The organism is Streptomyces sp. P9-A2, assembly GCF_036634175.1.
GTDB classification, from domain to species: domain Bacteria; phylum Actinomycetota; class Actinomycetes; order Streptomycetales; family Streptomycetaceae; genus Streptomyces; species Streptomyces pratens.
Map to the genome: position 1 here is coordinate 8,083,768 of NZ_JAZIFX010000001.1, position 56,449 is coordinate 8,140,216.

A 56,449-nucleotide genomic window follows, 5' to 3' on the forward strand; every position below is an offset into this window, starting at 1 on the left:
AAGTCGTAGACGTTGTGGCAGCCCAGCTCGTTGTTGACGTGCCAGGCGACCAGGGCCGGGTGACCCGCGTAGCGGGTCGCCAGCTCCCGTACCAGGCGCAGCGCGTGGGCGCGGAACACCGGGGAGGTGGGACGCCAGTGCTGGCGCGCCCCCGGCCACAGGATGGTGCCGTCCGCGGTGACCGGCAGGATCTCCGGGTGAGCCGTCGTCAGCCAGGGCGGCGGGGAGGCGGTGGCAGTCGCCAGGTCGACACCGATGCCGCCCGCGTGCAGCAGGTCCAGCACCTCGTCGAGCCAGCCGAAGTCCCAGGTGTTCTCCGCCGGTTGCAGCCGCGCCCAGGAGAAGATCCCCACGGACACGACGTTCACACCGGCCTCCCGCATCAGCCGGACGTCCTCCTTCCAGACGCTGCGGGACCACTGCTCGGGGTTGTAGTCGGCGCCGTACAGGAGGCGGGGGGCACGGTCACCGTCCGCCCCGCTGGTACGGGACAGGAGGGTGGAGATCATGGCGGTCCTTCCGGGTGTCTCGCACCGGGGCGGTACGACGTGCGTGCCGCCCCGGTCTGCTACTTCTCTACGGTGAAGCCCTGCTCGTTGCCGTACTGCACCGACGCGTCCTGCCAGGCCTTCAGGCCGTCCGCCAGCGTGGTGCCGGAGACGTAGGCCTTGCCGACGGTGTCGTTGAAGATCGAGTTGGCGTACACCTGGTACGGCAGGTACGCCCAGTCGTCGGCGACGTTCGCGGCCGACTCGGCGAACACCTTGTTGGCCTGCTGCCCGCCGAAGTACGGGAACTCGGTGTTCTGGAACTCCTCGGAGTCGAGCTGAGCCGTGGTCGCCGGGAAGGCGCCGCCCTTCACGCGGGTCTCGACACCGTCGCCGGCGTTGGCGTACTCCGCGAACGCGTAGGCGAGCGCCTCGTTCTTGCCGAGCTCGGGCAGAGTGAGGGCGCTGCCGCCGTTCTCCGCGCCGGCGTCGGCGCCCGCCGTCCACTGCGGCAGCGGGGCGACGCGCCAGTCACCGGCGGCCTCCTTCACCCCGGAGGCGAGGTTGGCCGGCATCCAGGCACCGATGGCCAGGGTGGCGATGGTGCCGTCGCCGAGGCCCTTGTACCACTCGTCGGACCAACCGGTGACCGGGGCGACAAGCTTCTCGTCGAGCAGCTTCTGCCAGGTTCCGGTGAAGTCCTTGGCCCCCTTGTCACCGAACCCGATCTTCACCTCGGTGCCGTTCACCTCGTAGGGGCGCGAACCGGCCTGCCACAGCATGCTGGTGGTGAAGCCCGCGTCACCCGCGTCGTTGGTGATGTACGCCTTCGGGTCGGCCTTGTGCAGGGCGCGGGCCGCGTCCACGTACTCGTCCCACGTGGTGGGCACGTCGATCCCGTGCTTGTCGAAGACCTTCTTGTTGTAGAACAGCGCCATCGGGCCGGAGTCCATCGGCAGGCCGTAGATCCCCTCGCCGCCGGCCTTCACACCGTTCCAGGGGCCGGGGGAGTACTGGCCGGCGAGCTTGTCGGCGCCGAAGCCGCTGAGGTCGGTGAGCCCCTCGGTCAGCGCGTACTGGCCCATGGCGTAGTACTCGACCTGGGCGACGTCGGGGACGCCCTTCTTCGCGGAGATGGCGTTCTGCAGCGCCTTGTACTGCTCGTTGCCGGTGCCCGCGTTGACGAGGTTCACCTCGACTCCGGGGTGCTCCTTCTCGAAGTCGGCCGCCACCTGCTCGAGCGTGGGTTCCCACGCCCAGACGGTGACGGTGCCGCCCTTCTCCAGGGCCGCCTCGACGTCCGAATCGGAGACCGCCTTCGGGGCGGCGCCCCCGTCGTCGGAACCGCCGCAGGCGGTGGCGCCCAGGGCCAGGGCGCAGACGATGCCGATGCCGCGCAGGAGGCGGCGGGACTGCTTGTGCATGGGCGTGCTTCCACTTCTTCGTGGGCCGGGATTCCGGGGCCGGGACGGGGTGATGTGCGGGAGGGGGAAGAGGGGCGGTGCTATTCCTTGACGCTTCCGGCGGAGAGCCCCGACTGCCAGTACTTCTGCAGCAGCAGGAACGCGGCGATCAGCGGGACGATGGTGATCAGCGAGCCGGTGATGACCAGGTGGAACACGGGCTGCCCGCCGGCGGTCGCGGCCTGGTCGTTCCAGCTGTACAGCCCCAGGGTGAGGGGGTACCAGTCGGGGTCCTTGAGCATGATCAGCGGGAGGAAGTAGTTGTTCCAGGTCGCGACCATGGTGAACAGCGAGACGGTGACGATGCCCGGCGCCAGCAGCGGCAGCACCACCAGGAAGAAGGTACGCAGCTCGCCCGCGCCGTCGATCCGGGCCGCCTCGAGGAGTTCGTTCGGGACGGCCTCACTGGCGAACACCCACATCAGATACAGGCCGAACGGCGAGATCAGCGACGGGATGATCACCGCCCACGGGGTGTTGGTCAGCCCCATGTTGCTGAACATCAGGAAGGTCGGCACCGCCAGCGCCGTCCCCGGTACGGCCACGGCGCCGATGACGACGGCGAAGACCGCCCGGCGTCCGGGGAACTCGAACTTGGCCAGGGCGTAACCGCCCAGCACGGCGAGGAGGGTCGCGCCTCCCGCGCCGAGGCCCACGTACAGCACGGTGTTCAGCAGCCAGCGGGTGAAGACGCCGTCGTTGTAGGTGAACGTATCGACGATGTTGTCCCAGAGGGCGAAGTCGCCGTCGAACCAGAGGCCGAACGAACGGGACAGCCCTTCCTGAGTCTTGGTGGCACTGATGACCAGCCACACCAGCGGCACCAGGCTGTACAGCAGCACCAGGCCGGTGAGCACGGTCAGCAGCACACTGCGGCGGGGCCGCCCGGGAGTGGAGCCGCGCCGGCGCGTACGCAGCCGGGGGACGGAACCGGAGGGGGCGGAACCAAAGGCGTCGGACGCGGAGCCGGTCCGGCTCGCGGAGGCGGGGGAGACGGTACTGGTCATCGCTGCTTCACACTCCCTTGCGCATGCCGCGCAGCTGGACGACATAGGCGATGACCATGGTGATCAGCCCCATGACGATGGCGACCGTCGCGGAGTAGTTGTGCTGCTGGCCGGAGAAGGACAGCGAGTACGTGTAGTAGTTCGGCGTGTAGTCCGTGGTGATGGCGTTGGGCGCCAGCTTCTGCAGGACGCTGGGCTCGTTGAAGAGCTGGAAGCTGCCGATGATGGAGAAGATCGTCGCGATGACCAGGGCACCGCGGATCGCGGGCAGCTTGATGGCGGTGATGACGCGGATCTGCCCGGCGCCGTCGATCTCGGCCGCCTCGTAGAGGGAGTGCGGGATCACCCGCAGCGCCGCGTAGAAGATCAGCATGTTGTAGCCGACGAACTCCCAGGTGACGATGTTGCCGATCGAGGCCAGCACCAGGCCGGGGGAGAGCGGGTTGGGCAGCGACAGCCCGAAGGCCTCGTTGACGTCGCCGACCAGGCCGAAGCGGGTGCCGTACATGAAGCCCCACATGAGAGTGGCGACAACGGCGGGCACCGCGTACGGCAGGAAGATCGAGATGCGGAAGAAGCTCTTGCCGTAGAGCCGTCCGCTGTCCAGCGCCAGTGCCACCAGCAGGGCGATGCCGAGCATGATCGGCACCTGCACGCACAGGAAGAGCGAGACCCGGCCGAGCGCGGCCCAGAACCGTTCGTCCTGCAGGGCCTGCCGGTAGTTGTCGAACCCGACGAAACCGGTGCCGCCGATGAGCTGGTCCCGGAAGAGGCTGAGGTAGACCGAATACACGATCGGGGCCAGGAAGACCAGGGCGAACACGGCCACGAAGGGACCGATGAACCCCCACCCCGTCCAGGACCGGCGGTCCCGTCTCACCGGAGGTGGTGCCGGCCGCGGCTCGGCGGTCGCCGGCGGGTGCAGCGTCGTCATGTCGTTCCTCGCTCGTCCACGTTCGGGCCGGGTGGTCACGGCACCCTTCCCGGGGCCGGGAGCCATGCCCCCTGCAGCCGATGTTTACGCAAACATCGAACGCCGCAGAAATGCGGCGGGTGGTATGTTTACGTAAACATCCGGTGGCGGCATGTCTACACTGCCCCGAAGACGACGGTCAAGGGTCCTCAGGGAAACCCTGACGCGGCAAGTGGCGACGGGAAGGCGGCCGGAAGCGAGTGGAGACGGTGGACAGCGCGCCGGGGCGGGGGCCCGTCACCGGGACGGCCGCGACCGGGGAGGACCCGGCCGACCCGGACCCCACAGGCGTGGGTTCGGCAGGCGTGGGCCCGGTGGGCACGGACCCGGCCGGCCAGGAACCGGCCGACGGCGCCGCGCCGAGCCCCCGTCCGAGGGGCGGCCGCCGCGCCAGGGCCTCCATGGCGGACGTGGCCCGCCTCGCCGGCGTCTCCTCCCAGACCGTCTCCCGCGTCTCCAACGGCTACGCCGGGGTGAACGAGGAGACCCGCCGGCAGGTGCTGGCCGCGATGCAGGAGCTCGGCTACCGTCCCAACAGCGCGGCCCGCGCGCTCAAACGCGGCGAGTTCCGCACCATCGGCGTCATCACCTTCTCGCTGGCCACGACCGGAAACGTGCGCACCCTCGAGGCGATCGCCACCTCCGCGGCGCACGAGGGCTACGCGGTGACCCTCCTGCCGGTCGCGATACCGACCCAGGACGAGGTGCGCGGCGCGTTCTCCCGCCTGGAGGAGCTCGCCGTCGATGCGGTGATCGTCATCATGGAGGTCCATCTGCTGGACGCTGCGACGATCCAACTGCCCCCGCACGTGCAGGTCGTGGTCGTCGACTCCGACGCCGGCGAGCACTACACGGTCGTCGACACCGACCAGGCCGGCGGCACCCGTACCGCCGTGCGCCACCTGCTCGGCCTCGGCCACCGCACGGTGTGGCACCTGGCGGGGCCCGAGGGCTCCTTCGCCGCCCAGCGCCGCACCGACGCCTGGCGTGCCGCCCTCACCGACGCCGGACGCGTCCCGCCGGAACTCGTCCGCGGTGACTGGTCCGCGGAGTCCGGCTACCGCGCGGGCCTCGAACTCGCCGCCCTCGACGAGTGCACCGCCGTCTTCGCGGCCAACGACCAGATGGCCCTCGGCCTGCTGCGTGCCTTCCACGAACGCGGCCGGCGCGTCCCCGAGGACGTCAGCGTCATCGGCTTCGACGACATCCCCGAGGCATCCTCCTTCCTGCCCCCGCTGACCACCGTCCACCAGGACTTCGCCGAGGTGGGGCGGCGCTGTGTGGCGGCCGTCCTGAGCAAGATGCGTCATGACGGCCCCGAGCGGGGGACCACCCTCGTCCCGACCCGCCTGGTACCGCGCGCCAGTACGGCACCGCCGCCGGCGACTCAGGCGCGGACGGGCGGCTGAGTCGGCCCGGCCCGGCTCAACTCACCCTGTCCACAGGTGTGTCGATGTGCGAGACTCGTTGATCGCCAGCGCCGTGATCCGTCGTGGGAGGGAGTCCGTCATGCCGGCCGGCAGGTCCAGCCCTCCGCAGATCGACACCAGCAGGGCGCGCCCCGCGCGGGTCTACTGGTACTGGCGGCGATGCTGCTCGCCGTCTCGATGACCTTCATCGACCGGACCATCGTCGCCATCGCGGCCCCCGACATCGTCCACGAACCGGGTCTTTCGACCCCCGGCATGCAGTGGACGGTCAACGCCTGCCTGCTGGCGCCGGCGGCCTTCTTCGCCCTGGGAGGACGGCTCGCCGACCTGTACGGGCCGCGACGCGTGGTCCTGGCCGGAACGCTGGTGTTCGTGGTCTCGTCCGTCCTGTGCGGCTGCGTCCCCAGGGCGAGTTCGCGCAGACCTGGCTGATCGCCTTCCGCGCGACGCAGGGCCTGGGGGCGGCGCTGCTCCTCCTCGCCACCGCCCCCGCGGCCCCCGCCACCCCCACCGGGCAGTCCGCCGCCCCCCGTACGGAGACAGTGAACTCCCAGGCCACCACGGCCGCGGCCGACTCTCCGGTCGCCGCCAACGGACAGCTCGAGGTCTGCGGCACCAAGCTCTGCAACGAGCACGGGAACCCGGTCCAGCTGCGCGGCATGAGCACGCACGGAACCCAGTGGTACGCACAGTGCCTGACCGACGGCTCGCTCGACGCCCTCGCCCACGACTGGCGGGCCGACGTCCTGCGCGTCTCCACCTATGTGCAGGAGGGCGGCTACGAGACCGACCCCGCCCGCTTCACCGACCTGACCGACTCCCTGATCCGGGAGGCGAGCGAACGCGGCCTGTACGTGATCGTCGACTGGCACATGCTCAGTCCCGGTGACCCGAACCTCAACCTCGAGAACGCGCGGCGGTTCTTCACCGAGACCGCCCACCGCAACCAGGGCCGGAACAACATCCTCTACGAGATCGCCAACGAGCCCAGCGGTGTGAGCTGGCCGGCGATCAAGGGCTACGCGGAGCAGATCATCCCGGTCCACGCCTCGAACGTCATGTACACGTTCCACTTCTACGCCGCCTCGCACCGCGACGAGTACCTGGCGGCCCTCTCCCGCGCGGCCGACCGGATCCCCGTCTTCGTCACCGAGTTCGGCACCCAGAACTACGCCGGGGAGGGCGCCGACGACTTCGAGATGTCCCAGCGGTATCTCGACCTGATGGCCGAGAAGAAGATCGGCTGGGTCAACTGGAACCTCTCCGACGACCACCGCTCCGGTGCCGTCTTCACCACCGGCACCTGCGACAGCAACGGCCCCTGGGCCGGCACGGCGTCCCTGAAGCCCGCCGGAGTCTGGGTCCGCGACCGTGTCCGGACCCCGGACGGCTTCCCCGCCGCCTGACCCGGCCGCTCGGCCCAACCGCTCGGCCCAACCGCTCGGCCCAACCGCTCGACCCGGCCCCGCGCCGGACCCGCCGTGCCCGTCCCGCCCGTCCGAGAACCTCTTCCGGGCGGGCGGGACGCCGACGGTCCTCCCGCAGGGCAGGGAGCCCGGCCCCCGTCACGCCAGCGGCACCGCCACCTCGCCCGCTCCCCGGGCCTGCGGCCCGCCCGCGACCCGCACCGTGAACGGCCGCTCGGTGCCCGACGCGGTGACCCGCAGGACGTCGCCGTCGCGCACGACCCGGAAGGACGCGGCCCGCGCGCCCGTAGTGTCGGGCACGGTGACCTCGGCCGCGTAGCGGGGTGAGGCGGGCGGGTGGACGAGCAGGACCGGCGCGTCCAGCCAGTCGCCGTCCGGCCGCGCGTCGTCGGAGGCCAGCGGCAGCACGGCACCCTCCCTGACGTACAGCGGGAGGCTGTCGTAGCCGTGCCGTTCGGTGCGCCAGCGCGGGCCGGTGACCGTCTCACCGCTGAGCAGGTGGGTCCAGGTGCCCTCCGGCAGGTAGACCTCCACCTCGCCGCCGGTGTCGAACACGGGGGCGACGAGCAGATCCGGGCCCAGCATGTACTGACGGTCCAGCTGCCGGCACGACGGGTCGTCCGGGAACTCCAGCACCATCGGCCGCATCATCGGCACCCCGGTGTCGTGGGCCTCGACGGCGGCCCCGTACAGGTAGGGCATCAGCCGGTGCTTGAGCAGGGTGAACCGCCGGGCGACGTCCACCGCCTCGTCGCCGAACTCCCACGGCACCCGGTACGACGTGGAACCGTGCAGCCGGCTGTGCGAGGACAGCAGGCCGAAGGCGAGCCAGCGCTTGAACACCGAGGGGTCCGGCGTGCCCTCGAAACCGCCGATGTCGTGGCTCCAGAAACCGAACCCGCTCAGCGACAGCGACAGACCGCCCCGCAGCGACTCGGCCATGGCCTCGAAGGACGACCAGCAGTCACCGCCCCAGTGCACCGGGTACTGCTGCCCGCCGGCGGTCGCGGACCGGGCGAAGAGGACGGCCTCGCCCTGTCCGCGTTCCTTCTCGAGCAGCTCGAACACCGTCCGGTTGTAGAGCTGCGTGTAGTAGTTGTGCATCCGCTCGGGGTCCGAGCCGTCGTGCCAGACCACGTCGGTGGGGATGCGCTCGCCGAAGTCCGTCTTGAAGCAGTCCACGCCCTGGTCGAGCAGGGGCTTCAGCTTCGACTGGAACCAGGCCCGCGCATCGGGGCTGGTGAAGTCGACCAGGCCCATGCCGGCCTGCCACAGGTCCCACTGCCACACGTCGCCGTCGGCCCGGCGCACCAGGTGTCCGAGAGCGGCGGCCTCGTCGAAGAGCGGCGACTTCTGCGCGATGTACGGGTTGATCCAGGCACTGATCCGCAGGCCCTTCTCCTTGAGCCGGGCCAGCATGCCGTCCGGGTCCGGGAAGACGTCGGGATCCCACTGGAAGTCGCACCACTGGTACTCGCGCATCCAGAAGCAGTCGAAGTGGAACACCGTGAGAGGGATGCCGCGTTCGGCCATGCCGTCCACGAACGACGTCACCGTCTCCTCGTCGTACGACGTGGTGAACGAGGTGCTGAGCCACAGGCCGAACGACCAGGCCGGCGGCAGGGCGGGACGGCCGGTGAGGGCCGTGTAACGGGTCAGGACGTCCTTCGGGGTGGGGCCGGCGACGACGTAGTACTCCAGCGACTGGTCCTCGACGCTGAACTGCACCTGGCCGACCGACTCCGAGCCGACCTCGAAGGACACCGCACCGGGGTGGTTGACGAAGACGCCGTAACCGCGGGACGACAGGTAGAACGGGATGTTCTTGTAGGACTGCTCACTGCTGGTGCCGCCGTCGGCCTGCCAGACGTCGACCGTCTGGCCGTTCTTGACGAACGGGGTGAAGCGCTCGCCGAGGCCGTAGACCTGTTCCCCGACACCCAGTGCCAGCCGGGTCAGCATGTGGTGCCGCTCCCCGTGGCCGGTGGTGGCGAAGGCGGTGTTCCTGGCGTCCGAACGGGTCAGCTCGCGCCCGTCGGCGTCGTGGAAGGTGAGCGCGAAGGGGCCGGACCCGTCGAGGCGGAGCGTCAGCGGGCCGCTGGTCAGCTCGGTGACCGGGCCGTCCTGGCGTACGGTCCCGGCGCCGTCGGCGTCGCCGCCCAAGGCGAAGTCGGGCCCCGGCCGCCGCTTGCCCGCGTGGTGGGTGACGCGGACGCCGATCACGCCCTCGGCGGGGGAGAAGCACTCGACCGTGACGAGCGGCGCGTTGAGGGTGTCGCCCCTCCGTGCCACCTTCCGTACGGAGGCGTAGGTGGTGAAGCGCTTCGATTCCGGGCGCACCTCGCGCACCTCGGTGGCGTACGAGATCTGGACACCGTCGCGGATGCGCCAGAAGCCGTCGGTGAACTTCATGTTCTTCCTCGATGGGGGAGAGGGCGATGGCGAGAGGAAAGCGGTATTTGACCAGGAACTATGGCAGGTTCAAGGGTTTCTGTCACGCCCTGGTGCGGGGAGATCGCCCTGTCGGAGGGCTAGCGCGAACAGCGCTCGCTGACGTATTAGTAATCAGGCCAAACAAATTACATCCGACCTCAGAGCCGAGTTTCCCACGAGCAGGGTCGACTCATCGTCGAAGCGCTTCACCAGCTCGGATCCACCCTCGGCCGCACCCCTCCCACGAGCCGCCCGGCCCGGCGGAACGCCGAGCCGGGCCCACCCAAGGGCACCCACCGTGACAGCACATCCTCCGGTCGCCGCACAGCGTGGTCGGCGCCGTCCACGCAGAGCCGTCACGTCCTTCGCAGCCGTCGCCGCCCTGGTCGCCGGGGCGGCGCTCACCGGCTGCGCACAGCAACGGGACAGTGACGTGTACACCGTGATGAACTCCTCGACCGACGAGTCCTACCACCGCTGGGACGCCGAGGCGATGGCCCGCTGCGGCACGCAGCTCGGCATCCGCATCGAGCAGCAGAGCGTCCCCGCCGCGCAGGTGATGACGAAGGCACTGCGCATGGCCTCGTCGAAGTCACTGCCGGACATCGTGCAGTTCGACGCCTCCGAGATGCCGACCTTCGCCGAGGCGGGCGGACTCGTCGACCTGCGCACCCTGGGCCTCGAAACCGACGAGATCCCCCAGGGCATCGTGGAGTTCGGCTCCTACCGGGGCACGTACTACGGCGCGGCCCGCTCCGTGAACACCCTCGCCCTCTTCTACAACAAGGACACCCTGGACCGGGCCGGCCTCAAGGTCCCCGCCACCTGGGACGAACTGCGCGACACGGCGAAACAGCTCACCGAGGGCAAGCGCTACGGCCTGGCGCTCAGCGCGGGCGGCGCGGAGGACGGCGTCTTCCAGTTCACGCCCTTCATGTGGTCCAACGGCGGCGACGAGACCGAACTGGACAGCCCGCAGGTCGTCGAGGCGCTCGACTACTGGAAGGCGCTGCTCCAGGACGGCTCGCTGTCCAGGTCCACCGTCAACTGGACCCAGGCCGACGTCAACGACCAGTTCATGGCCGGCAACGCCGCCATGATGATCAACGGCCCGTGGCAGGTCGAGACCCTCGACACCGACGAGTCCCTGCACTGGGGCATCGCCCAGATCCCCGTCCCGCAGGCCGGCGACGCCTCGGTGGGACCGCTCGGCGGCGCGGTGCTCACCGTGCCGGAAACCGGTGACGAGGACCGCCAGAGGACGGCCGGCCGCATCGTCGCCTGCCTCGCCGGCGAGAAGGAACAGCTCACCTACGCCCTGAACAGCTGGATGGTGCCGGCCCACGAGAAGGCCGCCGCCGTCTGGCGCGACCGCGTGCCCGAACTCGACGCGCTGGCCGACCAGGTCGCCGAGGCCCGCTCCCGCACCGGCAGACTCGGCGCCGGCTGGCCCTCCGTGTCCCTCGCGCTGCAGAGCGCCTTCCAGTCCGCCCTGACCGGTCAGTCCAGCGAGGCCGCCCTGAAGCGCGCCCAGCAGCGGGCCACGAGCGGGAACCGAGGTACGCGCCCATGACCACGCCCACCGCCACCGCCGCGGCCTCCACGAAGGCACCCGAGAAGGCCGCCGCCCCGGACCCGGCCCGGCTGCGCCGCCGGCGCCGGCTCACCCAGTGGGGCTTCGTCGCCCCCGCCGTCGTCTTCATGCTGCTGTTCTTCGGCTACCCGCTCGTCCGCAACGTCGTGATGAGCTTCCAGCACTACACACCGAAGACGTTCTTCACCGGCCAGGCACCCTTCAACGGCACCGACAACTGGTCGGCCGTCCTCCAGGACGCCCTCTTCGGCAAGGCGCTGTGGCACACCCTCGTCTTCACCGCGGGCTCCCTGCTCGGCCAGTTCTGTATCGGGCTCGCGCTCGCCGTCTTCTTCAGCCGCAGGTTCCCCCTGAACGGCGTCCTGCGCTCCCTGATCCTGCTGCCCTGGCTGGTGCCCATGGTGGTGTCCGGCATCGTCTGGCGCCGCATCCTCGACCAGGACACCGGCGTACTCAACACCTTCCTGGGCGCCATCGGCCTCAGCGGCGACACCCCGTGGCTGACCAGCCCCGGCATGGCCCTGCTGTCGGTGATCCTGGTCAACATCTGGATCGGCATCCCGTTCAACATGGTCATCCTGTACGGCGGCCTCCAGGAGATCCCGAGAGAGCTCCACGAGGCGGCCTCCCTGGACGGCGCCTCGGCCTGGCGCGCCTTCCGCTCCGTCACCCTGCCCATGCTGAGACCGGTGATCACGGTCGTCCTCGTCCTCGGCTTCATGTCGACGGTGAAGATCCTCGACCTCATCCTCGCCCTCACCGACGGCGGCCCCGCCGACGCCACCCAGACCCTGGGCACGCTCACCTACCAGAACTCCTTCGTCCAGCTCGACTTCGGAGCGGGCGCGGTCGTCGGCAACGTCCTCATCCTCATCTCCGCGGCGTTCGCCGTGTTCTACCTGCGGGCCAACCGCACCGACGGGAAGTGACCGACATGGCCGCTCACACACCCGCCCCCGCCGCACCACGCGCACGGGGGCGCCGCCTGGGCTCCACCGTGGCGGGCCTGCTCGTCCTGGGCGTCGTGCTCTTCCCGCTCTACTGGATGCTCAACACGGCACTCCAGCCCGAGTCCGGACTGCTCCAGGTCGATCCGGTCCCCGGCAGCCTGGACCTGTCCGGATTCTCGAAGGCCATCAGCGACCAGGGCGGAAACCTGCTCACCTCGCTGGTCGTCTCCCTCGGCGCCGTCGCCATCTGCCTCGCCGTCTCCGCCCCCGCCGCCTACGGGCTGGCCCGCTTCGGACTGCGCGGCACCCGCACCATCGTGTTCGGCACCCTCATCACCCAGATGGTGCCCGGCATCGTCATCGCCAACGCGCTCTACAACTCCTACGTCGACCTCGGCCTGGTCAACTCCCACTTCGGCCTGATGCTCGCGGACGCCTCGCTCGGCATCCCCTTCTCCATCGTGCTGATGCGCGCCTTCATGGTGTCCATCCCGGGCGAGGTCGTCGAGGCCGCGCAGATCGACGGCGCCGGCCCGGTGCGCACCTTCGTCCGCGTGGTGCTGCCGATGAGCCGCAACGCCCTGATCACCTCGGGCCTGTTCGCCTTCCTGTTCTCGTGGAGCGACTTCATGTTCGCGCTCACCCTGAACACCACCGACGACGTCAAACCGATCACCCTGGGCATCTACCAGTACATCGGCGCCCACGTCGGCGACTGGGGCGCGGTGATGGCCGCGTCCGTCCTCTCCGCCGTGCCCGCGGCGATCCTGCTCGTCCTCGCCCAGAAGTACATCGCCGCCGGTATCACCGGAGGCTCCGTCAAGTGATCGCACCACGCCCCGAGGAGGGCCCCCAGCACATGTCCGACTTCCCGAGCTTCCCGCCCGGATTCGTCCTCGGCGCCGCGACCGCGTCCTACCAGATCGAGGGGGCGGCCTCGGAGGACGACCGCGGCCCGTCGATCTGGGACACCTACAGTCACACCCCCGGCCTGGTGGAGGGCGGCGACACCGGAGACGTCGCCTGCGACCACTACCACCGCTACCCCGAGGACGTCGCGCTGCTGCGCGACCTGGGCGTCGGCTCCTACCGCTTCTCCGTCGCCTGGCCGCGCATCGTGCCCGACGGCGGCGGACCGGTGAACCCCAAGGGCCTGGACTTCTACGAGCGCCTGGTCGACGAACTCCTCACCGCCGGCATCGAACCCGCCGCCACCCTCTACCACTGGGACCTCCCGCAGGCCCTCGAGGACCGGGGCGGCTGGCGCGTACGCGACACCGCCGAGCGGTTCGCCGAGTACACCGCCGCCGTCGCCGAACGGCTCGGCGACCGCGTACCGCGCTGGATCACCCTCAACGAGCCGTGGTGCAGCGCCTTCCTCGGCTACTCCGTCGGCCGCCACGCCCCCGGCGCCCGCGAGGGCCGGGGCGCCCTGGCCGCCGCCCACCACCTGCTCGTCGGCCACGGCCTCGCCGTACAGGCGCTGAGGGCGGCCGGGGTCCGTGAGGTGGGCATCACCCTCAACCTCGACCACCACCTGCCCGCCACCGGCTCCGCCGCCGACCGGGCCGCCGCCGTCCGCGCCGACACCCTGCACAACCTCGCGTGGACCGAACCCATCCTGGCCGGCCGCTACCCGGACACCGAACAGGACACCTGGGGCGAGCTGATCACCGGCCAGGACTTCCGCCGCGACGGTGACCTGGAACTGATCTCGCAGCCACTGGACTTCCTCGGCATCAACTACTACCGCCCCATCACCGTCGCCGACGCCCCGTACCGCGAGAGCGACCCCGCCCGGCGGGTGGCCACCGACAACCGGTACGAGGAGGCCCCGACACCCGGCGTCCGCCACACCGCGATGGGCTGGCCGGTGGTGCCCCACACCCTCACCGACCTGCTGGTGGACCTCAAGGAGCAGTACGGGGCCGCGCTGCCGCCCCTCCACATCACCGAGAACGGCTCCGCCGAGGACGACCGGGTCACCGGCGGCGCCGTCCACGACCCCGACCGCGTGGCCTACCTGCGCGACCACCTCACCGCCCTGCGCGCCGCGATGGACCGGGGCGTCGACGTACGCGGCTACTACGTCTGGTCCCTGCTCGACAACTTCGAGTGGGCCTACGGCTACGGCAAGCGCTTCGGCATCGTCCGCGTCGACTACGACACCCAGCGGCGCATCCCGAAGGACAGCTACCACTGGTACCGGAGGATGATCGCCGCACAACGCCCCTGACGGACCACGGACGACGAACGACCGCATCGGGGCCGTCCCGTCACGCGACGGCCCCTTCCGGCTCCCGGTACCGAAGCCGACCGCGGCGAACCCCACCCGGCGCGGGCGGACCGCCGCGGTCAGCCCGCCTGCGCCGGGCCGCCGTCGGCGCCCGCTTCGGGCACCGTACGGAACTCCACGTCGACGACTCCGTCGACGTCGCGGCACATCTCCTCGAGCTCCTCCGCCGTCGCCCGGGACGACAACTGCCCGATAAGGCTGACATGACCGTGCGTCACGTTCACCTCGACCGCCGAGGGCGCCTCGCCGAGCGCCCGCACCAGCACGTCCTCGACGATCTCCGTACGGATCGCCCGGTCCTCGCGCACGAAGACGCGCAGCAGGTCGCTCCTGCTCACCACACCCCTCAGCCGTCCCGCCGCATCGACCACCAGCAGCCGCTTGATCCCGTGCTGCGCCATCACCCGGGCGGCGTCCACCACGCTCCAGTCCTCGGCGGCGCACAGCGCGGGCGACGTCATCAGCCCGGCGGCGTCGGTGGCCCACGCCTTCTCCGGCCGGGGCACCACGCCCGGCCCCCCGGCGTCGCCCTCCTGCCGGCCCCACATCTTGTGCAGCAGATCCGCCTCGGACACCACGCCCACCGGGCGGTCCTCGGCGTCCACGACGGGAACGGCTGTGATGTCGTACTCGAGCAGCAGGTGCGCGATCTCCTTGAACGGCGTCGCGCCCTGGATCCGGACGACCGCACCGCTCATCACGTCGCGCACCTTCTGGTGGCTCATCGTGGTGGTTCCTCTCTGCTGCCGGCGCAGGACCGATGGAGGGACGGCCCCTGTGCGCCTGCGGCCGTCACCAACATCATTGTCGGTCGGGACGCGTGAGCGGAGAAATGACGAAGGCCCGCGACGGCGGTACCGCCGGCGGGAAGAGGCCCCGGACACCGGTCCGGCACCCGCCCGTCATGAGTCATGACTCATGACTCATGAGGAGCGGGTGCCGGTCGGTGCGGTCAGCAGATCCGCGGGAGCTGTTCCCCCATCGGCATGTCCACCACGCGGGTGCCGCCGAGTCCGGTCCGCGCGACGACCATGCCCGGATGGTCCGTGACCGCCTCACCGATGACCGCGGCCTCGGAACCGAGGGGGTGCGCCCTCATCGCGGCCAGGACCGCGTCGGCGTGCTCCCGGGGCACGAAGGCGACGAGCTTGCCCTCGTTGGCCACGTACATCGGGTCGAGCCCCAGCATGGCGCAGGCACCGACCACGGGCTGCGGCACCGGAACGGAGCGTTCCTGGACGACGACCCCGCAGCCCGAGGCCGCGGCGATCTCGTTGAGCGAGGCTGCCAGGCCGCCACGGGTCGGGTCGCGCAGCACATGCAGGTCCGACGTGACGGACAGCATCGCGTCGACGAGCCCGCCGAGCGCCGCGCAGTCGCTCTCGATCCCGACCTCGAACCGCAGGTTCTCGCGCTCGCTCATGATGGCCACGCCGTGGACGCCGATGGCGCCGCTGACCACGACGACATCGCCGGGAGTCACCCGCTCCGGGCGCAGGTCGACCCCCGCCGGGATCAGGCCGATGCCCGAGGTGTTGATGTAGACGCCGTCACCGTGCCCCGCCTCCACGACCTTGGTGTCGCCCGTGACCACGCGCACTCCGGCAGCCCGGGCGGCGGCACCGAGCGCCTCGGCCACCCGGGAGACGGTGTCGAGTTCGACCCCTTCCTCCAGGATCAGGCCGCACGACAGGAAGGCCGCGCGCGCCCCGCTCATGGCCAGGTCGTTGACGGTGCCGTTGACGGCGAGGTCGCCGATGCTCCCCCCGGGGAAGAACAAGGGCCGGACGACGAAGGAGTCGGTGGAGAACGCGAGCCGCGCGCCGCCGAGTTCGACCACGGCGGAGTCGGTCAGCGCGGCCTGCACGGGCCCGCCGAGCCCCGGCAGGACGATCTGCTCGATCAACTCGGCGGACATGGCGCCGCCCCCGCCGTGGCCCATCACCACGCGGGGCCGGTCGCGCACCGGCGCCGGGCAGGTCCAGGAGAGCAGGTCCGGGCGTGCGGTGGTGTCAGACAACGGAGCTGTCCTCCCGGCTCGAGACCGACACGGCCGCCGGGGTGGCGACCGGCGTAGGGCGGGAGTCCGGGCGGGAACCGGGACGGGCCGGCAGGTCCAGCCGCCGGTACAGGTAGTACGCGGCGCAGGCACCCTCACTGGAGACCATGGTGGCGCCGAGCGGCGTGCGCGGGGTGCACGTCGTCCCGAACGCCTCGCACTCGTGCGGCTTCAGCAACCCCTGGAGCACCTCTCCGCTGCGGCACTCCGCCGGTTCGAGCGTGGCGATGTCCCCGACCTGGAAGCGGTGCTCGGCGTCGTAGTCCCGGTAGCGCGGCGACAGGCGCCAGCCGCTGTCCGGGATGACCCCGATGCCGCGCCAGGCGCGGTCGGCGACCTCGAAGACGTCGTCCAGCATGGCTCGTGCGGCGGGGTTGCCCTCGGGCGGGACCGCCCGGGGGTAGGCGTTGTCGACCGTGTGCTCCCCGCGTTCCAGCTGCCGTACGGTCCGCCGTACGCCTTCCAGGACGTCCAGCGGCTCGAACCCGGTCACCACGATGGGCACCCGGAACCGCTCGGCGAGCGCCGGATACTCGGCCGTTCCCATCACGCTGCACACATGTCCGGCCGCCAGGAACGCCTGTACCCGGCAGTCCGGCGACTGCATGATCGCCTCGATCGCGGGCGGCACCCGGACGTGCGAGACGAGCAGGCTGAAGTTGCGGATGCCGCGCTTGCGGGCCTGATGCACCGTCATCGCGTTGGGCGGTGCCGTGGTCTCGAAGCCGATGCCGAAGAACACGACCTCCCGGTCCGGGTTCTCCTCCGCGAGCCGGAGCGCGTCGAGCGGGGAGTACACGACGCGCACGTCACCGCCTTCGGCCCGGACCTGGAACAGGTCACGGCCCGTACCCGGGACCCGGAGCATGTCGCCGAAGGAGCAGAAGATCACTTCCGGCCGCGAGGCGATCTCCAGCGCCTTGTCAATCATCTCCAGCGGCGTCACACACACCGGACAGCCCGGCCCGTGGATCAACTCCACTTCATCGGGAAGAAGTTGATCGATGCCATGCCGGATGATGCTGTGGGTCTGGCCGCCGCACACCTCCATCAGCGCCCACGGCCTGGTCACCGTCGCCCTGATGTCGTCAAGCAGTCGCGCCGCCAGAGCGGGGTCCTGGAACTCGTCGATGTACTTCATCGCTGCACCTCCCGGCCGAGGCCGTCACTGCCGCCGGCCTGCGCGGCCTGCTCCCATGGATCGCCGAACTCCTCCTGCAGCATGCCGAGATTTTCGAACAGCTCCAGGGTCCGGTGGGCCGATTCCTCGTCCAGCCGCTGCAGGGCGAAGCCGACATGGACGATGGCGTACTCACCGACCCGCAGGTCGGGCAAATACTCCAGGCACACCTCCTTGACCACTCCGCCGAAGTCGACGCTGGCCATCCGGGTGCCGTCCCGTTCCTCGACGCTCAGCACTCTGCCGGGTACCGCCAGGCACATACGTGTCTCCTCACTCGTCGTGGCTCGTGGCTCTAGCTCATGGCTCGTGGTTCGTGGTTCGGGGTCCGCGCCCGTCACCCGGTCCCGGCGCGCGCCCGGGCGCCCACCACCATCTGGCCGAGGGCCAGTCCGCCGTCGTTCGGCGGCACTTCGCGGTGGCGCAGCACGGTGAAACCGTCCGCGCGCAGGTTCCGGGCACAGGCCGAGGAGAGCAGCGTGTTGGAGAACACGCCGCCGGTCAGCGCGACCGTCCGCAGACCGGTGGCCCCCCTGGCAACGGCGCACGCCGTCTGCACCAAACGGGCGACGGCGAGATGGAAGCGAGCGGCGATCACGCCCACGGGCACGCCCCGCCGTACGTCCTCGACGACCGCGGCCAGCAAGGGCCCCGGGGCAGCGGTGAGCGGCGCGGCGCCCGGCTCCGAAGGCCCCTCCAGGCGGAAGGCGTAGCGCGGGTCGTCGGCCATGTCACCGGCGGTCACCGCCGCCGCCTCCAGTTCGATCGCAGCCTGCGCCTCGTATCCCACGTGCTGGCAGACCCCCGCCAGTGACGCGACGGCGTCGAAGAGCCGGCCCATGCTGGACGTCGGCACGCAGTTCAGTCCTTGTGTCAACTGGGCGCCCAGGACGATAAGTTCATCGGACGGGCAGGCGACCGTGCACGGCAGGCCGGGGCCGGCGGCGATACCCGCCGCGTGCAGATGCGCCAGTGCCATGCGGTACGGCCGCCGCACCGCAGCGTCGCCGCCGGGCAGCGGTACGTAGGCCAGATGCGCGAACCGCTGGAATCCGTCGTAGTCCGCGACCAGGAACTCGCCGCCCCACACGGCACCGTCGTCCCCGTACCCGGTGCCGTCGAAGGCCACCCCGATCACCCGCTCGCCGGCCGCCACGCCGTGCTCGGCCAGTACGGCGGCGATGTGCGCGTGATGGTGCTGGACCCGGACCACAGGGCGGCCCTCGGCGTGCCGCCGCGCCCACGCACCCGACCGGTATCCCGGGTGGCCGTCGGTGATCAGCACCGTCGGACGCACACCGGTCACCGACTCCAGTTGTTGCTCGGCACGGCCGAACGCCCGCTGCGTGGCCAGGTCGTCCATGTCACCGACATGGGCGGACAGCCAGGCCTTGTCGCCCTGCGCGAGGCAGAAGGCGTTCTTCAGGTCGCCGCCGACGGCGAGCGCGGGGACCACCGGCACGGGCAGGTTGACCGGCAGTGGGGCATAGCCGCGTGAGCGGCGCAGCACCAGCGGTTCGCCGTCACAGACGCGGACCACGGAGTCGTCGCACGGCACATGGACGGGACGGTCGTGCGTGAGCCAGGCGTCGGCCAGATCGGCCAGCCGTTCCAGGGCGTCCTCGTCGTCCGTGACGATGGGTTCCCCCGACACATTGCCGCTCGTCATCACCAGCAGACGCGGTGCCCCCGCGGGCGCCGATGTGTCCGCGGTCCCCAGCAGCAGGTGATGCACCGGGGTGTACGGCAGCATGATGCCGAGATCGGGACTGCCCGGCGCGACGGAGTCGGCGGGAACGAGCGTGCGGGGTGCGCCCCGGACGCCGGTGCGCCGTCGCATCAGGACGACGGGCCGCACCCGCCCGGTGAGCAGCTCCCGTTCCGCGGCACCCATGTGCACCAGGTGCTCGATGTCCCGCACATGCGCGGCCATCAGCGCGAACGGCTTGTCCCCGCGGGCCTTGCGGCGGCGGAGCAGGGTGACCGCCTCCGGCCGGGTGGCGTCACAGGCCAGGTGGTAGCCGCCGAGGCCCTTGACGGCGAGAACGGCTCCCGCGGCGAGCAGGGAGCGCGCCCCGGCGACTGGGTCGTCGCAGGGAGGCGGGGCGACACCGGGGCCCGTGACGAGCCGCAGGCGCGGACCGCAGGACGGGCAGGCGACGGGCTGGGCGTGGAACCGCCGGTCGGCGGGGTCGTGGTACTCGCGGGCGCAGTCGGGGCACAGGGGGAAGCGGGCCATCGTCGTGTGCGCACGGTCGTACGGCAGGCCGGTGACGATGGTGAAACGCGGCCCGCAGTGCGTACAGGTGACGAACGGGTGCCGGTGGCGCCGGTCGGCGGGGTCGCCCAGCTCGGCGAGGCAGTCGTCGCAGGTCGCCGTGTCGGGCGCGACGAGCGTGCGGACCGGGCCGCCGGCACGGGACGGGACGATGCGGAAACCGCTGTCCGCGACGGCGGTGATCCCGGTGGTCTCCACCGACTCCACCACCGCGAGTGGGGGAGCGTCGGGCAGGAGGCGGGAACAGAACAGATCGACGGCCGCGGGTGGGCCCTCGACCTCCACCACCACGCCGTCGCCGGTGTTGGTGACATGCCCGGTGAGCCGCAGACCGGTGGCCAGCCCGTACACGAAGGGGCGGAAACCCACCCCCTGCACCACGCCCCGTACGACGACACGGGCGCGGCGCACGGCGGTCGCCTCGTCGGCGGTCGGGACGGTGCTCACGCCTGCGCCCGGGCCATCACCGGAGCGTGCACGGCGTCTCCCTCGGCCGCCGAGAGCGCCCGGTCGACCAGGACACCGGCGCCCTCGCCGGTGCGTACGGAGGTGAGCACCACGTCCACGCCGGGATTCACCCGCTCCACGTGGGCGCGGAAAGCGGCCTCGTCGAACTCGGCGGGCCCGGCGAGGTCGGACTTGGTGACCAGCACCAGCTGGGCGAGGCCGAACGAGGTGGGGTACTTGAGCGGCTTGTCCTCCCCCTCGGTGACGGAGGCGAGGACGACCCGCAGCGACTCGCCCAGGTCGTAGGAGGCCGGACAGACGAGATTGCCCACGTTCTCCACGAACAGCAGACGGGTGTTCTCGGGCAGCCAGTCGTGCAGATGCCCGGCGAGCATGTCCGCCTCCAGATGGCAGAGCCCGTCGGTGAGCACCTGTTTCACCGGGACGCCCGAACGGGCCAGGCGGATGGCGTCGTTCTCGGTGGCGAGATCGGCCGTGAGGGCCGCGGTCGTGATGCCGCGCTCCCGCGCCAGCAGCAGTTCACGCTCCAACAGGGCCGTCTTCCCGCTGCCCGGGCTCGACAGGAGGTTGACCACCGTCGTCCCCCGGGTCGACAGTTCGGTGCGCAGAATGCCTGCCGCCATGGTGTTCTTGGCGAGCACGGCCTGCCGGAGGTCGACTGTGCGGCACATCGTCAGCTCTCCTCGTGAAGGGTTTCCGGGGTGGGGGCGGGGGCGGGCGCGGTGGGTTCCGCGGCCCAGTGCACTGCGGTGATCCTCAGTTCCCGGCCCGACAGCAGCTCGGTGGCACCCCCGCGACAGGAGGCGCAGATCATGTCCGGGGGCATTCCGGTGTCCCAGGCACGCCCGCACGGCGCGCACGACGCCCGGCCGGGAACGAACCGGGTCACGAGTGCGGCGCCCTCCAGAACGGTTCCGGAGCAGGCGAGTTCGAAGCAGAAGCCGAGTGCGTCCGGGACGACTCCGGCGAGTTCGCCGATGTCGAGGCGGATCCGGTGCACGCGGTGCCCGGCGCGGGACCGTGCCGCCTGCTCGACCTGGTCCACGACCGACAGGGCGACGGACATCTCGTGCATCGCCCCTCCGTCCTGGGCCTGGATCGTGTCGCACCGCCCAGTAGGAGGGTGCTCGCGCCGTCCGTCCGACCGGCACGCCGGGACGAGGCGGACACATAGCTCTTTCGGGGCACGCCGGTTGGGCCGTCGAGCGGGCATCCGGTGTGTCACATCCTGCGGATGCGCAGATAACGCCGGACGTCCGGCCAGACGTTCGCGACGAGCGCGGCCAGTGCCGCTGCGGTGACGGTGGCTGTGGCAGCGCCGATGAGGCGTTTCTTCATCATGGCTCTCCTGAGAGGACGAAAGGTGTTCCCGCCGACCGGCGGGGCTCGGTCGTACGACGTGGAGTGAGGGTCAGACGACGGCTTCGTCCCGGAGCAGTTCGCCGACCATGCGCACCGCCCCGGGTACGGCGGCGGCCACCGGCGGGCTGAGGCCGATGCCCTCCTCGACGGTCGCGGGTTCGCAGCCGATCACCAGGGTGCGCCGCGGTGGCGCCGCTCCGGTGCCCGCGCACAGGGTGTCCAGCAGGGCCAGTACGGCGTCGGGCGACATCCGGTGGCCGTCCAGGGCGACACCGTCCGGTGGCCGCCGGCCCGCGGGCTCCGCGGCGTCGATCAGGTACAGGGTTCCGGGCTCCCCTCCGCGTGCCGTCGCGTCGAGGAGGATCAGCGTGTCGTAGCCGTCGAGGAGCTGGTACGCCAGATGGACGCCGCGGATGCCGATGTCGGCGACTTCGACGCCCGCGGGGCACCCCTGTTCGGTCAGCCGGCGGGCAACCTCCACCCCGAAGCCGTCGTCGCCGAGGAAGATGTTGCCCACCCCGGCGACCAGGGTGCGCGGACGGGGTGCCGGGCCGCTGGTCACGAGGTCTCCTCGCGGTCCACGACGTCCACGACGTCCACGACGTCCACGACGTCCACGACGTCGACCTCGTCGGGCTGGAAGTAGAGATACCGGCCCTGTTCGCGGCGGATGTCGGCGCCGGGGTCGTCCTCGAGGGTGACCGCGATGTGCACGCCGCCGTCGACATCATGCAGGACCGCCTCGACCAGGGCGCGCCGGCCGGCGACGAACAGGTCCTGGGCGTCGGAGTGGCGCGACCCGGGCCGCAGCACGACGCGGCTGCCCGCCCGCACCTCCCGTCCGTCGACCAGCACGTGATCACGGGCGGGATCCACGGAGGCGTCCGCACCCGGATCCCACCAGGGTGTGTCCTGCCGGACGAAGCCGTCCTCCCGGAAGACACCGGACGCCCCGGCGCCGTCGCCGAACCCCGGTACGTCCGGCGCCGGCGACCGCAGCGCGGGCACCCCGGGCGTGGTGACCTCGCGCAGGCTCCGTACCGCGCCGTGCAGTCGCTCCAGCATCTCCGCCGGCATCGAGTCGGTGAGGTCGATCACCGCTGCCGCCCGGTCGTCGGTGCCTCTGGCCTCGCGCTTCTCCTCGTCGGTGAGGGCGGCGGTGCGCAGCGCGAGGATCTCGTCGATCTCCGTGGCGTCGTACAGAGGGCCGGGGCTCTCCGGGGCGATGGCCGGATGGTCCTCCAGGATGATCGGAGAGGAGAGCACCAGGTCACGTGAGCCCGGCTCACCGGCCAGTACGGGCCAGGTGCGCAGATTGCGGCAGGCCGCGACGGCGCCCGTGGCCCACTGGGGCGGGTCCGTCAGCGACAGGAACTGCCCGGAGTCCAGATGCAGCAGTGTATGGGCGGCGACCAGGGAACGGGGCAGTGCCGCATCGCGGCCGGCACCGTCCTCGGGCAGCCAGTCGCTGGTGTTCTCCACGACCACCCGCAGCCGTTGCGTGGCATACGGTCCCTCCAGCGGGATCGCCGACAGGCGCAGGACTCCGTCGATCTCCTCACGGCGCCGCACCAGCCGTCCCACGACCGCCCCCGTGGCGTCCGTGACGGGCTCGGTCTCCTCGGCCGCCGGACGGGCGAAGGGCACGACGGCGGCGGTCCCTGTCAGTTCGTCCACATCGACGGCCAGGCGGACCCGCTCCTCGCGGCCCTCGTCCCACGGCACCAGCACCCGGTCGTCCAGGGGCAGTTCGCGTACGGTCTCGAAACCGCCGTCCGGCAGGGCGCGCTGGACCGTGCGCCGCTGGGCGTGCAGGAAGCGCACCTCGACGGCGAGGGTCGCGCCCCGACGGGGTTCCATCAGCACTTCGGTGTGCTGGGCGTCGTGCTCCGCGGCGGCCGCCGTCCAGGACGGCGGCACGAGCACGCCGAACTGCCAGCGCAGCCGGTTCTTGGCCGCCGAGGCACGGTACGGGTAGAGCACGTACCCCTCGAACAGCACGGCGTCGGCGACGTGGCGTGCCACCGCCAGCCGGGCCTCGGCCCGGGAGGTGAACGTCGTCGTGGTCACGGTGTGCTCCCCCCGGCCGCGTGCAGCAGGTGCTCGACGGTCGCCTGCCACGACGGCAGCGCCTGCCGCGACCGGTGGGCGAGCAGCGCGTCCATGGCGTCCCGGGGCAGACGGATCCAGCCCGAGCCCGGGAAATGCTGCTCGACCATCTCCTGCCAGGTCTTCACCGGCATCCGGAACGTGGCCTCCTGGTCCCAGGGGACGGGCTCGACCTGAAAGCCGCCGGCGCCGGTGAAGGCCGTACCGGAGAACAGCATCAGCAGCGGGACCTCCCCCTCCTCCAGCGCGTGGAAGTAGCGGGAGGAGGCGATGTCCATGTCGTAGGTGCAGGGCACCACCAGGTCGGTCTCCGTCTCGCCGGTGAAGCCCTGGACCATCACGGGCACCTGGGCGAACTGCACGGGGTGGAGGCTGCTGCCCCAGCGGGAGCGTTCCCCGAACAGGTCGGCCAGTGCCTCGGCCTCCGCGTCGCCGTAGCCCCGGCGCGCGGGCTCGATGCGGATCTGGCAGCGCAGTGCCAGCGCGTGGACCCGGGTGCCCGGCGAGGCGGTGATGCGCAGCCGGAACACGAGTGTGGGGCCCGCGGCGTACTGATCGGCGCGCACACCGGTGCACGCGAAGGTGAACCCGGTCACGACCGGTCACCCCCGAACGCACGGGCCCGGTCCCGCACCCGGGCGAAGAAGGCGTCCAGCTCGGCCCGCGCCTCCGCGCCCCCGTCGAAGCCCTGCCACGTCAGTCGCATGCGGCCCACCAGTTCGTAGCAGATGTCGACCGGCACCAGGTAGCACTCCACTCGCCCCTGATGACGGCGCAGCAGCAGTGCCTCCACGTCGGGTTCGAGGAGTCCGGCCAGGGGGGAGCCGTCCAGGACGGACTGCCAGGAATCCGTCTCCAGTTCGCTCTCGGTCGCTCCGGCCGGGCTCGGATAGAGCGCGACCAGGCGGTCGAGCGCGGAGTTGCGGAAGAAGAAGACGACGCCGACGGGGATGCGCAGCCGCTCCCAGGTCTGCTCGTCGAAGCGGTGCTCCGGGTCGCTGAGGCAGCGGCTGGGAACGGTGCGGAAGCGGCCCGTCGACGCGCCCGTACGGTCCAGGAGCTGGGCGCAGGGGCCGCAGGCGCAGGCCAGGGCACGGTTCTCGACGTCCACGAGGTGCCGGTGACGCTCGTCGGGCAGCGGCACCGCGCACAGCTCACAGCGTTCCTCGCGGGGCGGGCGGGGCCCGGCGAAACGGAACAGGCCCCGGGGCGTGGAAGGTTGCCGGGATCGTTCCGGTCCGGCCGACAGCGCGCTCACGACGCGGTGGTGGCCGGCGACCGGCCGTTCGGACCGGACGGGCCCGGCGGGCCCGCACCGATCTGGAGGAGGACCGGTTCGCGTTCCGTGTCCGCCTCCAGCACCACCGCGGTCACCTCCGGCGCGTAGCAGGCGAGGACGTCCCGCGCCGCCTGCTCGACGGCCTCACGGGTACTGCCGCAGCCGCCGCCCGATCCGGTGAGCCGCAGCCGCAACTCGCCCGTGGCCGCGTCGAATCCGGCACTCTCCACGGGATGCTGGACCGCTTTCAGCGCCCGCGTGACGCGGGTGGCGACGTCGTCCGGGTGCAGCCCGTGCAGGACCAGAAGGCTCGAGACGAGTTCGTCACCGAGGAGGGCGTCCCACGCTTCCCGGACCGGCTTGTCCGGATCACGTCCGAGCAGGTCCAGGGCGCGGGAGAACCCCGCCCCGTAGAACTCCATGAGGACCCGCACGAGTTCCTCGGCGGCCTCGCACGCCGCGCGGTCGCCGCCGGCGGCGAGACGGTCGAGGATCTCCTCGACCGTCCGCCCGGCCGTCTCCGCGTCCGTTCCGCCCCGCACCCCGCTCATCCGGCCAGACCGCTCAGGCCGGTGGGCACGTGCATCGACTTCACGGTCCTGCCGTCGCCGACGTACATGTGGACGCCGCACGGCAGACACGGGTCGAAGCTGCGCACGGCGCGCATGATGTCGATGCCCTTGAAGTTCTCGGGGGTGTTCTCCTCGAAGATCGGCGTGTTCTGCACCGCGTCCTCGTACGGGCCGGGGGTGCCGTAGCTGTCACGGGTGGACGCGTTCCACGGCGTCGGCGGGTACGGGTGGTAGTTGGCGATCTTCCCGTCCCGGATGACCATGTGGTGGGAGAGGACACCGCGCACGGCCTCGGTGAAGCCGACGCCGATGGACTCGTCCGGCACCTCGAACTTCTCCCAGGTCTGGGTGCGTCCGGCGCGCACCTCCGCGAGGCCCTTCTCCGCGCAGTGCAGGGCGACGGCGGCGGCGTAGGCCTGGAAGTAGGTGCGGGCACGGTTGCGCTCCAGCGCGTTGCTCCACTGCGGGATCTTCCACTCGAAGGTGGTCTCCGGCTTGGTGAGCGTGCGGGGCAGGTTGATGACGACACTGTGGCCGGTCGCCTTGACGTACCCGATGTCGACCAGCCCCGACAGGGCCGTGGACCACAGGCGGGCGAGAGGGCCGCCGCCGGTGTCGAGCGGCAGGTGGTCCTTGCCGTCGAACCAGCGGGGCGACATCACCCAGCTGTACTTGTCGTCGAAGTTCCGCTTCTGAGGTGCGGGGATGGTGTGCTGGTTCCACGGGTGGCGCGGGTCGACCGGGTTGCCGAGCGGGTCGTGGGTGACGAACTGCTCCTGCCCCGCCCAGTCCTCGTAGTACGAGCTGCCCAGCAGGATGCGGATGCCGAGGTTGATCTCGGTGAGGTCGTTGGTGACCAGCTTGCCGTCCACGATCACGCCGGGGGTCACGAACATGCGACGCCCCCAGTCCGTCATGTTGGCGTAGGTGAAGTCGCAGTACTCGGGGTCGTTGAGCGCGCCCCAGCAGCCGAGCAGCACGCGCCGACGGCCGACCTCCTCGTAGCCGGGCAGCGCCTCGTAGAAGAAGTCGAACAGGTCGTCGTGGAGCGGCACGACCCGCTTCATGAACTCGACGTAGCGCATCAGGCGGCTCATGTAGTCCGTGAACAGCTGGACCGAACCGATGGTGCCGACGCCGCCCGGGTACAGCGTGGAGGGGTGCACATGGCGGCCCTCCATGAGACAGAACATCTCCCGCGTGTACCGGCTGACCTGCAGCGCCTCCCGGTAGAACTCGCCCTCCAGCGGGTTGAGCGAGCGCATGATGTCGGCGATGGTGCGGTAGCCGTGCTCGCCCGCGTGCGGCGCCTCGGTGCGCTCGGCGAGTTCGAGCACCCCCGGATTGGTCTCGCGGACCATCTTCTCGCAGTAGTCGACCCCCACCAGGTTCTCCTGGAAGATGTTGTGGTCGAACATGTACTCCGCGGACTCGCCGAGGTTGATGATCCACTCACCGAGGTGCGGCGGCTTCACCCCGTACGCCATGTTCTGCGCGTACACCGAGCAGGTGGCGTGGTTGTCGCCGCAGATGCCGCAGATACGGCTGGTGATGAAGTGGGCGTCGCGCGGGTCCTTGCCGCGCATGAAGACGCTGTAGCCGCGGAAGACCGACGAGGTGCTGTAGCACTCGGCGACCCGCTTCTGCTTGAAGTCGATCTTCGTGTGGATGCCGAGACTGCCCACGATCCGGGTGATCGGGTCCCACGCCATCTCCACCAGGCCGGTGCCGTCACCGGTCGTCGTCGAGGTCGCCATTGTGTCGGTACTGCCCTTCGGTCGGTCGGGTCGGTGAGCGGGTCTTCGTGTCAGGCGGGGCGGGGGAGCGGGGGAGGGGCGCTCACCACGGCGGCCGGTAGCCGGTGGTGATCTTCCGGCCCGTGTGCCGCCACTTGGGCTCCTTGTCCACGGTCCGCGCGGTGATGCTGCGCAGCTTGCGGACGACCGCCCCGTAGGCGCCGCTGGCCGTGCTGGAGAGCTTGGCGCCGGGGGGCTCGTCCATGAACGGCATGAACTTGTCGGGGAAGCCCGGCATGGTGCAGGCGATGCAGATACCGCCCACGTTCGGGCAGCCGCCGATGCCGTTCATCCAGCCGCGCTTGGGCACGTTGCACTTCACGACGGGCCCCCAGCAGCCGAGCTTCACCGAGCACTTGGGGGAGTCGTAGGAGGTGGCGAAATCGCCCTGCTCGTAGTAGCCGGCGCGGTCGCATCCCTCGTGCACGGTGGCCCCGAACAGCCAGGTCGGGCGGAGCTTGTCGTCCAACGGGATCATCGGTGCGGATCCGGCGGCCTGGTAGAGCAGGTACGTGAGGGTCTCGGCGAAGTTGTCGGGCTGGATGGGACAGCCCGGCACGCAGACGATCGGAATGCCCGCCTGGGACTTCCAGTCCCAGCCCAGGTAGTCGGGCACACCCATCGCGCCGGTCGGGTTCCCCGCCATGGCGTGGATGCCGCCGTAGGTCGCGCAGGTGCCGATGGCCACGACCGCCAGCGCCTTCGGAGCGAGCCGGTCGATCCATTCACTGGTGGTGATGGGCTGGCCCGTCTCGGGGTTGTCCCCGAAGCCGCACCAGTAACCCTCCTTCTTGATCGACTCGTTCGGGATGGATCCCTCGATCACGAGGACGAACGGGTCGATCTCGCCGCGCTCCCCCTTGAAGAACCATTCGATGAACGTGTCCGCGCCACCGACCGGCCCGCACTCGAAGTCGATGAGCGGCCAGTGCACGGCGATCTTCGGCAGTCCGGGCAGGGCGCCCAGGGCGATCTCCTCGATGCTGGGCTGCATGGCCGCCGTCAGGGCGACCGAGTCGCCGTCGCAACTCAGCCCGGCGTTGATCCAGAGGATGTGGATCGGTTTCTCGTCCGTGCCGACCGCGCCGGACGTCTCCGGCTCCTCGCTGGTGGCCGGGGTTGCTGCGTTCATCAACGCCTCCTGGGAGGAATACGGCAGAGCCGGTTGATCGGCCCGGTTCCTTGCTAAGCGTCGACCCGCTCGCCCGCCACCGCACGCGTGGCGGCCGGGCCGGCAGGAACCGATTCCTTGCGCACGAACGCCCGGCGCAGCGCGTGGTACGGCGCGTCGGGGTCGAGGAAAATTCTGCGCATGCAGGCGAGTTCCCGCTCGCGCACCGCCGCCAGAGGGGTGACGGCCGCCCGGCGCTCGTGCTCCGCCTTCTTCGCGGCGAGGCGTGACTGCGCCCCGGGGGAGCCCGCCCAGCGTTGGGCCAGCCGGGTGACCTCGGCGGTGAAACGGGCGGGTGGGCACTCGATCAACCGGTCGGCCAGGCCGATGTCCCGGGCCGAGGCGCCGCTGACCGGCAGCGCCTCCCGGGTCAGCCGCTCGGCCGTCGCGGCGCCGACCCGGCGCGGCAGGCTGTACGTCCAGTACTCGGAGCCGTACAGGCCCATGCGCCGGTAGTGCGGGTTGAGCACGGAGCCGGAGCGGCACCACACCTCGTCGGCGGCCAGCGCCAGCATGACGCCGCCGGCCGCGGCGTTGCCGCCGATCGCGCCGACGACGAGACGGTCCGTGGTGTGCAGGACGGCCTCGACGAGGTCGTCCATGGCGTTGATGTTGGCCCAGGACTCCGCGGCGGGGTCCACAGCAGCCTCGATGACGCCGAGGTGGATCCCGTTGGAGAAGAAGTCGCGGGCGCCGCCCAGCACCAGCACGGCGGTGGGCCGGTCACAGGCCGCCCGGTAGGCGTCCAGCAGGCGTCGGCAGTGGTCGGTGGACATGGCTCCGCTGGGGAACGAGAAGGACAGCACTCCCACCGGTCCCTCCTCCCGGTAGCGGATGTCCGACCAGCCGGCGTCGTCCGCGCAGGGCAGTACGGGAGCGGGCAGCTCCGGCAGTCGCGGCAGCCGTCCGGCCAGGGCGCGGGCGGCGGGCAGCTTGCAGGCCCTCGGTGCGCCGGCACCGGTACGGGCCCGCAGTTCGGGAATCCAGACCGCGCCGTCCGTCGTGGCCCGGCAGATCGCACCCGCCCGGGTCGCCAGCAGCTCCCCCGGACGCCCGCGCAGGCCGTACTCGGCATGGCCGCCGTGCAGGAACCACTCCCCGCCGAGCAGCTCGTCCAGGACACCGGGCTGGGAGTCGGCGGCGCGCAGTTTGCGCAGGACCGCCCCGGTCGCATCGTCGGCCCACGCGATACGGCGTGTCTCCTGGCGCATCGGGGGGCGGGTCCGGGCCCCCGGCATGCTCGGCAGGGTGCGCTGGTCGAGGGGGGTGTAGGTGCCGGACGCGAACCGCTCGACCGCCGTCAGTACCGCGTCGAGCGCCGCGTCGGACAGCTCGTTGCGGTACAGATCGCTCTTGCCCACCCGCGGCACGGGAAAGGTCGCCGTGGCCCAGACGGGCCCCGCGTCCATCTCCTCCTCGGCCTGGAGGACCGTGACCCCCCATTCCCGGGCGTCCTCGTGGACCGCCCAGTCCAGGGACGACGGTCCGCGGTCCCCGACGGGCCCGGGGTGGACGATCAGACAGGTCCTGGCCGTCCACACCTCTCGCGGGACGACCGTCCTCAGCATGGGCGCCACGATCAGGTCGGGTTCGTGCCGGCCGACGGCGGTGACCACGTCCGGGCCCCCGGGCGTCACCTCCACGGCCACGGTGTGTCCACGGTCGTGCAACTCGGCGTGCACGCGCTGAGTGAGGCTGTTGTACGCGCTGGCGATGAGCAGGATGCGCATGACGACCCTTCCGGGGTACCGCGGCCGTCAGGTGAGGCGACCGGATGTCTGCGATCGTCGGCCATGGCGGGGCGCGAGCGTCGACATGAATCCCGCTCCTCACTCGACAGAGTGACCGCTCCCGCCACGTGGCAGAGGGCTGCCGGGCTCGCGCGCTCACGTCGGGACCACCTCCCGGAGCCCACCCGATATGCCTGCGATGGGAGCGAGTGGGAGACTTTTACTGTTCTGGGCACTCAGGAGACGTGCCGCCTACGACTACGACAGTGGACAGGTGGGCCGAGACATGGCCAAGGAGCGCAAATCGCCGAAACCCTCCGGTGGCGGGCCGAGCCGTCACAAGGGGACCGAGCACCACGGCTGGTCCCCGGACGTCGACGAGACACGGCAGCAGGAGAACCCGAGCGCTCACCGGTCCTTCCACACGGAGGAACACGCCCCCTCGCGCGGACCGGGCCGCAAGCGCGCCAAGGAGGAGCGCAGCCCGGTCCCCGGTGACGTCGTGGGCAGTGACGCTCGACGCGGTGAGGAGTACGGCGCGGAGGAGGAGAAGGGCATGCGGGACACCGGTCGCCGGGGCCGCTCCGGGCGCCCCAGCGGCACGAAGGACGAGGACGCCTTCACCGGGGTCGACCCCGACGACTCCGATACCGGACACCGGCCGGGCTGACGGACGGCGGGCGCACGGGCCCGGCGGGGCCGCCGGGCCCGTGCCGCGTGGCCGGCCCGTGCCCCGGGTCTGAGCCCCGGGGCACGGGCCGGCTGCCTCGTCGGCCGTCGCGGGACGCGGTGGCGCCGGCCCTCAGCGCCCGGCCGCCGGTGCGGGCGGCACCGGCATCCCCGCCTCGGTCACGTACTTCGTGCCGTCGTCGTACTTGGTGACGGTGAACGAGTCCAGCACCTCGCCGACCTTCTTGTCGGTGGTCGACCGGTCGTCCCACTTGGCCGCGACGACAGCCTCGTAGTGGAGCCGGTCCTTCGTGACCCGGATCCCCTGGAACGTGGAGGTGTGACCGGCGCGGACCACCTGCGTCGCGCCGTTGCGGGTCCACACGTTGTCCTCCGCGGGGGCGAGTTCGTAGTACTTCGGCCCCGAGACGGCCACCGTGTAGACGGGCCCGGTCGTCACGCCGGGCGTGCCGGTGGCGTCCTCGTCGGCGAACCCGCGGGCGTACACGTGGTCGTGGCCCATCAGCACCAGGTCGATGCCGCTGCTCTGGAACACGGGGAGCCAGGCGTCGCGCACCGCCTTCTCGTCGCGGCCCTCGGCACCGGAGAAGACCGGCTGGTGGAAGACCGCCACCGCCCACTTGCCCGGGTTGTCCTCGACGGCCGCGTCCAGCCAGCGGCCCTGCATGTCCAGCCAGAGATTCTCGGGATCGGGGCAGTTCTCCGTGCACGCCGGCAGGTCGTCCGGGGTCATCAGCCGGCGCGCGTCACCCGTGCTGGCGTTGAGGGAGAGGAACCGCACCCCCTGGTAGTCGGTGAAGTACGCGGTCTCGGCGAGGGCCTCGGCCATGTGCGTCTCGTACGCCGCCCGCTGCCGTTCGGCGGGACTGTCGTCGCGGGCCGGGGTGCCGCCCGGACCGTTGCCCGGGTACTCGAACGTCGACTTCCACTTCTTCAGGAAGGTGTCGCCCGCGTACTCGTGATTGCCGGGCGCGGCGATGACGTTGGTCGTCTGGCTGTAGCCGTCCATCGCGCCGAACCAGTCGCGCCACTCGCTGTCGTTGCCCGAGGTGTTGACCAGGTCACCCGCGTTGACACTGCCCACGGCGTCCGGATAGCGGTCGTAGGCCTGCTTCACCACCGGCGCCCACTTCGACGACAGCTCGTTCTGCGCGTCACCGAAGTAGAGGAAGGTGAACTCCTCGCCCGCCGGGCGCGCCGTCGTGAACCGGTGGGCGGGACTGAACCGGTCGCCCGTGCCCACCCGGTACTCGTACTCGGTGCCGGGTGACAGACCGTCGATGACCGCGGAGTGCGTCCGCACCTGCTCGCCGCCCGCGGTCAGCTCCTCGTTGGCACGTGCGGGCACGGTCCGCCACCGCTCGCCGCCGGCCTCGCGGATCCGTACCTCGCCCGAGGTCAGGGCGGCGGCCGTGCTCCAGGTGACGGCCTGTGAGCTCTCCGGCTTCTCGGTCGGCGTCAGGACGATGCGCTCCGGAGCCGAACCGGGAACGTCCAGGTCCGGCTTGTCGGTGAGCGCGACGTCGAACACGTGCATGACACCGCGGTCGCTGCCCTGCGGCAGCACGACGGCGGCGACCCGCTTCGCCGGATCCAGCAGCCGGGGCCGCGTGGCGAAGACCTTGGTCTCCACGGTGTCGGCACCGCCCGAGGCCCGGTTGCGTCCCGTGGTGGTCACCAGGGGCTCGTTGCCGAACCGGTGGTCCGTCCCCGGCGTCCAGTCGGTGAACTGCACCGGCACCGACTGCGTGGAGCCGTCGGTGTACTCGACGACCGCGGTGCCCTGCGCCGGCCCGTTGGTGGCGAGACCGAGGAAGGAGACACCGGTGGCCCGGGCGCCGCCCAGCTCGATGCGCTGGCCGTGCGGAATCCAGTTGTCGGGCTGTCCGGGTCCGGTGTCGGGCCAGGTGAACTCGACGCCCGTGTCACCGAGCGGCAGCGTGGCGCCCGGCGCGGCCCCGGCCTCGGCCAGCCGCTCCCGCGACAGCGAGTTGTCGCTCAGGTCCAGCGAACCGAGATTGCCCCGGCCGTCCGGGGTGATGCCGATGTTGTTGCGGGCGTCGGAGCCGTCCGCGTACGACGGGGGGACGTCGGCGGCGCCGGTACCCCAGGCGCCGGGCGTCCGCGCCATGCGGAAGTCGAGCGTGCCGCCCTCACGGGTGAAGCGCCCGTCGACCCAGGTCCGGGTGGTGGCCCGGCCGTTCACCTTCAGCGACTTCACGTAGTGCGCCTCGTCGCCGCCGGGCGACTTCAGCGTGATCCTCCGCCTGCTGTCGGCGCTGTCGATGGTGACCCGGTCGAACATGGGCCCGCTGACGACCAGTTCGGAGGTGCCCGGCACGGCGGGGAAGAGACCGATGCCGGCCCAGACGTACCAACTGCTCAGCGAGCCGAGGTCGTCGTTGCCCGGCAGACCCCGCGGACTCGTGCCGTACATCTCGTCCACGGCCCGCCGCAGCACGTCCGCCGTACGGTGCGGCTGCCGCAGCCAGTTGTAGACGAACGGCATCGTGAAGCTGGGCTGGTTGCTCAGATAGGCGCCGGAGGTGTTGTACACGCCCGCGTCGAGAACGCGGGTGTGGTCGTCCAGGGCCTTGGTGGTGGCCTCGATGCCGCCGCGCTTGTCGATGAGCCCGCCCACGTTGTGCGGCACCATCCAGCCGTACTGGTAACCGGTGGCCTGCTCGAACTGGTTGCCCCGCTCACCCAGGCCGAAGCCGCGGTCGAATCCCGTCCGTTCCCGGGGCCGGATGTGGTCACTGGCGTCGTCGAACACGTTCTGCCAGTTCTGCGCCCGCACCATGTACCGGTCGTACGTCGCCCGGTCACCGAGGCGCTCGGCGAGCTGGGCGATACCGAAGTCGTCGACGGCGTACTCGAGCGTCTTCGACGTCGCGGAGTCGCCCTTGCGGTTCTCGATGAAACCGGCCGTCGCGTACTGGTAGGCGTGCCGGCGCAGCGTCGAGTCGGCGGGCAGGTCCTGCGTGGACCTCATCAGGCCGAGTGCGGCCCGCCGGTCGTAGTCGGTGGATCCGAAGGCGTCGATGGAGGCGACGACGGACTGCAGCGAGTCGCCGCTCATCTTCTGCTGCGCCTGGTTGAGGTGCGGCCAGTTGGGCCAACTGCCGGTCTGGCGCACCATGTCGGTGATCGACTGGTTGATGTCGCTGCCGACCTTCGGGAACAGCAGGGCGATCAGCTGGGCCTGGCTGCGGTAGATGTCCCAGCCCGCGTAAGTGACGTAGTGGTGACGGCCCTCGGTGACGCGGTGCACCTTTCCGTCGTAGCCCCGGTACTGGCCGTTCACATCGTCGAAGACATTCGGGTGCAGCAGCGCGTGGTAGAGAGCGGTGTAGAACTTCACCCGTTCCTCACGGCTGCCCCCGGCGGCGTCGACCGTGCCCAGCGCGTCCCGCCACACCCGCGCGGACTGCGCGCGCACCTGGTCGAAACCCTTGCCGCGGGTCTCGGTGGCCGCGTTGTGGGCCGCGTTCGCGACGCTGACGTAGCTGAGGCCGGTCTTCGCGGTGACCTTCGCCCCGCGGTCGAAGACCAGGTAGGCGCCAGCCCCGTGCTTGGTGTCGCCACCGGAGGCGCTGTCCGTGCCCGGCCGTGTCTTGTCGCCCTGCCAGGTGCCGTGGGCCTTCACGGGCCGGTCGAACGTGGTCGAGAAGTACGCCCGGTAGCGTCCGCCCTCGTCGCACACCGAGGCGGTCTCCACCCACCCGCTGACGGTCCTGCCCTCGACGTTCACCTCGCTGCCGAAGACCCGGTTGTTGGAACCGGCCACGTCGAACAGCAGCGTCGAGGAACCGTCGGAGGGGAAGTCGTACCGGCTCACCGCGGTGCGCGTGGTGGCGGTCAGTTCGGTCTCCACACCGTTGGCGAGGTCCACCGAGTAGTAGCCGGGGTCCGCCTTCTCACCGTCGTGGTCGAAGCCCACGTAGTAGTCGGTGATCGACCCGGCCGGGCTGGACGGCAGTGAGCCGTCGGGGAGTTCGCCGGTGTAGGGCAGCACCGGGAAGTCGAAGCCGCTGTAGCGTCCTTCGCAGCCCGTTCCGGAGAGCCGGGTCATGCCGAAGCCGCGGATCTTGTCAGCGGTGTACTCGTAGCCCCCCTTCTGGTCGCCGTCCGAGGAGCGGTAGGTGGTGGGGGAGGACTGCACCATGCCGAACGGCACCGTGGCACCCGGCCAGGTGTTCCCGTACGCGCTGTTCCCCTTGTTCTGCGTGGGGTCCAGCTCGGTGCCGATGAACGGGTCGACGGCGTCGAAAGCGGCGACCTCACGCCCCTGGGCGGCGGCACCGGACGCGGGAACCAGCCCGGTCACGAGCGTGCCGAGGGCCACAAGGGTGGCCAGGAGTCTGCGGCGCCCCGGCGGGGGCGTCGGTGGATTCGGCCTGTCGGACTTCCACATGGCGGGGGTCGCCTCTGCTCTCGGTGGATGTGACAACGTTGTCCGTGTGGTTTCCGAAACCACTGCGGATCACGTGCCTACAGTTCAACTCCCGCGGTACGCAGGAGGGAAGCCCTCGGGAAAGACCAAATGAACACCGGGAGAAGTGACACGCGCATGCCCCGAAGAGCGGGGAAGTCGTACAGGGAGCCATGCGTCCGCGTGTACGGCGACGAACCCGCCTTGTAGAGTTCGGCGATCCGGGCCACGCGGAGCCCGACGCCGTCAGGAGAGCGCCATGGCCAAGGTCACCGTCACACTCGACGCCGAACTCGTCGTGGAAGTCATGGTCCTGGCCGGAGTCGGGTCGCCCCAGGACGCCGTCGAGGTCGTGGTGCGGGACTACATCGCCCGCGGCCACCGTACGGAGGCACGCACCGAACTCACGGACCGGAACCTGCACGAGACGGACGCCAAGCCCCAGGAGCCGCAGGGCTGACCCCGGGTGCGGGGCCCCGTCCCCAGGGCCCCGCACCACCGGAACTCGTCGCAGTGCGCCGGGCTTCGGCCTGTTGACACGTCAAGGGGTCCGGATGCCCGCCGGGCGGGCGGGACGTCCGAAGCGGGCGGGCACGCCCGGCGAGTAGAGGACGCTCACGGGACCGCCCACCGGCTTCGGCAGGCCCGCCGCCGTCACCAGGTCCTCCTCGCACTCGACCACCTCGGCGCGGTGCAGGGGCCAGCGAGGATGGGCGTTGGGCAGGTACATCGACCGGCCGAAGAAGGCGCCGTGCAGCCCCCAGCGAGCGGTCAGGAAGTGCTCCAGCTCGGTGGGTTCCCCGATTTGTTCGCCGACCCGCACGGTGATGCGGCTGTGGGCGCCGCGAGGGCCGGGCCAGCGCCGGGAACTGGTGTACGTGACGGTGGCGCCGCTGTGCCGGATGGCCATACGGGACCAGAGGTAGGGCATCCGGAAGCCGGCCCGGGCGACCGTCACGGGCAGCAGGCGGGAGGCGTCCAGGGAGAGGAACACCACGCCCCGGCGCCCGTGTTCGTCCACCGAGTAGAGGCGGACGTTGGTCTCGGGGAAGGTGCCGAGGTAGGGGAAACCGGGGAGGCGCAGCCATCCGACCCGGTGCATCCGGAAGGCCACCAGCCCGACGTAGGTGACGCCGTCCAGGGTGTCGGGCACGGTGCCGGGCGGCAGCAGAGGAGCCACGTCGGCCGGGTCCACGGCCCAGTGGAGGAAGGTCAGGTCGAGCCACGACTGGGTGAGCAGCGGACGTGCGATCACCTCGGGCGGGTCGGCGGTGATGGGTTCCGGGGACGGGGGCGGCGGGGTCGGTGGCATCGCAGCAGTATCCCAAGTGCCCCGGAAGGAAACGTTGTCGGGGGCTCGAGGCGTACGACCGGCTGGCGACGCACGTCGTACGAAGCGCGCGGGAGTGGCGACCGCCACTCCCGCGCGCTCACCCGGATCGGGGCGCGGTTTCTACTTCACGCCGAGACCCGCGTCGTCCACCTCTTCCTTGTTCTCGGCCTTGAGCACCTTGTTCAGCGGTGCCAGGTCGTAGATGCCGTCCAAGGTGGGCTGCTTCAGCAGGCCGGCCTTCACCGCGTGCTGTGCCTGCGAGTCGAGCGTGGAGGCCAGCGGGTCGTCGAGGAAGGTGATGGACTCCCAGGCCGGGTCGAGGACGTCCTCGGGGAGGGCCTTGCCGGACAGTTCCTCGATGGCCTTGTTCGCGGAGGCCTTGGCCTTGTCGGGGTTGGCCTTGATCCAGTCGTTGGTCTTCACCGAACCGCGCAGCACGGCCTCGACGACGTCCGGGTGCTCCTCGAGGAACTTCTGCGACACGATGATGTTCGTGATCACGAACTTCTTGTCGGGCCACAGGTCGGCCTCGTCGAGCAGCACCTCGGCGCCCTCCGCGACCAGCCTGGACGCCGTCGGTTCCGGCACCCAGGCACCGTCGATCGAGCCGGACCTGTAGGCGTCGGGCGCCACCTTGTTGTCGGTGCGGACGACGGAGACGTCGCCCTTGCCGCTCTGCGCGTTGACCTTCCAGCCCTTCTCCGCGATCCAGTTGAGGAACGCGACGTCCTGGGTGTTGCCGAGCTGCGGGGTCGCGATCTTCTTGCCTTTGAGGTCGTCCTCGGACTTGATCCTGTCCGGGTTCACCACCAGCTTCACGCCGCCGGAGGCGGAACCGCTGATGATGCGCAGGTTCTTGCCCTGGGACTTGGTGAATCCGTTGATGGAGGGGGAGGGGCCGATCCAGCCGATGTCGATGGAACCGGCGTTCAGCGCCTCGATCTCGGACGGTCCGGCGTTGAAGGTCGCCGACTTGATCCTGGTGGCGCCGAGCTCCTTCTGCAGCAGGCCCTCCTCGACGCCCACCAGCGCGTTGGCGTGGGTGAGGTTCGGGAAGTAGCCGAGCTTCACCTCGTCGACGGACAGCTTCTCGGCGTCCGCCGCGACCTCGGACCGCTCGCCGTCGTCGGTGGACTCGGAGCCGTAGCCGCACGCGGTGAGCAGGAGGGGCAGTGTCGCGGTGACGGCTATGGCGCGCAGGAGAGTGAGCGGTCTGGCGGCAGACACGGAGGTGTCCTTTCGGGAATGGGTGAGGAGACGAAACGGCAGGGTGCGTTCCGGCGGGTCCGCCGGAACGCACCGACGGGTGCGCCGGGCGCCGGGTCCCCGCTCACGGCCGGGCGTTACGCACGGCGCGGGCGGACGAGACCGGGGTGGGCGGGGCGCGGCGGTGAGCTGCGCGGAGCCCGCGCGCCCCGTGGGCGGGCCGCATCGGGCGTGCCGGGCGGCGGGCAGTCCGCTGACGGACCCTCCGGACCCGAAGGCCCGCAGTCGGGCTGCCTAGAGGAGGGATCGCCGGGGCGCGGAGTGACGACAGATGGCGCTCGACGTGCGGCCGAAGTCGATGTGGCGGCGCGAGGTCAGGTGGGGCAGGGGGCGAACCGCACGGACGGGCGTACGCATGGCCATGACCGCCCCCCTGATCCCTAGTTTTCCTACCTGGTTGCTAGGGATCGTGGCAGAAGACGGCGCCCGCCCCAAGGGGGTATTCATATGCTGGATGGAGTCATCTCATGATCTGACACTCGGCTGGTCGGCCGGTGTGTCAGGGGTTCACCCAGGCGTCCGGAGTCTCGGTCAACGCCGCGACATCGGCGGGCAGTTCGGCAGCGGCGACATCGGCCAGCGACACGCCCTCGAGGATCTCGCGGACATTGGACCGCAGTGCGATCCACAGGGGCAGCAGCGACTGGGCCGGCCCGGAGTAGGACAGGTCCGGCGGGCGGACCCCGCGCACCGAGACCAGTGGCCCGTCCACGACACGTATGACATCGGCGATGCTGATGGACTCGGCCGGCCTGGCCAGCCGGTACCCGCCGTTGCCGCCGCGCTGGCTGAGGACGAGCCCGCCCCGGCGCATGTCGTTCAGAATGCCTTCGAGGAACTTGTGCGGAATGTCCTGGGCGTCGGCGATGGCCTCGGTCTTGAGGGGGGCGTCGTCCCGTGGGGCAGCGAGCTGCAACGCGGCCCGTACCGCGTAGTCCGCCCTGGCTGAGATCCGCATATCCGTAGTATCCCGCACGCCGTGGCCGGTGTCCGGCGCGGGTCCCCGGACGATCAGGCCGGCAGGACGAACGGCGGGTACGCGCCGTTGAGGAAGTAGTCGCCGACGTCGCGCAGCCGGTGGGAGACCGGCTCGTACAGGGTGTGGGCCCTGGCGTTGCGCCAGAACCGGTCGAAGCCCAGCCGCGCGGACATGGAGCGGGCGCCGATGATGTCGAGGGCGCGGGACGTGGACTCCTGCGCGGCCCTGGACGCGGCGGCTTCCGCCATCGCCACGAGGACCGAGATCTCCGCGTACTCGTCGTAGGCGAGCCCTTCCCCGCGCTCCAGCCCCGTCAGTACGGCGTCCACCGCCTGGTCCGTGAGCGCGGCGGCGGAACGGGTGAGGACGGTGAGTTCCCCGAACGCGGTGAGCGTCTGCGGATCCCGGGGCGCTTCGGCGGGCCAGGCGGGGTGCCAGGGCCACTGCCCCGACCTGCTGTACTCACGGGCCTCGGCGAGCACGCCCTCGGCCAGACCGAGCCGGAGCTGCACGGAGAGGAGGCGGCTGACCGGGGATGCCAGCGCCGTCAGGGGCGACAGGACGTCCTCGTCCGCGGACAGCGAGCCCAGGACGTCGTCGGCGGTGACCGGCACGGCGTCGAACTCCATGGACCCGCCGGCCGCCAGCCGCTGGCCGAAGGTGTCCGCGTCCCCGTCGACCCTCACGCCGGGCAGGGCCGGATCGACCGTGACGGCCAGTGGTTCACCGGTGTCGGCCCGGACGGCGCGCACGGCGAGCCGGTCGGCGACCAGGACCCCGGCGGCGAAGCTCTGCCGGCCGTCCAGCACCTGCCCGCCGGCCTTCCCGGTCAGTGTCAGCGTGGGCTCCTGGTGGGCGAAACCGCCGCCCCAGCACCACTGCTCCGCCGCCGACCGCCGCTCGATCCGCGTGGCACGGGCCGGATCGGCGAAGAACCGGGCGCTCCACGACAGGAAGTAGTGCGAGCCGAGCAACTGGCCGATCGCGCCGTCGGCCGCGGCTACCTCCCGGACGACGGCGTAGGCGGTACGCCAGTCCGCGCCTCCGCCGCCGGACCGGGCCGGCACCAGCAGGGCCAGCAGTCCCGCCTCACGCAGCCGGGACACCTCGTCGACGGGGGCCTTGCCCGCCTGTTCCCTGGCCGCCGCGTCGGTGGCCAGGTCGTCCGCCGCCTCGCGGGCGACGCGCAGCCAGTGCGCACGGTCCGGCCCGGTCCGGTCGGAGTCCTGCCGGCCGAAGGAGTGCCGGTCGGGGTCCTGGACGGGGCCGGCCGGCGCGGGGGCAACGCCCATGACGGTGGTCTCCTCGAGGTCGGCCGCGCGGTGCGGAACCTGGATTCCGCTCCTCATCCTGTGCACCCGCGCCGTGCCCCGTCAACACTTCCCTAGTAAATCGATAGGGAAAGTGGGGAGGGTGGGGCGATTATCGGTCACGCCGCTCTCCGGGCGTCCGGCGCCGACGCTGCGGCCGTGCGGGTTCGCGGCGTGGCCGCCCGTCTCCCGAGCCTCTGCGGCGGAGTGGGCGGCAGCGCGCTGCCGGACCTCGGGGCTGTTTCCCCGCCGTCCGCTTCGACGGCTTCCATGACCGGGACGGCCCTGGCGGAGACGGTGGAAACGCCGAGGGAAGGCCCGGAAGGGGGCCCGGAAAAGGAATCGGGGGAGGACCCGGGAGGGGAGTCGGTGGTGTCCGGGGACGGGGCCATCGGAAGGCTCTCCAGGCGAGGGAGGCACGGGCGCCGGCGGCCGCCCGGCGGCGCATGGACGCGGCTCACGCGTGAACGGGCGGGCGTACGGGGTGTGTTCGCCCGCTCAGTGGCAACCGGCGTCGTCGTGCTCGGTGCTGACCGTGCGAAACCCGGTAAATAGGGGCAAGCGGGCACCGGGCGGGTGCCCGGACGCGCTCCGTGTTCCCGGACAGTACCCAGGCCGGCCGGCTGAGGGGGAGCCGCAGGGTGCCGGGGTCACCCTGTGGACACCTCTTGACGCGGAGCGCGGCCGGCCCGACACTCGACGAAGGATTCCTAGTGAACAGGTAGGGAAACATGGGGCGCCTCGAACCGGTCACCAGCCGAGTGAGTCGCGCGCCCCGACGGTCGCTTCTTCTGACCTCCCGCCGTCACATCGATCTGCTGCGCGTCTGCAGCGCCATCGGATCCTTCGCCTAGCCGACCTCGCCTCCGCGCGTCCCCACCCCACCGCTCCGCCTCACGGGCCCCCGCCCGTCGCCGTGCCGGTGTGCCACGAGCCCTGCACAGAAGACGTTTCCTCCGCGCCCCCGTCCGCGCGCCTGCCCTGGGGAGAGCCATGTCCGTCATCTCGCCCGCCACGCACACCCCCGTGTCGTCCGCCCCCGCCTTTCGGGGCCGGATCGGCCGGGACGCGCGCAGCGGTCACTACGCCGTCCCGCGCCGCTACCGCCTCCACCTGTCCACCGCCGGCCCCGCCTGTCTGCGCATCGCCATCACACACACCCTGCTCGGCCTCGACGGCGCCTGCGCGGTCACCGTCCTGCCCGCCGTCCCCGACCGCCCGGACGGCGGGTACACCGAGCTGTCCCCGCTGTACGACGCCAGTGCCCACCGCTACACCGGACCGGCCCTGGCACCGGTGCTCAGCGACGACTGGTCGGGGCGGATCGTGAGCACCCACGCCCCCGACATCGCCCGTGACCTGGCCCGGCGGTTCGACGGCGGCCGCTCCGCGGCGTACCCGTGCGGCGCGGAGTCGGAGCTCGAGGCCGTGGAGCGCATGTGTGCCCAGGGCATCGACGAGGCGGCACGCTCCGCCGGGTCGGCCGCCGCCGGACCCGCCGCACGCTCCGAGGCGCTCGGCACCCTGCTGCGCACGCTGGGCTCACTGAACAGCCGGCTCGTCGACCGGGACCACATGATCCGCGACCGGATCACCGTGGCGGACGTGGAGCTGTGGGTCACCCTGGTCCAGCTCGACACCGTGCACCGCCACCACCTCGACGCCGAGGCCGTGCGGGACATCGCCGCGTACGAGATCCTGTGGGCCTACGCCCGCCGGCTGGCCGGCCACCCGGCCTTCGGCGGCCACCTCGACGTCGACGCCATCGCCCGCCGCCACCGCGCCCGCTGTCGTACCCCGGCTGCCACCGGAACCGCCGTGCCGATCGTCACCTGGCCCGGCCGTACCCCCGACCGCGCCCCTTCGGGCGCGTACACCGACGGGCCCTGACCCCCGTCCGGCTGCGCCCGCCGAAGCGCTTGGCCGCCAGGTGCTCCGGCGTCCGAGCCCGCCCGTCGTATCCGAGAGGACTCCGTTCCCTCGGCCCACCCCATCGACCTCGACGTCGTCGGCCGCCCCGACACCTTCACGGTCCTCGCCGCTCTCGCCGCCGTCACCGACCGCCTCGGCCTGACCGGCACCATCAACTCCACCTTCAACGAACCGTACGAGGTGGCCCGCCAGTTCGCCTCCCTCGACCACCTGTCCGGCGGCCGGGCGGCCCGGAACGTGGTCACCTCCTGGGACGCCGTCGTCGCCGAGGACGACCGCCGCGCCCGCGAGCTCGCCACCGGCTACGCCCCCTGGGTCCGCGGCATCCGCAGGGCGGAGGGCGCCATCGCGTTCCCGACCCCTGGGGAAGCCAGGGCGTTCGACTGGACGGAGGAGGACCGGGCGCTGGTCCGGGACCGCGTCGACACGCAGTTCGTGGGGTCACCGGGCAGCGTGGCCGACCGGCTGGAGCAGCTCCAGGAGGCCACCGGCGCCGATGAACTGCTGATCACCACGATCACGCACGATCACCGGGACCGCGTCCGGTCGTACGAGCTGCCGGCCCGGGAGTGGCGCCGCAGATGAGGCGGCTTTGGACGGTACTGCGGGGGTGCGGGGGTGCGGGGTCGGCGTGGCTGTCAGGCGGCGCGCCTCCGTCGGCCGGTGCCGTCGAGTCCGCCGCTGCCGAGGCCCGCCGTCGGGGCGGCCGCGGGAGCCGGGACGAACGGCCCGGTGGTTTCCGTCCCCCGCCCGGGCGCTGAGGGTTCCGCGGCGGCGGGTTTGCGCAGCAGGAGGAGCGCGGCGTCGTCGTGCAGCCTGCCGCCCACATGCGTCAGCAGTTCCTCGTGCAGGGCCGCGACGGTGCGCGTCGGATCGTCGTACAGATGCCGGGCGAGCCCCTCGGTGAGCGGGTAGAACGCGCGGTCGGCGTCGCGGGCCTCGGTGACCCCGTCGGTGTAGAGCAGCAGCTGGTCCCCGTCGCCGAAGGGCAGCACCTGGAGGCCGGGGGCCTCACCGGCGAGGGCACGAAGTCCCAGCGGCGGTGCCGGCCGCGCGGGTTCCACCGCCACCACGTCGGAGCCCCGGACCAGCAGGGGAGGCGCGTGCCCGCAGTTCACCAGCTCCAGGCGTCCGGGCTCCGGGTATCCGGCGACCACGGCGGTGACGAAGTCGTCGTCGCCGAGGTTGCGGGCCAGGCTCCGCTCGATCCTGCCGACCACGGCCAGGAGATCCGGCTCGTCGTAGGCCGCCTCGCGGAAGACGCCGAGGACCAGTACGGCGGTCTTCACGGCCGACAGCCCCTTGCCGCGCACGTCGCCCACGATCATCCGCACCCCGTAGGGGGTGGGGATGAGGGCGTAGAGGTCCCCGCCGATCCGGGCCTCCGCAGCGGCGGCACTGTAGTGGACGGCCACCTGGAACGGGCCGACGGTGGCCGGCGGCGGCTGGAGCAGGGCGTGCTGCGCGGTCTCGGCCACGGAACGGACGGCCGCGAGGACCTGCTCGCGGCGGGCGCGCACCGCCCCGGCCAGGATGCCGGCCAGGGTGACGCTCGCCAGGACGGCCGGCACGGCGACCAGATCCCCGCCGCTCACCCCGTCACTGACCCCGAGCGCGACGCTCAGCAGGGTGGCGAGGAGGCCGACCCCGGCGACTCCGCGCCATCCGCAGGTGGCGGCCGCCAGGGCGGGCCCGGCGGCGAGCATGGGCAGCCAGACCAGGCCCGTCCCCCCGACGACGTCGATGACCGTGATGACACAGACGAGCAGCAAGGGCAGTACGGGCGTACCGGCGGTCCAGTGTGCGAGCGCCCGGATCCGGGAAAACGACGGACGGCCGGCCCCCCCCGGACCCGGAAACGCCGTACCGGCCGGTGGCCGTCACGATGCTGTCGGGCGTGACTCATGTGTCGTCCGAAATCCTCACTGTGCCCGGCGTGTGTTCCTCGATGTCCTGCTCGTCCAGGAAAGCCGGAGGGTGCCGGACGTCACAAGAGGATGATTTTCAGATAGTGAGAGAGATGTTCCGGGTAATACGGTCGGCGGTGGGTATGAGCCGCGCCCGGATCTCCTCGAGCCGGGGGAGCCGGTCCGCCGGAAGGGACACGCCGAGCGAGCCCAGGGTGTCCCCGCTGTAGACGGGAATCGCGGCGCAGACCGTGCCCAGCGCGTACTCCTCCAGGTCCGCGACGGCGGGGGCCACCGGGCTCGAGTCGATCCGGCGCAGCAGTTCCGCCGTGGTGGTGATCGTGCGGGGCGTCAGGTCGTTCAAGGTGTGCCGGGACAGGTAGTCCCGGCGGGCCGCGTCGTCCAGCTGCCGCAGGACGGTCTTGCCCAGCGCGGTGGCGTGTCCGGCGTCCTCGAAGCCGACCCAGAGGTCCACCCGGGGAGCCCGGGGGCCGTCGGCGATCTCGACGACCCGGATCTCGCCGTCCTCGTAGAAGGTGAGGTAGGCGGCGGCGGAGAGCTCGTCGCGCAGGGCGGCGAGCGTCGGCCGGACGCGGCTGAGCAGGGCCTGACCGCGGCCGTCGGTGTGCAGTGTGTGCAGCCGCTCGCCGAGGACGAACCCGCCGTCCTCCAGCTTGCGCAGGTATCCGTCGTGCACCAGCGTGCGCAACAGGTGATAGGCGGTGGCCAACGGAAGCCCCGCCTCGCGCGCCAGCTGCTTCGCCGGCGCGCCGGTCTCGTGCGCGCTCACCGCCTCCAGCAGGCGGAAGGCGCGCTGCACGGAGGTGATGAGCGTGGGGCCCGTGCTCATGGCACCAGCGTGCGCCAGGCCCGCACCGCAGGGCAAGGCCGCTCCAGGCCCCCCTCTCCGCTTCGAACGGAAGGCGGTACGTGTCAGGAGCCACGACCTGGATACGCGGTGGGGGGAGCGGTACCGGCCGGCACCGCCCCACCGCACCACGGCCGCCCGGAAGGTTCCCCGACGCCATGGACAGCTCCCCGCACGACCCCGGTGCCGACGGCACGGGCAGCGCCCCGCCGGCCGCGTACCGCTCCGAAGTGACACTGAACGTCAACGGAAAGCCGCGCACCCTCCTGATCGACCACCGGCGCGTTCTGCTGGACCTTCTGCGGGAGGACCTGGACCTCACCGGGGCCAAGAAGGGCTGCGACCACGGCCAGTGCGGCGCCTGCACGGTCCTGGTCGACGGCCGCCGGGTCAACAGCTGCCTGCAACTGGCCGTCTCGCTGGACGGCTGCGACGTGCTGACGGTGGAAGGTCTCACCGAGGGGGGCCGGTTGCATCCTCTGCAGCGGGCGTTCCTCGACCGGGACGCCTTCCAGTGCGGGTACTGCACGCCGGGGCAGATCTGCTCGGCCGTCGGGGTCCTGGCCGAGGCCGCGGCCGGCCATCCCTCTCACGCCACCGGCCCCGCCACGCCCCCGGGGCGGCCGGTGACACTGGACGCCGCCGAGATCCGCGAGCGGCTCAGCGGCAACCTGTGCCGCTGCGGCGCCTATCCGCACATCGTCGAGGCCGTGCGGGACGTGGCCCCGTGAAGCCCTTCGGATACCTGCGGGCCACGACCGTCCAGGAAGCCGCCCAAGCACTCGTCGAGCACCCGGGCGCCCGCTGTCTCGGCGGCGGCACCAACCTCGTCGACCTGATGAAACTGGGGGTGGAGCGGCCCGACTTCCTCGTCGAGGTGAACCGCCTGCCGCTGGACACGGTCGCGGAGCGGCCGGACGGTTCCCTGAGCGTCGGCGCGACCGTCCGCAACAGCGACCTCGCGGCCCACCCCCTGGTCCGCGACCGGTACCCCGCGCTGTCCCAGGCACTCCTCGCCGGCGCCTCCGGTCAGCTGCGCAACGCCGCCACCACCGGCGGCAACCTGCTGCAGCGAACCCGCTGCCCCTACTTCCAGGACGTGTCCAAACCCTGCAACAAGCGGGCCCCGGGCAGCGGCTGCGGCGCCCGCGACGGCACGCACCGCGATCACGCGGTGCTCGGCCACTCCGACCACTGCGTCGCCACCCACCCCTCGGACATGGCCGTCGCGCTCGCCGCCCTGGACGCCCGCGTGGAGCTGTACGGCACCGAGGGCGCCCGCAGCGTCCCGGTCGCGGAATTCCACCGGCTGCCCGGCGACCACCCGGAGCGGGACACCGAGATCCGCGCCGGTGAACTCATCACCGGTGTGGTGCTCCCCGCCGCCACGGCCTCGCTGCCCTCGGCCTACCGCAAGGCCCGCGACCGGGCCTCGTACGCCTTCGCCCTGGCCGCCGTCGCCGCCGTCCTGCGTCTGTCGGACGACGGCACCGTCGCACAGGTGGGCCTCGCCTTCGGCGCGCTGGCCCACCGGCCGTGGCGGGCGACCCGCGCCGAGGACGCGCTGCGCGGCGGGCCGGCGACCCCGGACGCGTTCGCCCACGCCGTCGACCTGGAACTCCAAGAAGCCCGGCCCCTGCGGGACAACGGCTACAAGGTGGGCCTCGCCCGCGGTCTCGCCCTGGACGTCCTGACCCGGCTCGCCGCGCCCGCCAGGACCTGAACCGGCACGTCGAGGAGGACACCATGACCGGCACCGGTTCCACCCTGGGTGCTCCGGCCGAGCGCCGCGAAGGACCCCAGAAGGTCACCGGCAGCGCCCGCTACGCCGCCGAACACCCGCTGCCGGGCCGGGCCCACGCCTGGCCCGTGCCCGCCACCATCGCCCGCGGCCGGGTGACGGCCGTCGACACGGCGGCGGCCCTGGCCCTGCCCGGGGTCCTGGCCGTACTCACCCACGAGGATGCCCCCAAGATCGCCGAACCCGACGACCCCATGCTGGCCGTGCTGCAGAATCCCGGGGTGCCGCACCGGGGCTGGTACGTCGCACTCGTCGTGGCGAGCTCCCTGGAGGAGGCCCGTGCGGCCGCGGAAGCGGTCCGTGTCGAGTACGCCGTGGAGAAGCACGACGTGGCCCTGCGGGCGGACCACCCCGACGCGTACGAGCCGGACACCGCCAACGGCGGCTACCCGGCCCGCAGGGAGCACGGAGATCCCGAGGGCGCCTTCGCCTCCGCGCCCGTCCAGATCGACGCCGCCTACCGGGTGCCGCCCCTGCACAACCACCCCATGGAACCCCACACCAGCACCACGCACTGGCAGGGGGACCGGCTCGTCGTCCACACCTCCAGCCAGGGGACCACCACGGTGCGCGCCACACTCGCCGCACTCTTCGAGATGCCCGAGGACCGGATCACCGTCACCGCCGGCCACGTCGGAGGCGGCTTCGGCTCCAAGGGCACCCCCCGCCCCGACGTCGTGCTCGCCGTCATGGCCGCCCGCCGGACGGGCAAACCCGTGACCGTCGCCCTGCCCCGCCGTCATCTGCCCACCTGCGTCGGCCACCGGGCGCCCACCCTGCACCGGATCCGCCTGGGCGCCGGGACCGACGGCCGGCTGACCGGCCTGACCCATGAAGTCGTCACCCACAGTTCCCGCATCAAGGAGTTCGTGGAGCAGGCGGCGGTCCCCGCCCGCACGATGTACGCCGTACCCCACTCCCGTACGCTCCACCGGCTGGTGCGCCTCGACGTGCCCACCCCCTCGTGGATGCGCGCCCCCGGCGAGGCACCGGGCATGTACGCCCTGGAGTCCGCGATGGACGAGCTGGCGGAAGAACTGGGCATGGACCCCATACAGCTGCGCCTCGTCAACGAACCGGACCGCGAACCGGACAGCGGCAAGCCCTTCAGCAGCAGGCACCTCACGGAGTGCCTGCGGGACGGCGCGCGGCGGTTCGGCTGGGCCGGGCGCGACCCGCGCCCCCGCTCGTGCGCGGAGGGCCCCCTGCTCGTCGGCACGGGCGTCGCGGCGGCCACCTACCCCGTTCTCGTGGCACCGTCCACCGCCGAGGCACGCGCGCTGCCGGACGGAACGTTCGTCGTACGGATCAACGCCACCGACATCGGCACGGGCGCCCGCACGGTGCTCACCCAGGTGGCGGCGGACGCCCTCGGCGCGCCCCTCGACCGGGTGCGGACCGAGGTCGGCAACAGCGACCTGCCCTCCGCGCCGCTGGCCGGCGGCTCCTCCGGAACCGCCTCCTGGGGCTGGTCCGTCCACGAGGCGTGCACCCGGCTGGCGAAAGTCCTCGCCGCTCGCACGGGTCCGCTGCCCGACGAGGGGATCACCGCCCACGCGGACACCACGGGCCAGGCAGACGCCGACAGCCCCTACGCGCGCCACGCCTTCGGCGCGCACTTCGCGGAGACCGCCGTGGACCGCGTCACCGGCGAGGTCCGGGTGCGCCGGCTGCTGAGTGTCTACGCCGCGGGACGGATCCTCAACGCCCGCACCGCGCGGTCCCAGTTCATCGGCGGCATGACCATGGGCCTGGGCATGGCGCTGACCGAGGGCAGCACGATGGACACCGCCTTCGGCGACTTCACCGAGTCGGACCTGGCGGCCTACCACGTGCCCGTGCACGCCGACGTGCCCCGCGTCGAGGCGCACTGGATCGACGAGGAGGACGCCCACCTCAACCCCATGGGGAGCAAGGGAATCGGCGAGATCGGCACCGTCGGCACCGCGGCGGCCATCGGCAACGCCGTGCACCACGCCACCGGCATCCGTTTGCGTGACCTCCCGCTGACGCCGGACAAGGTGCTGACCGCCCTGGCGGGCTGAACCGCCTCGCCGCACGAGCCGTCAGGGCAAGGACCCGGGGCGGACCGCGAGGACCGCGATGTCGTCGTCGCTGCCGGCGGCCAGGCCGATGAGCAGCTCGTCGCAGAACACACCGAGGGGTTCGCGGGCCAGCCCGGCGGCGTGCCTGCGGAGCCGGTCCATGGCATGGTCCAGGGACTCGCCCCGGCGCTCGATGAGGCCGTCGGTGTACAGCAGCACGGTCGAGTCGGCCGGGATCGCGTCGCAGGCCTGGGGGCGGACCAGGTCGGGGGCCACGCCGAGCAACAGCCCCGCCCCGTCCTCCAGGTAGCGGGTGCGGCCGTCCGGGCTGACGAGCAGCGGCGGCAGATGGCCCGCGGCGGAGTGGGCGAGCTCCCAAAGACCGTTCCCGAGTTCCTTGAACAGGCCGTAGACGCAGGTCGCGGTGGCCTCCTCATACAGGGTGTGGTTCGCGATGTCCAGGCGGCGCAGAACCTCCCCCGGCGGCTCCTGACGGTCCACGGCGATCCCGCGCAGCATGCTGCGCAGCTGGCTCATGGCGATGGCCGCGTCGAGGTCGTGCCCGGCGACGTCACCGATGACCAGCGCCGTGTCCCCGTCGGGCAGGACGAAGCAGTCGTACCAGTCGCCGCCGACCTCGGCCGTGGCGGAGGAGGCCGCGTAGCGGGCGGCCAGCTGGAGACCCGGGATCTCGGGCAGCGCCGGCAGGAGCGAGCGCTGGAGGCGTTCGGCGATCTTCCGCGTCTCCTGGTGGAGGCGGGCGTTGTCCACCCGAAGGGCGATCGCGCGCACCAGCTCGTCGACCAGCGGCAGGTCCTCCTCGGTGAACGGCCTTCCCCGCCCCTTCCGGGCGATCGTGAGCGCGCCGATGACCTCCCGGGGCGACCGGAGCGGGGCGACCACCGCGCTGTTCGCACCCAGTTTCCGGAACAGCTCCCCGTAGTGGGCGTCCAGCGGGCTCGCGGCCCGGCCCTGCGGCAAGGGCTCGCGCAACAGCAGGGGCCCCGCCCCGCGCAGCACGCGGGCGAGCGGCCCCCGGGCGGTCTCGGACAGCGGCGGAAGCCGGCCCTCGTACTCCTCGGGCCACGGCCCCTGGGGCGCACGGTGCATGACACAGACCCGCTCCACCTCGTCCTGCGTCGTGAACAGGTCCACCAGGCACCAGTCGGCCAGCCATCGGGTCAGGATCCGGCCCACCCGCCGCAGGCCCTCGTTCAGGTCCGGAAGGGTGCTCAGCGCGGCCCCCGTATCGGCCAGCAGGGAAAGCCGTTCCAGTTCGGACGTGCCGTCGGCCCGGCCCACACCCGTTCTCCGGTCCCGTCCGGGGAGGGCGGACCAGGGGGCGCCTCCCGCCTCCAGCGTGGCCCCTGGCCGGACCTGACCGGACGGACGGGGCGAGGGCGACGGCGCGGATCCCCTCGGGGACAACTGGGCCACGAACACGGTGCGGCCGTCGGCGGTCTCCTGGCTCTCGACGAACAGCCGGACGGGGACCAGCCCACCGTCGCGGTGCAACGCGGGGAGCGGCAGCGACCGGCCCAGGATCCGGGGCTGCCCGCTGAGCAGCAGGGACGTGAACGCCACCGTGTGGCGCCTGCGGAGATGCTCCGGGATGAGCGCGGTGAGCGGCTGCCCGACGAGCTCGTCCGCGGGCCAGCCGAGCAGGTCCGCCGCCGGTCCGTTGACCGCGATGATCCGGTTCGACTCGTCGGCGGCGATCGTCGCGACCCTGCTGGCCCGCACCTGACCGGCGTCCCACAGCACCGGCTCCGAGGCACCGGCCCCCGGTTCCCGGGGCATCACCGTCCACGCCGTGGGGCGTTCCCCGGCGAGCTGGTCGCCGATCTGGTCGAACAGCCACTCCTGGAAGCCGTGGCCGCGCGGAAGCGCCGGCAGCGTCAGAAGACGCTCGTCACGGGCGGCCTCCTCGGCCACGTCGAGAACCGCGCGCAAGGTCTCCATCGGAGGTCCGGCGCCCGACGGCACCCACAGGGGCAGGGACCTGAACTCCGCCTCGGCGTGTTGTCGGCGCAGCGTGGCCGTCACACTCGCGCTGATCACGTCGTTCATGTCCAGGGCGACCGCGAGGTCCTCCGCCGTCACGCCGGGGACGTCCCCGGAGGCCAGGGCCAGGACGGCCTCGTTCAGCAGCGTGTGCCGGTGCTGGGTGCAGGTCAGGCAGAGCGCCTCCGGTACATCGAGGAGTGTCACGGTCTCGCCCTGTCCACAGCGGGGGGCGGCGGTCGCCCACCCGTCCGACGGAGGCGGCGCCGGCGATCCCTCGGGCCACAGCTCGAACCACACCGTCTTGACCGCGTCGCCCGTGCCGACGCCGTACCGGGACGCCAGCCGCTCGACCAGCGCCAGCCCCTGCCCCGTACCGGTGTACGCGGGACTCCCGTACGGCACGAGCCCGCGCTCCGGCCGCCGATCGCTCACCCGCACCAGGATCCCGCCGTCACCGGCCCGGGCCGTCACCTCGATCTCGGTGCGTGCGTGCAGCACCGCATTCGTCACCAGCTCGCTGACCAGGAGCTGAGCGGTGTCCAGCGTCTCCGGTGCGGCCTCGTCGAGCGTGGCCCGCACGAACCGCCGAGCCTCCGCCACGCTCTTCGGCTCCGGAGGGAACCGCCGTGACGGCGCCCCGGGGGCATCGAGTTCGCCCATGGACTCAGTCTGCCCCACGGCCCCCGCCGCCGCGTGTACGCTCACCCGCCCGCCGCGCGGCGGGCCCGCCGTCAGGCCCGCCGCTCCGGCCGGGCGCTTCGGCCGAGGGTGATCCGCGCGGCGACCGGCAGATGGTCGCTGCCGGTGGCGGACAGGGTGCGGATGTGGCGGACGGCGGCCGAGCGGGCCATCACCTGGTCGATGCGGGTCAGGGGAAGCCTGGCGGGGAAACTGAGGGCGAAGCCGCGTTCCGCCACGTTCATCCGGGAGGTCAGCGGGGCCAGGCCGCGGTCGTCGACGGTGCCGTTGAGGTCGCCCAGCAGGATCACCGTCTCCAGCTCCTCGGCGGAGAGGGCCCGCCCCAGCAGCCGGGCGCTCTCGTCCCGGTGGGCCGAGGCGAGGCCACCCGGCCCGACCCGGATCGAGGGCAGGTGCGCGACGTACACCGCGATGTCCCCGTGCGGGCCGCTGACCACGGCCCGCAGCCCGCGGCTCCACGGCTCCGTGATCCCCCGGGGCTTGATGTCCAGCAGCCGGGCATCGGTGAGCGGATGCCTCGACCAGAGACCGACGGTACCCCGGACCTCGTGGTACGGGTAGCGCGGGGCGAGTGTCCGCCGGTAGACCGGCAGCGCCGCCGGCACCAGCTCCTCCAGCGCGATGAGGTCGGGGCCGGCGTCGGCCAGGGTGCGGGCGGTACCCGCCGGGTCGGTGTTCTCGTCACTGACGTTGTGCTGCACCACCACCAGATCCCGCGCCCCGGCCCGCGGTTCGGGCAGGAACAGCCCGCCGAAGAGATACGTCCAGGCGGTCACCGGCAGCAGCAGGGCCAGCAGCGCGGTCGCCGAACGCCGCAGCAGCGCCGCCGCGAACAGCACGACGACCACCAGTCCCAGCCAGGGCAGGAACGACTCCAGCAGACTGCCCGCCCGGCCCACGGAGTTGGGCACCGCACGGTGGAACACCAGCAGCCCCGCCGTCAGCGCAGCGGCCGCCGCGATCGCCTGCCCCCGGGTCCAGGCCGACCCACCGCGCGCGCCCCACCGTCCGCCGCCCACCCGTTCCTCCCCGCCGTCCCGCCGCCCCGCCCACATGATCCTTCTCTCCAGGACGCGCTCCCGCGTGACACGGTTTCCGTACCTGGGTCACCTTCAGGTTCCCCAGTCACCAAAAAGTGCGTTCTTCCATGTCAGCGGCCACTCTCTTACGGTTTCCGAGTAACCACAGGTGACCACGGCCGCCCGGGCCGTCACCGGTCCGGCGGCAGTGAGCCCGCGGGCTCACCGCACAAGGAGGCAGGCAGCATGGCCATCACCCTGGTCAACCCCGAAGGACTTCCCCAGATCGACGTCTACCGGCAGGTGGCGATCGCGTCCGGTTCCAGGACGGTCTTCATCGCCGGACAGGTCGCATGGGACGCCGACGGCGTCACGGTCGGCGCGGGCGACCTCGCCGCCCAGGTGGAGCGGTGCTACCTCAACGTCGCCACCGCCCTGGCCGCGGCGGGTGCCACCTTCGCCGACGCCGCGAAACTGACGGCCTACGTCGTCGACTGGACCCCCGACAAGATGGCGCAGTTCATGGAAGGCGTCACCCGCGCCGCTCAGCAGCTGGGGACCGTCCCGGCGGCTCCGGCCACGCTGGTGGGCGTACAGGCACTGGACGTCCCCGACCACCTGGTCGAGATCGAGGCCGTCGCGGTGCTCGACTGAGGTGCCGGCGCGGGCCTCGGCCGAGATCCGCCCAGGGCGGCGGGAACAGTAACGGCCCCCGGAAGCCGGCGTGTTCCAGGGGCCGATGGACTGGTGACGCTGCGCAGAGCAGATTCGGCGGGTCGTGCGCATATGGTGCACTTCGCTGGCGACCGCCGCCATCGGCTCGGGGTCCAGGACCGACGTATCAGCGAGACGGGTCGAGGCGGTCAGGGAGTTCAGCAGGGTCTTGGTGACCCGCACGGCAGGCAACGAGCGCCGCAGGAGTGGTCTGGTCCACTCGTCGACCGCGGCGTCGAGCGCGTCCTCGGGCACGACCCGCTGCAGGAGCGACAGGCCGAGGGCCTCCTGGGCGGCGAGAGGGCGCCCGGTGAGGATGATCTCGCGCACGGACGCGGCGCCGGCCTCACTGACCAGCCGTGGCAGCAGGCCGCCCCACATCGTGGGCAGACCGAGGGCGAGTTCGGGCAGCCGGAAGGTCGCCGTGTCGGCACCCACCCGCAGGTCGCAGGAGAGGGCGAGGGCGAATCCGGCCCCGATGGCCCTGCCCTGGACGCGTGCGATGGTGACGGCGGGGTGGGACGTCAGCGCGTCGCACACCCGCCGGCCCTTGACGCCGGAGACACGGATGCCGTTGCCGGTGGCGTCCTGGGTGAGGTGTCCGGCGAACTCGTCGCGGTCCCCGCCGAGGCAGAAGTCCTGCCCGGCGGCGGTCAGCACAGAACGCGGACCGAGGGGTCCTGGTCGTCGAGTACGGAGAGCAGGTCGTCCAGCATGGTCTCGCCGACGACGTTGCCCTGCTCGGGAACGTTCAACCCCACTGTGAGGACAGGGCCCCGCCTGCGGGTGCGCAGAGTCTTCAGTGTCCGGTCGTCGGGATCGTCGGGATCGTCGGACAGGAGCGGGGTGTTCATACGGTCGCTTTCAGGGAGGTGATGCGGCGGAAGACGACACGGGAGGTGTCGTACGAAGGGGGAGCGGAGGGCCGCAAGGTGGGGAATTGTTTCAGCAGCTGGGTGAGGAGCTCACGTGCCTCGAGCCGGGCGAGCAGGACGCGTCGAACCGTACGCGGTCACTGTCCCGGTCGGAGAGGAACGACGCGAGAGCGCTGCCCTCCTCGGCCACGGCGGCCCGGTCGGCCCGGGAGAAGCGGCGCAGTGGGGTGACCACCACGGCGCCGTCCTCGAATCCCCAGACCGCGGCTGCCCGCCCGTCGACCAGCACCACCCGGGCGCCGGTGACCGACAGACCGCGGTGCGCGTCGTCGATGACGCGCCCGCGGTCGTGGTAACCGAGGATCGCGTTGTCGAACGCGGGCAGGAACCGCACCGGGGCCGGCGTCGCGGCGTCGGGGCGCGGCAGGCCGGGCAGGTCCAGCAACTCCCGGCCCCGCTCGTCGCGGAACGACACCATTTCCCCGCGCATCGCGGCGACCGCGGCCGGCAGCCCGGCCAGGCCGGACCATGCGCGCAGATCGGCCGTGGCCGCGGGGCCGTACGCCGTCAGATAACGCCGTACCAGCGCCCGGCCCACCGGGTCCGAGCCGTCCGCGGGGAGCGGGTCGACGTCACGGCCAAGCCACGAGGTGACCAGGGCGTTGCGCACCCCGCCCTTCGTCCGCCACAGCCCGCGCGGAGGCAGCTGCACCACCGGGATCAGAGCGGCGAGCAGCATCTCTCCCAGCGCGCGCGGCCCAGGCTCCGGCCAGCGCCCGGCGAGCTCCCGCGCCAGGACACCCATCGAACGCGGCTCCTCGTCGGACATCAACTCCCTTCCTGCCGACTCCAGTTCATTGAGATCAACCCCGGTGAGCTCACGGCGGTAGACGCCGAGGACCCGCTGGCGCAGCATGGCCTCGTGCCGGGAGCGCCAGGCCAGCAGGTCGTCGGCCGTGACGAGATGCACCGTCCGGCGCATCAGATGGGCCCGCACCACCCGCCGCCCCGTCAGCAGACCCGACAGCTCCGACGCCTCGAACCCCCGCAGCCGCGACCAGAGCCCGACGAACGGTTCCTGCGGTTCCTGCGCCTGCAGACCCCCGAGGTGTGCCACGGCGTCGAACGCCGGGACATCGGCGCGGTCGAGCAACAACTGCCGGGCGAGCGTCGCACGGTTGAGCGCCCGGACGTCCAGCACGGTCACTGGACGACCTCGCAGCGCGCCGACGCCTGATGCGTCACGATGACACCGCTCCTTTCGACTTCCTTCGATTCCGTACAAGAGATCCGTACAAGAGTCAGGCCGCGCGAAGGGGGGAGCCGGACCCGACGAGGGAGCGGCCCCGGCCCGCCCGTCATCCGTCAACTCGACGTCCGCCCGTCCAGCGTCTCGCGCAGGATGTCCGCGTGCCCGGCGTGCTGGGACGTCTCCGCGATGAGGTGCGTCAGCACCCGGCGCACGCTGCGTACCGCTCCCGGCTCGTTCCACGGCGCCTCGGGCAGCGGGTGCGCCGCCGACAGATCGGGCACGGAGGCGATGATCTCCTCACTCCGGGCGGCGACCCGCTCGTAGCGCGTGACGATCCCGGCCAGGGTTTCGCCGGGCAGCATCCGGAAGGCGTCGCGGTGGTCGATCGCCCACTGCGGGATCTCGCGGGCGGTACCGGCCGCGAGGTCGGCCCAGGTGACACCGTCGGGCAGGTCGTGGCGCATCGCCGAGGGTCCCTCGAGAACGAAACGCATCCAACCCTCCTCGATGGACGCGACGTGTTTGACCAGCCCGCCCAGGCACAGCGCGCCGACCGTGGGCCGCTCACCCGCCTGCTCGTCGCTCAGCCCGCGCGTCGTGGTGGTCAGGGCGGAGCGGGCGGACGCGAGTGAGGCGAGCAGATCGGCCCGCTCCTCGTCGGTGGCGGACCGGGGAGTGCTCATGGTCGTGGCGGCGGTGCCGGCGTCGGCCGCGGTGGTGGTGCCCGTCGTGATGGTGCTCATGGTGGGTAAGCCTTCCGGGTCGTGCTTGTCGTCGTGCGGTACGGGACCACCGTGACAGCCGTAGAGGTCAGGATGTGTCCTCCACTCGAGGCACCATGGACGCCATGCCGAAGACATCAGCGCGACTGCTGGCACTGCTCTCCCTGCTCCAGGCGCGCCGGGACTGGCCGGGGGCGCTGCTGGCCGAGCGGCTGAACGTCAGCCCACGCACGGTGCGCCGTGACGTCGACCGGCTGCGCGAGCTCGGCTACCCCATCGTGGCCGTCAAGGGCCCCGACGGCGGCTACCGGCTCGGCGCCGGTACGGACCTCCCGCCGCTGCTGTTCGACGACGAGCAGGCCGTCGCCCTCGCGGTCGCGCTCCGGATCGCCGCCACCACCGGCGTCGGCATCGAGGAGGCCGCGGTACGCGCGTTGAACACCGTCCGCCAGGTGATGCCGGCCCGGCTGCGCCATCGCGTCGACACCCTCCAGGTCACCGCCGTCGAACGGCCGGGAGCCCGCCCTGGC

General features: G+C 71.8%; 49 protein-coding genes and 1 pseudogene (2 of these 50 running past the window's edge). 17 read left to right on the forward strand and 33 right to left on the reverse strand.

Annotated elements, in window-relative coordinates; genetic code table 11:
- The 4 genes from V4Y04_RS36245 to V4Y04_RS36260 form a co-directional block, all read right to left on the reverse strand.
- Positions 1-509, reverse strand: the beginning of a protein-coding gene (locus tag V4Y04_RS36245; protein ID WP_332432512.1) for a beta-galactosidase. It extends 1,534 nt beyond the left edge of the window; the window shows 509 of its 2,043 coding nt (coding positions 1-509); it begins with the start codon at positions 507-509; its stop codon lies beyond the left edge, outside the window.
- Positions 510-568: 59 nt separating this feature from the next.
- Positions 569-1,912, reverse strand: coding sequence for an ABC transporter substrate-binding protein (locus tag V4Y04_RS36250; RefSeq protein ID WP_332432513.1), 1,344 nt, complete (start codon positions 1,910-1,912; stop codon positions 569-571).
- A gap of 80 nt (positions 1,913-1,992) precedes the next feature.
- Positions 1,993-2,958: a carbohydrate ABC transporter permease gene (locus V4Y04_RS36255; protein ID WP_332432514.1), complete on the reverse strand. Its 966-nt coding sequence runs from the start codon at positions 2,956-2,958 to the stop codon at positions 1,993-1,995.
- A 7-nt stretch (positions 2,959-2,965) separates the two neighbouring features.
- On the reverse strand, positions 2,966-3,892 hold the full coding sequence (locus tag V4Y04_RS36260; protein ID WP_332432515.1) for a carbohydrate ABC transporter permease: 927 nt from the start codon (positions 3,890-3,892) through the stop codon (positions 2,966-2,968).
- A gap of 440 nt (positions 3,893-4,332) precedes the next feature.
- Between V4Y04_RS36260 and V4Y04_RS36265 the strand changes: the two genes are divergently transcribed.
- The 3 genes from V4Y04_RS36265 (at position 4,333) to V4Y04_RS36275 (ending at position 6,767) form a co-directional block, all read left to right on the forward strand.
- Positions 4,333-5,340, forward strand: a complete 1,008-nt coding sequence (locus V4Y04_RS36265; protein ID WP_055596298.1) for a LacI family DNA-binding transcriptional regulator — start codon at positions 4,333-4,335, stop codon at positions 5,338-5,340.
- A 180-nt stretch (positions 5,341-5,520) separates the two neighbouring features.
- Positions 5,521-5,793, forward strand: coding sequence for an MFS transporter (locus V4Y04_RS36270; RefSeq protein WP_443080147.1), 273 nt, complete (start codon positions 5,521-5,523; stop codon positions 5,791-5,793).
- Positions 5,751-6,767, forward strand: a complete 1,017-nt coding sequence (locus tag V4Y04_RS36275; protein ID WP_443080148.1) for a glycoside hydrolase family 5 protein — start codon at positions 5,751-5,753, stop codon at positions 6,765-6,767. The genes V4Y04_RS36270 and V4Y04_RS36275 overlap by 43 nt, the downstream gene beginning before the upstream one ends.
- A 159-nt stretch (positions 6,768-6,926) precedes the next feature.
- Here V4Y04_RS36275 and yicI read toward each other — a convergent pair whose 3' ends face one another.
- Positions 6,927-9,200, reverse strand: a complete 2,274-nt coding sequence (gene yicI, locus V4Y04_RS36280) for an alpha-xylosidase (protein WP_332432516.1) — start codon at positions 9,198-9,200, stop codon at positions 6,927-6,929.
- Between the two features lie 319 nt (positions 9,201-9,519).
- Between yicI and V4Y04_RS36285 the strand changes: the two genes are divergently transcribed.
- From V4Y04_RS36285 to V4Y04_RS36300, 4 genes are read left to right on the forward strand one after another with little or no spacing between them, the layout of a single operon-like run.
- The gene (locus V4Y04_RS36285) at positions 9,520-10,794 is read left to right on the forward strand and encodes an ABC transporter substrate-binding protein (protein ID WP_332432517.1); all 1,275 of its coding nucleotides are present in this window, start codon (positions 9,520-9,522) and stop codon (positions 10,792-10,794) included.
- A complete protein-coding gene (locus tag V4Y04_RS36290; RefSeq protein WP_332432518.1) occupies positions 10,791-11,744 on the forward strand; it encodes a carbohydrate ABC transporter permease in 954 nt (317 codons plus the stop codon). Before V4Y04_RS36285 ends, V4Y04_RS36290 begins: the two co-directional genes overlap by 4 nt.
- A gap of 5 nt (positions 11,745-11,749) precedes the next feature.
- Positions 11,750-12,592, forward strand: a complete 843-nt coding sequence (locus V4Y04_RS36295) for a carbohydrate ABC transporter permease (RefSeq protein WP_332432519.1) — start codon at positions 11,750-11,752, stop codon at positions 12,590-12,592.
- A gap of 32 nt (positions 12,593-12,624) precedes the next feature.
- A complete protein-coding gene (locus tag V4Y04_RS36300; RefSeq protein WP_332433136.1) occupies positions 12,625-14,001 on the forward strand; it encodes a GH1 family beta-glucosidase in 1,377 nt (458 codons plus the stop codon).
- A 119-nt stretch (positions 14,002-14,120) separates the two neighbouring features.
- Here the strand turns inward: V4Y04_RS36300 and V4Y04_RS36305 are convergent, their stop codons facing one another.
- The 16 genes from V4Y04_RS36305 to V4Y04_RS36375 all read right to left on the reverse strand — a co-directional run bounded on the left by V4Y04_RS36305 (position 14,121) and on the right by V4Y04_RS36375 (position 30,065).
- Positions 14,121-14,786 (reverse strand): CBS domain-containing protein, encoded by a 666-nt coding sequence (locus V4Y04_RS36305; protein ID WP_332432520.1) that lies wholly within the window; start codon positions 14,784-14,786, stop codon positions 14,121-14,123.
- A gap of 227 nt (positions 14,787-15,013) precedes the next feature.
- Positions 15,014-16,081 carry a hydrogenase expression/formation protein HypE gene (hypE, locus tag V4Y04_RS36310; protein ID WP_332432521.1) on the reverse strand — a complete coding sequence of 356 codons (1,068 nt, stop codon included), beginning with the start codon at positions 16,079-16,081 and terminating at the stop codon, positions 15,014-15,016.
- Positions 16,074-17,261: a hydrogenase formation protein HypD gene (gene hypD, locus V4Y04_RS36315; RefSeq protein ID WP_332432522.1), complete on the reverse strand. Its 1,188-nt coding sequence runs from the start codon at positions 17,259-17,261 to the stop codon at positions 16,074-16,076. The genes hypE and hypD overlap by 8 nt, the downstream gene beginning before the upstream one ends.
- Complete coding sequence (locus tag V4Y04_RS36320; protein WP_332432523.1) at positions 17,258-17,563, reverse strand: HypC/HybG/HupF family hydrogenase formation chaperone; 306 nt, start codon at positions 17,561-17,563, stop codon at positions 17,258-17,260. Before V4Y04_RS36320 ends, hypD begins: the two co-directional genes overlap by 4 nt.
- Before the next feature lie 74 nt (positions 17,564-17,637).
- A complete protein-coding gene (hypF, locus tag V4Y04_RS36325) occupies positions 17,638-20,025 on the reverse strand; it encodes a carbamoyltransferase HypF (RefSeq protein WP_332432524.1) in 2,388 nt (795 codons plus the stop codon).
- A complete protein-coding gene (gene hypB / locus V4Y04_RS36330) occupies positions 20,022-20,717 on the reverse strand; it encodes a hydrogenase nickel incorporation protein HypB (protein ID WP_332432525.1) in 696 nt (231 codons plus the stop codon). The genes hypF and hypB overlap by 4 nt, the downstream gene beginning before the upstream one ends.
- Positions 20,718-20,719: 2 nt before the next feature.
- Positions 20,720-21,121, reverse strand: coding sequence for a hydrogenase maturation nickel metallochaperone HypA/HybF (locus V4Y04_RS36335; protein WP_332432526.1), 402 nt, complete (start codon positions 21,119-21,121; stop codon positions 20,720-20,722).
- A 146-nt stretch (positions 21,122-21,267) separates the two neighbouring features.
- Entirely contained in the window at positions 21,268-21,387 is a 120-nt protein-coding gene (locus V4Y04_RS37980) for a DUF6893 family small protein (RefSeq protein ID WP_443080149.1), read from the reverse strand.
- 70 nt (positions 21,388-21,457) lie between these two features.
- A complete protein-coding gene (locus tag V4Y04_RS36340; protein WP_332432527.1) occupies positions 21,458-21,970 on the reverse strand; it encodes a hydrogenase maturation protease in 513 nt (170 codons plus the stop codon).
- Positions 21,967-23,478, reverse strand: a complete 1,512-nt coding sequence (locus V4Y04_RS36345; RefSeq protein WP_332432528.1) for a hypothetical protein — start codon at positions 23,476-23,478, stop codon at positions 21,967-21,969. The genes V4Y04_RS36340 and V4Y04_RS36345 overlap by 4 nt, the downstream gene beginning before the upstream one ends.
- On the reverse strand, positions 23,475-24,113 hold the full coding sequence (locus tag V4Y04_RS36350) for a DUF6084 family protein (protein ID WP_332432529.1): 639 nt from the start codon (positions 24,111-24,113) through the stop codon (positions 23,475-23,477). Before V4Y04_RS36350 ends, V4Y04_RS36345 begins: the two co-directional genes overlap by 4 nt.
- Positions 24,110-24,775, reverse strand: coding sequence for a DUF5947 family protein (locus tag V4Y04_RS36355; RefSeq protein ID WP_332432530.1), 666 nt, complete (start codon positions 24,773-24,775; stop codon positions 24,110-24,112). The genes V4Y04_RS36350 and V4Y04_RS36355 overlap by 4 nt, the downstream gene beginning before the upstream one ends.
- The gene (locus V4Y04_RS36360; protein ID WP_332432531.1) at positions 24,772-25,347 is read right to left on the reverse strand and encodes a hypothetical protein; all 576 of its coding nucleotides are present in this window, start codon (positions 25,345-25,347) and stop codon (positions 24,772-24,774) included. Before V4Y04_RS36360 ends, V4Y04_RS36355 begins: the two co-directional genes overlap by 4 nt.
- Positions 25,344-27,125: a nickel-dependent hydrogenase large subunit gene (locus V4Y04_RS36365; RefSeq protein ID WP_332432532.1), complete on the reverse strand. Its 1,782-nt coding sequence runs from the start codon at positions 27,123-27,125 to the stop codon at positions 25,344-25,346. The genes V4Y04_RS36360 and V4Y04_RS36365 overlap by 4 nt, the downstream gene beginning before the upstream one ends.
- A gap of 82 nt (positions 27,126-27,207) precedes the next feature.
- Positions 27,208-28,296 (reverse strand): hydrogenase expression protein HypE, encoded by a 1,089-nt coding sequence (locus tag V4Y04_RS36370; protein WP_332432533.1) that lies wholly within the window; start codon positions 28,294-28,296, stop codon positions 27,208-27,210.
- 53 nt (positions 28,297-28,349) lie between these two features.
- Entirely contained in the window at positions 28,350-30,065 is a 1,716-nt protein-coding gene (locus V4Y04_RS36375; RefSeq protein WP_332432534.1) for a hydrogenase maturation protein, read from the reverse strand.
- A 286-nt stretch (positions 30,066-30,351) separates the two neighbouring features.
- Between V4Y04_RS36375 and V4Y04_RS36380 the strand changes: the two genes are divergently transcribed.
- Positions 30,352-30,735, forward strand: a complete 384-nt coding sequence (locus tag V4Y04_RS36380) for a hypothetical protein (protein WP_332432535.1) — start codon at positions 30,352-30,354, stop codon at positions 30,733-30,735.
- A gap of 132 nt (positions 30,736-30,867) precedes the next feature.
- Here V4Y04_RS36380 and V4Y04_RS36385 read toward each other — a convergent pair whose 3' ends face one another.
- A complete protein-coding gene (locus V4Y04_RS36385) occupies positions 30,868-35,172 on the reverse strand; it encodes a GH92 family glycosyl hydrolase (protein WP_332432536.1) in 4,305 nt (1,434 codons plus the stop codon).
- 277 nt (positions 35,173-35,449) lie between these two features.
- Between V4Y04_RS36385 and V4Y04_RS36390 the strand changes: the two genes are divergently transcribed.
- Positions 35,450-35,650, forward strand: a complete 201-nt coding sequence (locus V4Y04_RS36390) for a type II toxin-antitoxin system VapB family antitoxin (protein ID WP_332432537.1) — start codon at positions 35,450-35,452, stop codon at positions 35,648-35,650.
- Positions 35,651-35,731: 81 nt separating this feature from the next.
- On the opposite strand, the gene V4Y04_RS36395 is transcribed toward V4Y04_RS36390, so the two are convergent.
- The 4 genes from V4Y04_RS36395 to V4Y04_RS36410 form a co-directional block, all read right to left on the reverse strand.
- Positions 35,732-36,502 carry a YqjF family protein gene (locus V4Y04_RS36395; RefSeq protein WP_332432538.1) on the reverse strand — a complete coding sequence of 257 codons (771 nt, stop codon included), beginning with the start codon at positions 36,500-36,502 and terminating at the stop codon, positions 35,732-35,734.
- A gap of 141 nt (positions 36,503-36,643) precedes the next feature.
- On the reverse strand, positions 36,644-37,750 hold the full coding sequence (locus V4Y04_RS36400) for an ABC transporter substrate-binding protein (protein ID WP_332432539.1): 1,107 nt from the start codon (positions 37,748-37,750) through the stop codon (positions 36,644-36,646).
- Between the two features lie 538 nt (positions 37,751-38,288).
- Positions 38,289-38,747 (reverse strand): RrF2 family transcriptional regulator, encoded by a 459-nt coding sequence (locus V4Y04_RS36405; RefSeq protein ID WP_332432540.1) that lies wholly within the window; start codon positions 38,745-38,747, stop codon positions 38,289-38,291.
- 53 nt (positions 38,748-38,800) lie between these two features.
- Positions 38,801-40,060 carry an acyl-CoA dehydrogenase family protein gene (locus tag V4Y04_RS36410; protein ID WP_332433137.1) on the reverse strand — a complete coding sequence of 420 codons (1,260 nt, stop codon included), beginning with the start codon at positions 40,058-40,060 and terminating at the stop codon, positions 38,801-38,803.
- A gap of 749 nt (positions 40,061-40,809) precedes the next feature.
- Between V4Y04_RS36410 and V4Y04_RS36415 the strand changes: the two genes are divergently transcribed.
- The 3 genes from V4Y04_RS36415 to V4Y04_RS36425 all read left to right on the forward strand — a co-directional run bounded on the left by V4Y04_RS36415 (position 40,810) and on the right by V4Y04_RS36425 (position 42,595).
- Positions 40,810-40,932, forward strand: a complete 123-nt coding sequence (locus V4Y04_RS36415; RefSeq protein WP_326756621.1) for a putative leader peptide — start codon at positions 40,810-40,812, stop codon at positions 40,930-40,932.
- Positions 40,933-41,071: 139 nt separating this feature from the next.
- Entirely contained in the window at positions 41,072-41,968 is an 897-nt protein-coding gene (locus V4Y04_RS36420) for a glutathione S-transferase C-terminal domain-containing protein (protein ID WP_332432541.1), read from the forward strand.
- Between the two features lie 102 nt (positions 41,969-42,070).
- On the forward strand, positions 42,071-42,595 hold the full coding sequence (locus V4Y04_RS36425; RefSeq protein ID WP_332433138.1) for an LLM class flavin-dependent oxidoreductase: 525 nt from the start codon (positions 42,071-42,073) through the stop codon (positions 42,593-42,595).
- 53 nt (positions 42,596-42,648) lie between these two features.
- Here the strand turns inward: V4Y04_RS36425 and V4Y04_RS36430 are convergent, their stop codons facing one another.
- Positions 42,649-43,782, reverse strand: coding sequence for a PP2C family protein-serine/threonine phosphatase (locus tag V4Y04_RS36430; RefSeq protein ID WP_332432542.1), 1,134 nt, complete (start codon positions 43,780-43,782; stop codon positions 42,649-42,651).
- Between the two features lie 232 nt (positions 43,783-44,014).
- Positions 44,015-44,767: an IclR family transcriptional regulator gene (locus tag V4Y04_RS36435; RefSeq protein ID WP_332432543.1), complete on the reverse strand. Its 753-nt coding sequence runs from the start codon at positions 44,765-44,767 to the stop codon at positions 44,015-44,017.
- A gap of 176 nt (positions 44,768-44,943) precedes the next feature.
- Between V4Y04_RS36435 and V4Y04_RS36440 the strand changes: the two genes are divergently transcribed.
- Genes V4Y04_RS36440 through V4Y04_RS36450 form a run of 3 tightly spaced genes read left to right on the forward strand, consistent with a single transcriptional unit; the run spans position 44,944 to position 48,631 of the window.
- A complete protein-coding gene (locus V4Y04_RS36440; RefSeq protein WP_332432544.1) occupies positions 44,944-45,516 on the forward strand; it encodes a 2Fe-2S iron-sulfur cluster-binding protein in 573 nt (190 codons plus the stop codon).
- Positions 45,513-46,508 (forward strand): FAD binding domain-containing protein, encoded by a 996-nt coding sequence (locus V4Y04_RS36445; protein WP_332432545.1) that lies wholly within the window; start codon positions 45,513-45,515, stop codon positions 46,506-46,508. The genes V4Y04_RS36440 and V4Y04_RS36445 overlap by 4 nt, the downstream gene beginning before the upstream one ends.
- 23 nt (positions 46,509-46,531) lie before the next feature.
- Positions 46,532-48,631 (forward strand): xanthine dehydrogenase family protein molybdopterin-binding subunit, encoded by a 2,100-nt coding sequence (locus V4Y04_RS36450; RefSeq protein WP_332432546.1) that lies wholly within the window; start codon positions 46,532-46,534, stop codon positions 48,629-48,631.
- Between the two features lie 21 nt (positions 48,632-48,652).
- Here the strand turns inward: V4Y04_RS36450 and V4Y04_RS36455 are convergent, their stop codons facing one another.
- Both V4Y04_RS36455 and V4Y04_RS36460 read right to left on the reverse strand, forming a co-directional pair.
- Positions 48,653-51,298 carry a SpoIIE family protein phosphatase gene (locus V4Y04_RS36455; RefSeq protein ID WP_332432547.1) on the reverse strand — a complete coding sequence of 882 codons (2,646 nt, stop codon included), beginning with the start codon at positions 51,296-51,298 and terminating at the stop codon, positions 48,653-48,655.
- Positions 51,299-51,369: 71 nt separating this feature from the next.
- A complete protein-coding gene (locus V4Y04_RS36460; RefSeq protein WP_332432548.1) occupies positions 51,370-52,392 on the reverse strand; it encodes an endonuclease/exonuclease/phosphatase family protein in 1,023 nt (340 codons plus the stop codon).
- Between the two features lie 210 nt (positions 52,393-52,602).
- Between V4Y04_RS36460 and V4Y04_RS36465 the strand changes: the two genes are divergently transcribed.
- Entirely contained in the window at positions 52,603-53,010 is a 408-nt protein-coding gene (locus V4Y04_RS36465) for a RidA family protein (protein ID WP_332433139.1), read from the forward strand.
- A 129-nt stretch (positions 53,011-53,139) separates the two neighbouring features.
- On the opposite strand, the pseudogene V4Y04_RS36470 reads toward V4Y04_RS36465, so the two are convergent.
- The 3 genes and pseudogenes from V4Y04_RS36470 to V4Y04_RS36485 form a co-directional block, all read right to left on the reverse strand.
- Positions 53,140-53,924: pseudogene (locus V4Y04_RS36470) on the reverse strand (enoyl-CoA hydratase/isomerase family protein); the annotation flags it as partial.
- Positions 53,925-54,015: 91 nt separating this feature from the next.
- Entirely contained in the window at positions 54,016-55,152 is a 1,137-nt protein-coding gene (locus V4Y04_RS36480; protein WP_332432549.1) for a winged helix DNA-binding domain-containing protein, read from the reverse strand.
- Positions 55,153-55,310: 158 nt separating this feature from the next.
- Positions 55,311-55,880, reverse strand: coding sequence for a DinB family protein (locus V4Y04_RS36485; RefSeq protein WP_332433140.1), 570 nt, complete (start codon positions 55,878-55,880; stop codon positions 55,311-55,313).
- Positions 55,881-56,044: 164 nt separating this feature from the next.
- Between V4Y04_RS36485 and V4Y04_RS36490 the strand changes: the two genes are divergently transcribed.
- Positions 56,045-56,449: the beginning of a helix-turn-helix transcriptional regulator gene (locus V4Y04_RS36490; RefSeq protein WP_332432550.1), read on the forward strand. The gene runs 672 nt beyond the window's last position; 405 of the gene's 1,077 nt are visible here — the first part of the coding sequence; the start codon lies at positions 56,045-56,047; its stop codon lies off the right edge, out of view.

Excerpts from the sequence above, each read along its gene's own strand:
- V4Y04_RS36250 (WP_332432513.1), bottom strand. The coding sequence starts at position 1,912 with ATGCACAAGCAGTCCCGCCGCCTCCTGCGCGGCATCGGCATCGTCTGC.
- V4Y04_RS36255 (WP_332432514.1), bottom strand. The coding sequence starts at position 2,958 with ATGACCAGTACCGTCTCCCCCGCCTCCGCGAGCCGGACCGGCTCCGCG.
- V4Y04_RS36260 (WP_332432515.1), bottom strand. The coding sequence starts at position 3,892 with ATGACGACGCTGCACCCGCCGGCGACCGCCGAGCCGCGGCCGGCACCA.
- V4Y04_RS36265 (WP_055596298.1), top strand. The coding sequence starts at position 4,333 with ATGGCGGACGTGGCCCGCCTCGCCGGCGTCTCCTCCCAGACCGTCTCC.
- V4Y04_RS36270 (WP_443080147.1), top strand. The coding sequence starts at position 5,521 with ATGCTGCTCGCCGTCTCGATGACCTTCATCGACCGGACCATCGTCGCC.
- yicI (WP_332432516.1), bottom strand. The coding sequence starts at position 9,200 with ATGAAGTTCACCGACGGCTTCTGGCGCATCCGCGACGGTGTCCAGATC.
- V4Y04_RS36290 (WP_332432518.1), top strand. The coding sequence starts at position 10,791 with ATGACCACGCCCACCGCCACCGCCGCGGCCTCCACGAAGGCACCCGAG.
- V4Y04_RS36295 (WP_332432519.1), top strand. The coding sequence starts at position 11,750 with ATGGCCGCTCACACACCCGCCCCCGCCGCACCACGCGCACGGGGGCGC.
- V4Y04_RS36300 (WP_332433136.1), top strand. The coding sequence starts at position 12,625 with ATGTCCGACTTCCCGAGCTTCCCGCCCGGATTCGTCCTCGGCGCCGCG.
- V4Y04_RS36305 (WP_332432520.1), bottom strand. The coding sequence starts at position 14,786 with ATGAGCCACCAGAAGGTGCGCGACGTGATGAGCGGTGCGGTCGTCCGG.
- hypD (WP_332432522.1), bottom strand. The coding sequence starts at position 17,261 with ATGAAGTACATCGACGAGTTCCAGGACCCCGCTCTGGCGGCGCGACTG.
- V4Y04_RS36320 (WP_332432523.1), bottom strand. The coding sequence starts at position 17,563 with ATGTGCCTGGCGGTACCCGGCAGAGTGCTGAGCGTCGAGGAACGGGAC.
- hypB (WP_332432525.1), bottom strand. The coding sequence starts at position 20,717 with ATGTGCCGCACAGTCGACCTCCGGCAGGCCGTGCTCGCCAAGAACACC.
- V4Y04_RS36335 (WP_332432526.1), bottom strand. The coding sequence starts at position 21,121 with ATGCACGAGATGTCCGTCGCCCTGTCGGTCGTGGACCAGGTCGAGCAG.
- V4Y04_RS37980 (WP_443080149.1), bottom strand. The coding sequence starts at position 21,387 with ATGATGAAGAAACGCCTCATCGGCGCTGCCACAGCCACCGTCACCGCA.
- V4Y04_RS36360 (WP_332432531.1), bottom strand. The coding sequence starts at position 25,347 with ATGAGCGGGGTGCGGGGCGGAACGGACGCGGAGACGGCCGGGCGGACG.
- V4Y04_RS36365 (WP_332432532.1), bottom strand. The coding sequence starts at position 27,125 with ATGGCGACCTCGACGACGACCGGTGACGGCACCGGCCTGGTGGAGATG.
- V4Y04_RS36370 (WP_332432533.1), bottom strand. The coding sequence starts at position 28,296 with ATGAACGCAGCAACCCCGGCCACCAGCGAGGAGCCGGAGACGTCCGGC.
- V4Y04_RS36375 (WP_332432534.1), bottom strand. The coding sequence starts at position 30,065 with ATGCGCATCCTGCTCATCGCCAGCGCGTACAACAGCCTCACTCAGCGC.
- V4Y04_RS36380 (WP_332432535.1), top strand. The coding sequence starts at position 30,352 with ATGGCCAAGGAGCGCAAATCGCCGAAACCCTCCGGTGGCGGGCCGAGC.
- V4Y04_RS36385 (WP_332432536.1), bottom strand. The coding sequence starts at position 35,172 with ATGTGGAAGTCCGACAGGCCGAATCCACCGACGCCCCCGCCGGGGCGC.
- V4Y04_RS36390 (WP_332432537.1), top strand. The coding sequence starts at position 35,450 with ATGGCCAAGGTCACCGTCACACTCGACGCCGAACTCGTCGTGGAAGTC.
- V4Y04_RS36395 (WP_332432538.1), bottom strand. The coding sequence starts at position 36,502 with ATGCCACCGACCCCGCCGCCCCCGTCCCCGGAACCCATCACCGCCGAC.
- V4Y04_RS36405 (WP_332432540.1), bottom strand. The coding sequence starts at position 38,747 with ATGCGGATCTCAGCCAGGGCGGACTACGCGGTACGGGCCGCGTTGCAG.
- V4Y04_RS36410 (WP_332433137.1), bottom strand. The coding sequence starts at position 40,060 with ATGGGCGTTGCCCCCGCGCCGGCCGGCCCCGTCCAGGACCCCGACCGG.
- V4Y04_RS36415 (WP_326756621.1), top strand. The coding sequence starts at position 40,810 with ATGGGGCGCCTCGAACCGGTCACCAGCCGAGTGAGTCGCGCGCCCCGA.
- V4Y04_RS36420 (WP_332432541.1), top strand. The coding sequence starts at position 41,072 with ATGTCCGTCATCTCGCCCGCCACGCACACCCCCGTGTCGTCCGCCCCC.
- V4Y04_RS36435 (WP_332432543.1), bottom strand. The coding sequence starts at position 44,767 with ATGAGCACGGGCCCCACGCTCATCACCTCCGTGCAGCGCGCCTTCCGC.
- V4Y04_RS36440 (WP_332432544.1), top strand. The coding sequence starts at position 44,944 with ATGGACAGCTCCCCGCACGACCCCGGTGCCGACGGCACGGGCAGCGCC.
- V4Y04_RS36450 (WP_332432546.1), top strand. The coding sequence starts at position 46,532 with ATGACCGGCACCGGTTCCACCCTGGGTGCTCCGGCCGAGCGCCGCGAA.
- V4Y04_RS36455 (WP_332432547.1), bottom strand. The coding sequence starts at position 51,298 with ATGGGCGAACTCGATGCCCCCGGGGCGCCGTCACGGCGGTTCCCTCCG.
- V4Y04_RS36460 (WP_332432548.1), bottom strand. The coding sequence starts at position 52,392 with ATGTGGGCGGGGCGGCGGGACGGCGGGGAGGAACGGGTGGGCGGCGGA.
- V4Y04_RS36465 (WP_332433139.1), top strand. The coding sequence starts at position 52,603 with ATGGCCATCACCCTGGTCAACCCCGAAGGACTTCCCCAGATCGACGTC.
- V4Y04_RS36485 (WP_332433140.1), bottom strand. The coding sequence starts at position 55,880 with ATGAGCACTCCCCGGTCCGCCACCGACGAGGAGCGGGCCGATCTGCTC.